The organism is Spirosoma koreense (genome assembly GCF_054777875.1).
Map to the genome: position 1 here is coordinate 748,412 of NZ_BAAHAC010000029.1, position 57,154 is coordinate 805,565.

Genomic DNA, 57,154 nt, shown 5'->3' on the forward strand with positions numbered 1-57,154 from the left:
GCTTTTCCGTTACGGAACCCGGACTCATGTATGCTTCCATGATCTTCTGCACCGACTGAATCCGAAAGCCGGTTTCTTCTTCCGTTTCCCGACGGATCGCATCGTCCGGATGCTCATCGTCGAGCAGACCGGCGCAGGCTTCGATCAGCATTCCCGAGGGGTTCCCGTTGACGAAGGTAGGCAGCCGGAACTGGCGAGTCAGGATCACGGTATCGGTTTGCGGGTTGTGCAGCAGAATCGTAGCGCCGTTGCCCCGATCGTACGCTTCGCGCTGCTGAGTAGCCCACTGGCCATTTTTACCGAGGTAGTTGAACGTAAAACGTTTCAGAACATACCAGTTGTCGGAAAGCAGTTTCTCCTCCGTTATTTGTACTCGTTCATTTACCATTGTTCAGTATTGTTTATTTTTGTTTATTTTTGAACAAAGTACCGTAAAGTGTCATGAATTTCCAACAGCGGAAGCAACGAATTGTACAAACGGTCGAAGAACGCGGCTCAGCGGATGTTCACGAACTGGCCGAACTGCTCCAGACATCGGAGATGACAATCCGTCGGGATCTAATCCAACTGGCCGCTGCGGGGCTGATCTACCGGACGCGGGGCGGGGCCATGAAAGTTAGTCTGGCCACTGATTCCCACCGGTTTGCGAACAAAACCGCCGTCAACGCCGAACGCAAGGACTACCTCTGCCAGTTAGCTGCCCAGGACATTCAGGAGGGCGACATCATTTTTATGGATTGCGGTAGTACCGTTTTCCGTCTCTGCCAGTTCATTCGCAACAAACGGATAACGGTGATTACCAACTCCCTACCCATCGTGGCCGAGTTGATGACGTCTGAGGTGACCGTAAATCTGGTGGGGGGGGAGGTCGATAAAGAGCGGCAGGCTGTACACGGACTGATTGCCGAAGAACACATGGCGCGCTACCGGGCCAATCGGGCGTTTATTGGCGTCGATGGAATTTCATTGCAGCACGGGCTAAGTGCCAACAGCGAAAAGGAAGCCAGCACAGCTACGACCATGGCCCGCCAGAGCGAAAAAGTTTACCTGCTCTGCGACTCATCGAAGTTAGAAACAGCCAAATACCTCTATTTTGCGCCCTTAAGCCTGTTCGACGTGCTGATTACCGACAGCGAAGCGAAGCCCGATGTGGTAGCAGCGTATCGGCAGGCGGGCATTACCCTGATCAACTGACGCATGTGGCAAATCTGGATTGATACCGGTGGAACGTTCACCGACGGGCTGGCTTTGGACCCCGAAGGCAACCTGCACCGCACCAAAGTACTCAGCAGCAGTCGGCTCCGTGGGCAGTTGATCGGTGACAAGCTTATAGCGCCCTGGCTTACAGCACCCATCTTCGACGGGTATCAGGCCCGAATAATTGAAACAGACGAACGGTATCAGATCAGGTCTTTGGCTCAGAACAGCACGCTGGTCTTTGACCGACCCTTTTCGGTGCAACCAGCAGCGGTAACCATCGAACTCTTTACGGGCGAAGAAGCTCCCGTTCTGGCCACGCGACTCCTGACCCAAACTCCTTTGCATCGACCCTTTCCGACGTTGGAAATGCGGCTGGGTACCACTAAAGGAACCAATGCCCTGCTGGAACGAAAAGGTAGCCGCGTGGCGCTGGTCGTAACGAAGGGATTCAGAGATCTGCTGGCCATCGGCACCCAGCAACGACCCAACTTGTTCGAATTGGCCATTCCGCCCGCCGAAGGGCTATACGACTCCGTCTGGGAAGTCGAGGAACGGATAGCCGCCAGCGGTCAGGTGCTCTCTCCGCTGACCGATCAGACAATTGCCGCATTAGTCGACCAGTTGCGCCAAACCCAACCCGACGCCATCGCGGTTTCCCTGCTGAATGCCTACCGAAACCCTACCCACGAACGACGGCTTCACGCAGCACTGACCGCTGCCGGTTTCCCTTACACTGTCCTGTCTACGGATGTATCTTCCGCCCCCCAATACATTCCGCGCACGCAGACGGCGGTCGTCGATGCATACCTGACGCCTATAATGCGGTCTTATCTGGATAACGTGCACCGGCAACTAGGCGGGCACTCACTTCGGGTCATGACCAGTGCTGGCGGATTGGTTCGGGCCGACCTGTTTCAGCCCAAAGACAGCCTGCTCAGTGGCCCCGCCGGGGGTGTCATCGGAGCTGCGGCCGTCTGCAACGAGCAGCCCGTGCTGACGCTCGATATGGGCGGCACCAGTACGGACGTAGCCCGCATTCAGCAGCAGTTGGATTACCGGTTTTCTACAAAAATAGGGTCGTTCGAGCTTCAACTGCCGTCATTAGCGATCGAAACGGTAGCCGCCGGGGGCGGGTCCGTTTGCTGGTTCGATGGCGCACAGTTACGCGTAGGACCACAAAGCGCAGGGGCGAATCCTGGCCCGGCCTGTTATGGAGCAACTACCACCGACCAGGTACCATTGCTGACCATTACGGACGTAAACCTGTTATTGGGCAAACTCCATCAGAAACAGTTTGGGATTCCGGTTTTCCCGGAAAAAGCCCAGGAAGCATTAGTGGCAGTCAGACGCCAGATTGAAGCAAAAACCGGTTCCCAGCCCGACACGGTAGCTTTACTGCGCGGTTTCGAACGCATTGCCAACGAAACTATGGCGGGTGCCATCCGCAGAATTTCCGTCGCCCGCGGCTTTGACCCTCAGGCCTATAGTCTACTGGTTTTTGGCGGGGCTGGTGGGCTGCACGGCTGCGCAATTGCCCGTCTGCTGGGCATGGAGCAGTTGATTTTACCCTTCGATGGAGGCCTGTTAAGCGCTTACGGCATTGGGCAGGCGCAAATCGAGCGGATAGGCTCGCAAACAGTGCTGCAACCGCTGACCGAAATGGAAGATACTCTCTCCGCACGAATCAGCGAGTTGATCCAGCAGGCAACGCAGGTTCTCCGGCAGGATGTGGGGGCGGATGTACCGATCGAGCCAAAAACCGTTTCGGTCTTTCTACGTCTGGCTGGCCAGGAAGCGGCAGTAGATGTGCCGTTCAGCAACCACCTGAAAGCTGATTTTCAGGCTAAATACCAACTTCTATACGGTCATTATCCGGCCAGTCGGCCCATTGAGGTAGAAAGCCTCCGGGTTATCGTCAGTACTGTCAACCAACAACCAGCGCAGAGCGGCCCTCCGGCCAGTCACCGGCACGCCGTTCCCGCCTTTGAGACTGAGGCCTACCCAGCCTACGATTGGACCCGGTTGCAGGAAGGCGATACTTTCCGCGGTCCGGCACTGCTGTTGAACACGACCTCTTCGGCCTTTATCGAAGCTGGCTGGCGGGTGGTGGTCCAGGCCGATAAAAATGCGATTATCGACTACGTTGCCGATGTTGAAGACCTTCTCCCTGCTTCTGTCACGAACAACCAGAGCGAAGACCAGGAAGTGATTCAGCTCGAACTCTTCACCCAGCGCTTCCGGGCGATTGCGGAAGAGATGGGGGCTCAGTTACAGCGTACAGCTTTTTCGGTCAATGTCAAGGAGCGGCTCGATTTCTCCTGCGCTCTGCTCGATGCCAACGCGGAATTAGTGGCCAATGCACCCCATATTCCGGTACACTTAGGTAGCCTGGGCATTTGCGCACGGCTGGTTCTGGAGAAGCTACCGCTCGGACCGGGTGACGTAATCATCACCAACCATCCGAAATACGGGGGTTCACACCTGCCCGACGTAACGTTGCTGAGTGGCGTATTTACAGACCAGGGCGAACGGATCGGGTATGTCATCAACCGGGCGCATCACGCAGAAATTGGCGGGAAAGTGCCTGGGTCCATGCCCCCCGACGCAACCAATCTGACCGAAGAAGGGGTGGTACTGGAGCCTCTGTACGTGGTCAAAAATGGCGTCTTTCAATGGGATGCCGCCGAAGGAGTCGCCGATCCGCTGGAAGCCCGTTTTACAAACGGCCCCTACCCTACCCGTGCGCTGGCCGAAAACCGTGCCGATATCGAAGCTGCGCTGGCTTCATTACGAGCCGGTGAAACAGCGCTGCAACAGCTCGTCAGGCAATACGGCTTGTCTACCACACAGCGGTATATGGCCCGCTTGAAACAGTCGGCTAGCACGGCCATCGCTGCAGTACTGGAACCACTCGACGGCCAGACGCTTAGCGCTGAAGAAGCCCTCGACGACGGACATACCATTCGGGTAAAAATGTCGGTACGGGAGAGTCGACTTACGTTCGATTTTTCGGGTACTTCAGGGGTTCATCCGCATAACCTGAATGCCAATATCTCCATCTTATACAGCGCGGTGTTGTACGTGTTGCGGTTGTGGTGCGGCAAAGACATTCCGCTCAATGAAGGCCTGATGGGGCCCGTCGAGTTCATTTTACCCGAATCCTCTTTTCTGAACCCCGTCTTCCCCGATGCGTCGGTGGATTGTCCGGCCGTGGTGGGTGGCAATACCGAAGTTAGCCAGCGGCTGGTCGATACCCTGCTGAAAGCGCTCGGGCTGGCGGCCTGCAGTCAGGGAACGATGAATAATTTTCTGTTCGGAAAGTCGTCTGTAGCTTCCGACTCCTTCGGTTATTACGAAACCATCGGGGGTGGAGCGGGCGCTACCGATGGGATGGCCGGCCGGTCGGCGGTTCATCAGCACATGACCAATACCAAACTCACCGACCCGGAAGAACTGGAACGGCGCTACCCGGTTCGTCTGCACACGTTCGCGATTCGCGAGGGGTCGGGCGGCAGGGGCCGGTGGCCTGGTGGCGATGGGATTATCCGGGAGCTGGAATTTCTGGAACCTGTGCAGGCTACGCTACTGAGCCAGCATCGGACCGTGGCCCCTTACGGCCTGAACGACGGGCAGCCTGGCGCCACCGGTCGTCAGACGCTGATCGGTGGCGATGGCCGGATCACAGCGCTGCCGGGTATTTTCACGCGGGCCATGCAGGCCGGTGAACGCATCCGGATCGAGACGCCGGGGGGCGGGGGCGCCGGCGAAATCGAGTAAAGGTTTGCTGATCGGTGCTTAGGCGTTGTAGCCACTCAGGCTACGAATAAGTCATTGGCCTGGCTGGGTCAAATCACTAGCGTAACAAGGTTTACTATGGCTACCACCCGTCGAGATTTTCTGAACACAGCCGTAGGTGCTCTTGCGCTGGGCGGTACAAAGCCTGTTGAGGCCCGTTTCCTGGCAAAAGCCTGGCCTGTTTCCTGCAATGCCTATACCTGGGGCACGTTTTATGGCCGGGAGAAAAAACAATGGATGGCCGACCCCGATGCCTGCCTGTCGGAGTACGTCAAGACCGGGCTTACGGCCTACGAACCGTCGTTTACCAGCGTTGAGGAAGTAAAGCAACTGGCTCCGTATCTGACAAAGTACCGGCTGGCCATGCCATCGCTGTACGTCAACAGTTCGCTGCATCGGGCCGACGAAGCCCAGCGTTCTATCGAGTCGGTACTGGCTATTGCCGATGCGGCCAAACGGATCGGTACGCGCGTCATCGTAACCAACCCCAACCCGATCAAGTGGGGAAGCAACGACGATAAAACCGACGCTGAACTCATCGAACAGGCTAAAAATCTCGATCGGTTAGGCGCTGAACTTCGGCAACGGGATCTTACCCTGGCGTATCATACACACGCTCCGGAACACCGGCAGGCCGCCCGCGAATTTCATCACATGCTGCTGGCAACCGATTCTAAACACGTGTCGCTTTGCCTGGATGCTCACTGGGTTTACCGGGGTTCGGGCAATTCGCAGGTAGCGCTATTCGACGTGGTGAAACTATACGGGAAGCGCATCGTGGAAATCCACATCCGTCAGTCCAGAAACGGGGTCTGGCAGGAAACCTTCGGCGACGGTGATATCGATTACCGACGGCTGGCAAGAGACCTTAAAGTCCTGAACGTTTCTCCGTTGCTGGTGCTGGAGCAATGCCTGGAGAAAGACTCGCCCAACACGATTGGCCCGGTAGAGGCTCATAAGCAGAACGTGCGCTACACGCACGACGTTTTCGCAGGATTGGTGTAACGTATCTTCCAGACAGGGTTTGCTGTCATCGATACTATTTAGACTGACCACACATTACTTACTGTACCGAACAAAGCGGCTAACTCCTGGTTAATGAGGAATCGACTCCGGAAATCCGGCCTGTCGAACCAATCTCTCATTTTAAACTCACGTTACTCTTATGCAACCCAATATTGGTCTTGAGAAAGATGTCCTCAAACAGGATAATGTTCTGCTGAACGACTTCCTGTCCGACCTGCACGTCGTGTATATTAAAACCCGCAAATACCATTGGAATGTCGCTGGCCCTAATTTTATGGAGTACCATAAATTCTTCGAGAGTCAGTATAAAGCCATCGAAGCCGAAATCGATGAAGTAGCCGAGCGTATTCGCCAGTTGGGTGGCACTCCCCTCGCCACCATGGCCGAGTTTATTCATAACACCAGCCTGAAAGAAGATAGCGGTAAGCCAAAAGATACCGCCGACATGTTCAGAAATCTGCTGTCGGACCACGAACAGATCGTTCGTGAACTGCGCGAAGACGTAGAAAAGTGCGACGAAGAACTGAATGACGCGGGTACGGCCGATTTCCTGACCGGGCTAATGGAAGCGCACGAAGCCATGGCCTGGATGCTGCGGAAATACCTTTCGTAGCACCGAATGAATAATGGACAATGGATAATGAAAAAATTCTGTATTTTTCATTATCCATTGTCCATTATTCATTTTCCCTGAATCGTGCCCAAATCCCTCTCACTTCGCTCTGGTCTTGGTAGTATTCTGTTCTGGTCGGTTATTTCGGCCGCTTTCATCGGTCCGGGCTCGGTAACTGCCTGCGCCATTGCCGGATCAAAATTTAGCTTACAACTTCTTTGGGCACTCACGTTTGCCACCTTCGGTACGGTCTGGCTACAGGAAGCAGCCGCCCGCATTACCATCGCCACCGGTCATGATCTGGGGCAGGTAATCACTCAAACTTATTCAGGGGTAAAAGGCCGCTGGATTGCCTGGACTCTGTTTCTGGCTATTTTTCTGGGCTGTGCTGCTTACCAGGCTGGTAATATCCTGGGGGCAGTTTCTGGTTTCTCACTGCTAACGGGGGTTCCTATTCCAACGTTGACCGTCGTTGTTGGCCTGGTTTGTATTGTCTTACTCTGGATCGGATCGACGCAGACACTGGCCAATTTTCTGGGGTTGATTGTCTTTGCCATGGGGGGCGCCTTTGTATATGTCGCCTTCAGTACACCCGTCACACCCGCCGAACTGACCAAAGCTCTGATCGTGCCCAGCATTCCTCCGGGTTCGTTACTGCTCATCAATAGCCTGATCGGGACCACGATCGTCCCTTACAACCTTTTCTTCGGATCAAGCATCGTTCCAGGTCAATCGCTTGGCGAGATGCGGCTGGGTATCTGGGTAGCGGTGATACTCGGGGGAATTATCTCGGTTGCCTTGCTGCTGGTTGGCCTGCTCATCCCCGGCGATTTTTCGTACCCCCACATGGCGCAGGTGCTCACCGACCGGCTGGGTACCTGGGCAGGCTCTTTGTTCGCGTTTGGCTTGTTTGCCGCCGGCCTGGCTTCGTCGCTGACGGCTCCCCTGGCCGCTTCCGTGACCGCCCAAAGCCTCCTGGGCGTCCGCAAAAACTCGCCGACTTACCGACTCATCTGGCTAGCGGTCATGGCTACGGGACTAACCTTCGGCCTGTTGAACGTAACGCCTATTCCGGTCATCGTCGCGGTTCAGGCCATCAATGGAATTTTGTTGCCGTTCGTGACCGTGTTTTTATTCGCAGCCGTCAACAACCGCCGTCTACTGGGGGACACCTACCGCAATTCGCTGAGCCAGAATCTGGCGATGGGTACCGTTGTTGTCGTTACCGCCATTCTGGGCCTCTGGAACGTCTGGCTGGCGTTTCAATAGGGGCAGGGCAAAGGGGTGAGGGCATAGGGGAGTTTTCATACGCCCTATGCCCTCACCCCTTTGCCCTGCCCAACATCATTTCTTCCGCAACCGGCGATGTTGCTGCTCCAGCCGCTCGATACGCTTCTGTTGTTCAATGACATGTAGCGTCAGCTCTTCATTTTTTTTAACCAGCGTAGCCAGTAGCGTAGTCAGGTCGGCGCCCTGTTTCACCATCTCATCGGCGCTCGGAACACCCGGCAGGTGCTTGTATTGCTGAATATATCGTTCTACGTCGGCTAAGGATTGCAGCCGGTAGGTCGGTGCGAAGACGTAATCGGCCCATTGATGGGTAGCGGCCGGCTGAATCTGCATCGCCACGGCCGATAAACGCCCGGCCAGAGTTACGTCGCCGTGCTCGTTGACGGTCAGAAATTTACCCGTTGTAACGTCAGATGCAGGCGAATGTGCCGTCATGTTCGTCAGCCGCAAGCCACTACGCCCGGCGGCACCCGCCGTCAGTTCGAGCCGGTTTTGCGGAGTCGATGTACCGATCCCTACGTTGACGTTGTTGCCCAGGACCAGAGCATTGCTACTCAGGACGCGAGCATTGGCCCCAATGGCCGTTGCATTCGATAAGCCCAGGCCTACGCCCATGGCATTCGCCCCGAGTAAGGTATTTCCTTCGCCGTCGACTCCGTCGAAACCAGCGTTTGGACCGATGATCAGGTTGCGGTTACCGCGTGTATTTTTCTGACCAGCATTAAAACCAATAAATACGTTGTCGTTACCATCGGTGTTTTGTTTGCCCGCTTCATAGCCTACAAAGGTGTTGTGGCTGCCTACCGTGTTTGGCGCGCCCGCTTTAAAACCGAAATAGGTATTTTGCCCACCCGTTGTGTTGCCCTGCCCTGCCTGGCTACCCATAAACGTGTTACCGCCGGTAACGGCGCTGGCGCTCTGTCCAATAAATACGTTGGTTGCACCCCCGACCGACTTAAAACTAACGTCCTGGTCGTCGGGCGTAATGATCTGACTTTGTCCGAATGCCTGTATAGCCAGGCCAAAGGCTAGTAGCGCTACTCCAGTAGTAAAAGGTTTCATCATCAACATCTTAGATATGGGTAAATATATCAATTTGTTACTAAGAAAACTATTTCAACAACACTTTCACAAACACTATACGCGCATGGATACAAAATAATCTGATTGCTTAAAGTCGAACGGTTAGGATCGATAGAAGCGGTATAGAATTTCAGTAAGCGGTCGAACCTCATCGGCATGTTTAGAAAAAATTAGATAAATACAACACCATTCATAACATCCCATTGGTTATCAAGCATTCGATACAACTGACGTGCAATTTCTTACAGTTTATCAAGGATTTCTAACGACTGGTAGGATTGCGATATGTCAGACAATTTTCATCACTCATCTTTGTACCATCAAACAACAAATACACGAACTACACACGATCATGAAAACGAATCTGTTAAGAATCAATCGCCCTCCCCGCCCCCGTATTATCGAAGTCAGTGGTCCGGTTATCGGTCAGGTTGGCCGCAGCACGTACCGGATGCGCGTACGTTAAGGTACAAAAAAGCCCTCCTACACACATGCAGGAGGGCTTTTTGCTGGTATGTTCTGGTAAAAGAATATCTCGGATCTTATTCGCTCCGTAATGATTTTACTGGGTTCATCTGAGCCGCTTTTACGCTCTGGAAACCCACGGTCAGCAGCATAACGGCTCCCGTTGCCAGCAGCGCCAGCAGGAAAATAAAAGGACTAAGCGAAACTTTATATTCAAAATTTTTCAGCCAGTTGTTCATTACCCACCAAGCCACGGGTGCAGCCAATAAAAAAGCTATCCCGATCAGCCGGACAAACTCCCGGCTGAACAGCCACAGAATACTGCTTACACTGGCCCCCAATACTTTGCGTACGCCAACCTCCTTTCTTCGTTGCACCACCATGAACAGGACGAGTCCATACAGGCCCATGCAGCCAATGACTAGGGCGATTCCTGTAAAACAATTAATTGATCAGGTGCTCCAAAATCTGTTCCTGCTAATAAGCATTCTGGATCTGCTGCTCCACAAACGCTGGCTCGAAGAAATTATCGGGTAGGCCTTTCGTCCTCACCCAGTAAGCGTACATCTCAAGCAGTTCACCCTCGAGTTCGTCTTCCAGCCCGGGCGGCCTGAATCGGCCCAGCAGTCAGTTGACCCAGCGTGGAGGCTCATTCGCGTTAGTTAAGCGCCCCATAGCTGTAGCACTGGGGTTTGAATCTGCCTGCACATTTGGCTGCGCCTTTGCCGACAGCCGACTTCATCTACAAATACTCGTTTCATAATAGACGGTAGTTGAATCAGACTGGTATCAGTATTTATATAGACTTTGTCGTACAAATATTCAGCCAACATTTGTAACCCCTCAATTCCGCTTAAAAGAGGGGTTTTCACCACCTAGCCAGTTAATAACTTGTCCAAAAGTGGACAGATTCAGTATAGAAACGGACAGAAATTGGCTCTTATATACAGTGCCCGTTTCCGGGCTCCGTCATTGAGGTAGTCGACAGATGTTCTTAGCGTACAATGTCAGCCAAATCAATATCTTTACCAGGAAACAGTAACTCATATCGATATGGATGCGAAACGAGTTCATTGCCAGATATGGCTGATTGTACTTCTCCTGACCCTGTCACTGGATGGTCTTGGTCAATCTATCGGCCCGGTTACAGTTGGTAAAGAGGACACTATCTATTCTCAAATACTGCACGAAACAAGGCCTTTTCTCATTAGCCTTCCTGCTTCTTACAGGGAAGATGATTTTTATGCCCAAAAACACTATCCGGTATTAGTCCTACTAGATGCAGATACTCACTTTCGGTATGCCGCCAGTATGATCGAATACTTAAGCGGGAGCGAAAACGAACAGATTCCTGAACTGATTGTAGTTGGTGTGCGCAACACGAACCGTACACGCGATATGACGCCGGATCTGACCGGCAAGCCAAACCCGTTTACAGAATTTCTGGAGCAGGAGCTACTTCCTCACATCGACCAGCATTACCGAACCGCCCCCTACCGGCTATTGGCTGGCCATTCGCTGGCTGGTCTATTTACGCTAACCAGTTTACTGGATCAACGTCTTTTCAAGGCCTACATCGCTATAGATCCGACCCTAACCTGGAAGAACGGCTACTTACCCCAAAAGGCCGATTCACTGTTTAGAAAAAAGACATTCAACCCGGCCAGACTATTTCTTAGTCAAGCCAATAATCCCTTCGAACCCGGCCAGCATACCGGTGCTCGAGGCAAAGCGTTTGATGCGTTCAGAGTCAGTTTAGCGAATAACGGCTCTAAATGGCTTTCCGATCGTTATGCCTTTTACGAAGGAGAAACGCATTTTTCGGTGCCTTTTCGAAGTTTATACGATGGACTTCTCTTCATATTTGAGGGTTATTCACTGCCGTTTCAAACCCTTCTCGCTCAGGGAAGCGCCGGAATAAGCCGTCATTATCAGCAGTTATTTACCCAACTGGGAGTCGACCTGTTACCACCCGGTAAAGTCATCAATCAGGCGGGCCTTTTTCTACTGCAGAGCCAACATCAGGTTGACAAAGCACTTGATCTGCTTCAATTAAATGAACGCTATTACCCAAACGCACCGGAAGTCCATCGAAGTTTAGCGCGGGTTTATCAGGCCAAAGGAGACAGAAACAGAGCGATTCAGTACTACAGGAACGTATTAGCCTTAGCGGCCACCGATGAGCAAGCCACGAAGGCGATTAAGGAGCTGACCAATCCGTAATAGCCTTATCAAGTGAAGCGAAACGAATTGTTTTTGAAGCCATCCAGACCGGAAACCAATACCTGATCGAATCGCTAAAGCACGCCTTTCATCCTATTTCTAGTCTCATTTGGCAACTAACTGGTTAACTTGAGCGCCACATTACGTTAATCAATGCTATCCATGAAGTACGTTCAGAGCAACTGCCTGATTTACCTGGCCTTTTTGGCCTTCCTGAACTTATCAACTACACCTACACAAGCGCAGAGTCTGTACATGCCGCGCAACGTAAAGCAGGCCTACCAGAAAGGCACTCGCTCGATGGATGGCAAGCCCGGAAAAAAGTACTGGCAGAATTCGGCACGCTACACCATCAATATCACCACGACTCCACCCAATCGCACGGTTCAGGGGACGGAGGAGATTACATATACCAATAATAGTCCGGATACGCTGCAATTTCTTGTCTTTAAGCTGCTTCTAAACAGCCACCGACCCGGCGCCATTCGGCAGCAACCCGCTTCGGTCGATTACCTGACCAGTGGCATTCATATCGACCGATACAGCGAGGGCAATACCACCCGGTTGTGGCCCGATGGCGCGGGAACCTGGCGCCGGATGCCTCTGACCAAACCACTGATGCCCCACGATTCCGTTAAGCTTTCCTTCGACTGGCATTACGATATTTCGGTCGAGAGTAATCGCGAAGGCAAACTCGATTCTACCACGTTTTATCTCGCTTATTTCTACCCGCGGGTGGCCGTCCGCGACGATTATTACGGCTGGGACCAGACCGATTTTACCGAAGCGCAGGAATTCTACAATGACTTCAACAACTACGAGATCAACGTGAAAGTCCCGGCTAATTTCGTCGTCTGGTCTACAGGTAACCTACTGAATCCGGCCGAGGTATTGCAGCCTACTTTCGCCAAACGCCTGGCCGAATCGATGCAGACCGACTCAGTGATTCACGTCGCTACGATCAACGACGTGACAGGCCGATCCGTGACCATGCAGCAATCCGCCAATACCTGGCGCTTTAAGGCCGACTACGTTCCCGATGTTGCCCTGTGCGTTAGCGACCAGTATGTCTGGGATGCGTCGAGCGTTGTTGTCGATAAAAAAACGGGTCGGCGGGCGAGTGTACAGGCGGCATTCAAAGACAATGCCGCCGATTTTCATCAGATGGTCGGTTTTGGTCGACATGCGCTGGACTGGTTCTCGAACAACTGGCCGGGGGTTCCGTATCCGTACCCGAAAACGACCATCGTACAGGGTTTTGCCGACATGGAGTATCCGATGATGGTCAACGACAGCCCGACCCCCGATCTGAATTTCTCCCGGTTCGTTGCGGAGCACGAGATTGCACATACCTGGTTTCCGTTCTACATGGGTGTCAACGAAACCCGGTATGGGTTTATGGACGAAGGCTGGGCCACAGCGCTCGAATACCTGATCAGCCAGGCCGATCTGGGTAATGAACGGGCTACGCGAAATTTCCAGATGTTTCGGGTGAACGGCTGGATCAACGACCCGTCGGCCGAACAGGATTTGCCCATCATTACCCCAACGAATGTGCTAAGCGGGGCTGCCATGGGGAACAACGAATACGGCAAAGCGGCCCTGGGTTATCTGGCCTTGAAAGACCTGTTGGGCGACGCCGATTTCCGAAAAGGCCTGCATGCATTCATGGACCGCTGGAATGGCAAACACCCGACGCCCTGGGATATGTTTTTGAGTTTTAACAGCGGTACCGGTAAAGACCTGAACTGGTTCTGGAACAACTGGTATTTCAGCCATAACTACATCGACTTCGCCATTCAAAGCGTCGCGTCGTCAGCGACTCAATGTACCGTTACGCTTCAGAACATTGGGGGGTACGTAGCGCCAGTGGATGTGGTCGTTACGTTTGCCGATGGCACAAAAGAAACGTTCCATCAGACACCAGCCATCTGGCAGGCCAACCAGAAACAGGCCGTTCTAAAACTGCCCGTCAAAAAGAAAGTCCAATCCGTAACGTTAACCGGCGGAATTTTCATGGACGCCGATGCAGGCAATAACAGCTGGACCGCGAAATAAAATCGAATTCAATAACCTTGTATTTGGCGTACGACCCCGCTGGGGTCGAATATGTATAGCAAAGTTGGATTTCTATAGATATTCGACCCCAACGGGGTCGTACACCAAATACAAGGTTATTGACAGAGCATTCACTGTCGGCTCAACTCCTGCGGTTTATTAAATCCAGCATAAATATGCGCTGATACTCGTTGGTATGCCATTGTTAATCCTGTACAAATCACCCCGATCGGTATCGCTGTTTATGCTTGACCACACAAATTGTTCGGGAATGGTCCGAAAACGTTGATTCTGAACTCACTGTTGTAGGTATAGAAGAAAAATCTGCAAGAATTTTAGACTGTAGCCGTCTTCGGAACAATCGGTTAAGAATACGTGTCTCTTAGATAAGTACCATTTATCAGCGCGTATGACTCGCCAACAGTATTGTGTTATTATCCTGATTTTAGGAACGTTATCCACCGTCAGCCCGTTTTCGATCGACATGTATCTGCCGGGTTTTCCGGCCATTGCCAGCGACCTCCACACCTCGATTTCGCAGGTTCAGTTGTCGCTAACGGCTTATCTGATCGGAATTTGCGTCGGTCAGCTTCTGTATGGTCCGCTGCTGGATCGGTTCGGTCGAAAGCGACCACTGTATGCAGGGTTGGCCCTTTATGTACTGGCATCGGTCGGCTGTGCGCTGAGCCCGTCCATCGATACCCTGATTGCCATGCGGTTGCTCCAGGCACTGGGTGGCTGTGTGGGGCTGGTAGCGGCTCAGGCGCTGGTTCGTGATTTGTTTCCGGTTGGTCAGATTGCCCAGGTTTTTTCATTGCTGACCCTGGTGGTCGCTGTTTCGCCCATGATAGCCCCAACGGTGGGTGGTTATGCGTCGGTGGCGTTTGGCTGGCATTCCATTTTTATCATCCTGGCGGGTATCACAGCGTTGATACTGGTTGGCGTTTATTTTGTTCTGCCCAACGGCAAGCAGCCCGACACGACTATTTCTCTCCAGCCGCAGGCGGTTATGAACAATTTCCTTACGGTGCTGAAACAACCGCAGTTCCTGACCTATGCACTCGTCGGTGGCATAGCTACCTCAGCTCCTTTTGCGTACCTGGCTGGCTCTTCGGACGTATTCATGAACATTTACCACGTCAGTGCGCAGGAATACGGCTGGATTTTCGCGTTTCTGGCTATCGCCCTGATTGCGCCGACCCAACTAAACCGCGTTTTCCTGAAACGATTTAGCAGCGAGCAAATCATTTTTACGACGCTGGTTTATCAGTCGGTGGTAGGCTTGCTTATGGTCGCCGGCACCTGGGCCGGTTGGTACGGACAATACGGCCTGATCGGTATGCTGTTTTTATTTCTGGCGGGTCAGGGTATCACCAACCCCAATGCTTCGGCGCTTTCGCTGGCTCCGTTCGTTCGGCACGCGGGTAGTGCTGCGGCTCTGATGGGTAGCTTCCGGATGGGTTTTGGGGCACTGGTGTCGGGTGCAGTCAGTGTTCTGCACAACAATACGGCCCTTCCCATGGTCAGCGTCATGACGATTTGTGCACTGGGTGGTCTGGCCGTTCTGCTGATTGGGCAGCGGGCCATCCACTATCGAAACAGCCACCGGCTGATTGAGGAACCGATGGCCGAAGTCATGTTGTAGCGAGCAAAAAAGCCGAAATCCGATATGTTGGCCCAATAAAAACGGGGAGCCTTACTTCGCCTTCTCCATGCTACACACTTTATACATCATTGCCATTACCGCCGAAGCCATGACGGCCGCTTTGTCTGCGGGTCGCCGGGATATGGACTGGGTGGGCGTTTGTTTCCTGGCCTGGGTTACAGCCCTGGGTGGCGGTACGGTGCGCAACGTACTGTTTGGTCATTACCCCATGGCCTGGGTCGAGCATCCCGAATACCTGATCATCACCGCGGGGGCTGCGCTATTTACTCTGTTGATTGCGCCGGTGATGCGTCGGTTGAAAAAGCTATTTCTGTATCTGGATGCGCTCGGGCTGGTAGTTTTCACGATCATCGGTTGCCAGATCGCCGAAGATATTCACCTGCCGATTACCATTGTTCTGTTCAGCGGGGTTATCACCGGCTGTGCGGGCGGGGTCTTGCGCGATGTATTATGTAATGACATTCCACTACTCTTTCATAAAGAAATTTATGCCAGCGCGTCGCTCATAACGGGCGGAGTTTATGTCGCCCTTGATCACTGGTACGGCCATATGCAGGTCGCCATGATTATAGCGGCAGCCGTAGGCTTAACGATTCGGCTGCTGTCCATTCGGTTCGACTGGCAGATGCCAACGTTCAGCTACCGGGACAAACCATAAGGGCTCTATGCTTCCTTTTCCTCGTCGGTCGCCCCGTACCTGGCTTTGCGGATTTCCATCCATTCACGCGCGGTACCGCCTTTAGAAAAGTGCTCGTCTTCATCCTGAATTTCCTGATCCCAGCTAAAATCTGTCGTAAATTTACCCTGCTCCGTCAGGTCGATCTGTAGCTGGTTGAACCGAGGTTGGCCTTCGGTCTGACGGCTCAGGTAAAGCGCCTGAACAGCCTCCGTTACCTCCTCCGGAAATTCGGTGGTCAACGGTTCGGCATCGCCAGTGGGCGTGAGATAGGTCCCGTAAAACTCTATCTCACGCCCATCCGACAGAAACTGGATGGTCAGTCGGGCAATAGTCCAGTCGTCTGGGATAACCGAGCTGATGGCGTCGGTCAGCACGTCATAAATTTCGTTGGTCGTCATATGAATAGGAAGTCAGGCCTATTAGTTTTTCACCTGAACCGGCAGATCTTCCAGTTGCGCGTAGCTCAGTTTCCAGGTGTTGTCGCTGCCTTTCTTCCATAACAAAATGTAGTTCCCTTCGCCGTAGGCATGCGGATCTTTCGGATTGAGCGGCAGCACATCGACCGAAAACGTACCAGCTTCATAGGCTGTCTGACTGTCGGTGCCGGAGCTTACGACATTCGTTTTCAGGTCCGTCAGGGTAGACAGGGTTTCGTTGACCCATTTATCTGTCACTTCAGCTTTCCCTTTGAAATGGGTATTCCCCTGCAAAAAGTGGACATCGTCGGCCAGAAATGAGATAATTTTGGCTGAATCTTTATTGTTCCAGGCACCGATAAATTGCTGATCAAGGTCCTGAATGTTGACGGAATCGCTCGATTTCGAGCAGCCACTCAGCAGGGCCGCCCCCACAATCAGTGAGCGAACGTATGCTTTCATAAGATCATATTTTTAGCGTGAATGAACAAAAAAAGCGTGCTGCCTGGTCACGAGTGCCAGAGCAGCACGATGTGGGAGTGGATTACCAGCTTTTCCGGCGGTATTCCGACGTCGGGTATGGCGTCATCGGATCACCGTAGGTATCGTTGGGCAGATAACCCGTTTTTAAGACAAAGGATTTAACCGGCTGGCTCGCGTCCAACAGACTGGCCGCCTGTACCTGCGGAGCAACGCTGGCAACCGAACGACCAGGCTCGGCATTTACGGGCGTGGCGGTATTCTGCGCGACAGCTCTTGCCTGAGCAGCTTTATCAGACGCAGCCCGGTCGGCGGCCGCTTTCTCAGCAGCGGCTCTATCCGCAGCCGCTATACGAGCAGCTTCCTGGCGGGCCGCTTCCTGACGGGCGGCTTCGGCGGCTTTATTTTTGTTGTCTTTATGCTTCCCGATGGCATATCCGGCCGCTCCACCAACGACGCCCCCAATAACACCACCTACTACCCGGTTCCGTTTATTGATGATGGCTCCGGCAGCAGCCCCAGCACCCGTCCCGATGGCCGTTCCGGTTGCCTGTGGACTCCAGCGTCGTTTGGCGGTCTTCCCGATGGCATATCCAGCGCCCCCCCCCAGCACACCTCCTGCAACTCCGCCAACAGCGCGGTTTTTCTTATTGATGATAGCGCCCAGCGCGGCTCCTGTACCGGCACCAATGACGGCTCCTTTGGTTCCGGAGCCCCATCCCTGTATAGCCTGAGCCGCTACGGGCTGGCTTAGCGTACCGACGGTCAATAGCGTCAGTACCAACTTGTGGTGTATCGTTTTCATGGTGATAGCTTTCTTAAAGAAACGATGGTTTACAAATGACAATTAACGTATTCTGTTATGTCATTGTTTGCTATCAGACCATCTTAAGTACGGATGGTTTAATGAAATAGTTGAAATACCGTTGTTTGTAAAGTTGTCGATCTGGTCTGCTCCGATATTTCGAGTTTTAATCCCCAACCAGTACCAAATCGGATTGAAACCCCGATGTTAGAAAAAGGGTAGCAACTGATTTACAACCAGTTGCTACCCTTTTTAGCAGACTAAGTCTGGGCCATTACCGACCGGCTTCAGGCGATTCGTTTACAAATTCCGCATCCAGATATCCCGTAGCTGCACCTGCTGCAGAGTAGCTTGTGGGTCCAGTTGAAAAACGTATTGTTTCACCAGCTCTTTTTCGAGTACCGTGTTTTTAACGGTTATGTCCTGACCGTTGCGCCGAACCGTAAGATCGTAGGTATCGCCTGGCTTCAGTTGTCGCAGCACCGGAATACTTTCCTGGTTGAATGGCTGCCCGTTCAACGCAACCAACTCGTCGTTTTCCTGTAGGCCCGCCGTTCGAAGCGGTTCCGCCAGGTTACGCAAGCCAAATTTGCCATCGATGAACGTAACCCGCAGACCCAGCGAAGCCGTTTTTTCACCCGTATGAATCACCGGCGTGTAGGTTATGCCTAATTTTTCGTAATACTCCTTAAACGGCAGTGGCTCAGCTGCTTTCACGTAGCGGTTAAAGAAGTCTGCAATTTCCGGGTACGTCATCTGCGTAAAAAGCGCGAAAAAGTCTTTTTCGGGAAACGCTTTGTTGGGGCCGTAGGTAGCGGCCAGTTCATTGATCACTTCGCGAAGCCCCCGTTTGCCGCCCGACAATTCGAGCAAACGGATGTCGAGCAGACCCGCGACCAGCGCACCACGCGCGTAGATGTTGCCATATTGCCGCTGGCCTTCGTCGGTGTAGCAGGTCAGGCCCAGTTTGCTGAGGCTGTAGGTGGTATCGAGGCTTTTGTCGTACGCAATTTTCTGACTCAGCTCATTGAAATACGTAGGCAGGTCCATAATCTTACCCCGCAGTTGCATAGCGTCGCTTGCCCATTCGGTTACGCCTTCGTAGAGCCACAAATGTTCTGACGGCGTGGGGGTTACGAAATTGAACTGCTGAATAATTTCACTGTGAATGTTCAGGGGCGTCACCACGTGAAAGAACTCATGAGCGGCAATGGATGTCATGTTATCGGCCAGTTCCTTCGAGAAATCCGATTCTTTAATTACATACTCCGAGCTGTACGAATGCTCCCAGGCCCCCCAGTCCTGATCTTCGAAATGGTACAGAAACGTGTAGCGTTTCACCGGCAACTGCTTTAGAAACTGCCCGGCGGCATTCAGCATCGACTGCATGTTGTTCAGCAGTTGTTCGGACTTGATTTTATCCGTTTTCGAATAGGTATACATATCGATCTGCGCGCCCGCCACCGTCGTCGACGCTTTGGACAGACGGCCCAGCAGAATCGGCGAATCGACGATCCGGTCGTAATTAGGGGCCGTGAAATACCCTTTCGCATTTTTATCGAGCGCAGTGCCAACGGTCCACTCGGCCGGATAATCGAGTTTTACTTCGATCGGAGCCGCCTGCATACCGCTCGGAAAACCAAACACGCCCTGCCCGTTGATAAGCGCGTGATCGGCTTCGATCGAGGTGCCGCACATGTTATACGGCTTGTGTTCATTGACCGGCGTATCCCAGGTTTCGGCGATGCGGTACTGAACCGTCCGCACTTTTTCGGGCTGGTCAAACTTCCACTGGTTAGTCGAGATATGCTGAGTTGGCAATTCCCGTCCTTTGGCGTCGAACGCTTTGAACGAACGAACATAGCGGCCAATATCCATAATCTGATACGTACCGGGTGCCGTGGCGGCAAACTGATACACGGCATTGTCGGCTGTCAGCCCATTCACCCGCAGCGTCACACTGAACTGATCGTCGGCGCGGTCATTCAGGTTTACTTCGTAGACCAGCGGGGTGGTTGGTTTGGCATGGACGAACTGAAAAAAGAGCGTAGCTGAAGCCAGCCACAGAATCCGTAAGATTTTCATAGGGGTTGTTGTGAATCGAATACGAACCAGCAAGATAACTCTATTACCTGCTCGAATAAACAACGCGTTTTTTTACGGAAGTATTCGAGGATGAATGGCAAACGACGTTGTACCCTGGGTTTGTCTGTTATACGTTTGTAAGAGATGGAAAGACCCTTTATTATTGCATTCTCTATGCACGTGCGACTAACCATTAACTAACTGAATATCATGGCAACGATATTGAACCGCCCAAAGGATATCCCCAGGCAGATGCTGGATAGAAAACGGCGAATAGAAGAATATATAAAGAGTGGCGATGAGTCTAAAAAGCCCACTGGAGTCAAGTTCATCAAACCATTTGTCCTGCCTGATGCCGCCACTGCAAATGTATAAATGCCACCGTTCTTATGTTATAGAGCAGTAAACCGATTCTTCTATTTTGTTTCAGAATGATCTTACAAAAAATATATTAATGCTGTCATGCCTAATAGAAACCAGTGTATAAAAATGATAATTAGAAAATCTACGGCATAATGGCTATTGAACTTACTATATTGATTATTGACTAGTATCTTGTATCGTTTAGTCCTGATAAAGTACCTACGCAGATTGTAGTAGATAATGCCTTGTAGGAACAACCCTATCAAGACGAAAACAAACGTGTCTATTTGCAAAGGAGGCAAATGAAATACTCGTTTAATAAGAGTAAAAAGTAAAAGCTGAATAAATAGAAGCCCAAGCATTATAAGCGTAAGGGTACTATTTACTGGATCATCGTTTTTAGCTTTGCATAAATATTGGTAATAGAAAATAAAAGCGAAATCAAGAATCTTGCTCATCATTTGTGCTTGATATAAAAATTCTTAATTACGGTCCGTTGTGCTTTGCCAAGCCCTTAATTATAATCGTCTTAAAAATTAGCGCCCGCTGCTATTAATAGCCCTGCAAATCCAGGTCGGTTGTATCAATCTGCGGAACACGCTTGCCCATTTTCTTCTGGATGATTTTGAAATGGTGTTCGTCGTCGGGCGTGATAAGCGAAATGGCTTTCCCCGATGCTTCGGCGCGTCCGGTTCGGCCAATTCGGTGAACGTAATCTTTGGGCGAACGGGGTAGTTCGAAATTGATGACGTAGGGTAACAACTGAATGTCGATTCCGCGAGCCAGCAGATCCGTAGCGACCATCACCGTCAGCTTCCCCGCCTTGAACTGCCGGAGCACGTCCGTTCGTATCTGTTGCCCTTTCTGACCATGCACGGCGGCCGCCTGTATCCCGTTCTTATTCAGTTTGACCACCAGATTATCGGCCGTTCGGGTCGACGACACAAAGACCAGCACCTGCTTCATCTGCTCATTTTTGATCAGGTACCGCAGCAATGGCCCTTTTCGCTCGGCAGCTACTTTGTAAGCGGTCTGTTCGATTAAGTCCAAGTTCGCCGTTTCCTCTACTACTTCTACCTTGACCGGCTGCCGTAGCAGCGTTGCGTTGATGTCCTGAATCGCGTCGCCGAGCGTCGCTGAGAACAGGATCGTCTGGCGCTTCTCGGGCAACAGGTCGAAGAGCTGGTTCATTTCATCGGCAAAACCCAGCTCAAGCATTTTGTCGGCTTCGTCGAGAACCAAAATTTCGACATCCGACAGCCGAAGCGCCCGTTGCTCAATTAGATCCAGCAACCGACCCGGTGTGGCGACGACGATATCGGCTCCGTGTACGGCAATCATCTGCGGATTGATGGATACGCCCCCATATACCGGTACTGTTTTTACGTGTGGAAATAAATGCACGCCCAGCGTCTGAAAGACTTCGGCAACCTGAACCGCCAGCTCGCGGGTAGGCACCAGTACCAACACGCTGGCATACCGACTGCTAGCATTATTGGTCCGGTGAAACAACTCCAGAATCGGCAGTACAAACCCAGCGGTCTTGCCCGAACCGGTTTTGGCAATGCCGAGAATATCTTTTCCGCGCAGAATGGGTGGGATAGCGGCCTGCTGGATGGGATAAGGCTGGCTATATTCCTGCTCGGCCACGGCCTTCACCAGGGGTTCGGATAAGCCGAGAGAGGCAAAGGTGACGTTATTTTTTTCCGCTGCGCTTGATGGGTCGCCCATATTTTTTCATTTTTTCGGCCGCATAATCGCGCCGGACATTCACTTTTTTGTTCTTGGCCAGTTTTTCGTGGAAGGCAGGTCCAACCTCTTCGCGTTTCGGGGCCTTAACCACTACCGTCTTCATGTGAACCGTCGGCTTTTCCTCGTCGGTCAGTATGTCGGAGATAACCAGATCGGCCGGTAATGGCAAAATCGGAATCGGATACTTCATCAACATCTCGATGGCCGTTTGCCTGTCTTCGTCGGTTGGGGTTACAAACGCGATGGCCATGCCCTTCTGATCGGCCCGGCCCGTCCGGCCAATCCGGTGGATGTACGTTTCCGGCACTTCCGGCAGATCGAAGTTGATCACGTGCGAGACTTCGGCTACGTCCAGCCCACGGGCAATGATATCCGTTGCAATGAGTACCCGAACCGTTCCCGCTTTAAACTGATTCACAGCCTCGGAGCGGTAATTCTGCGCTTTGTTGGAATGGATTACCTCTACCTGTCCGGCAAATTCGTCTTCGAGCTGCTCGTACAACTGGTCGGCCAGTTGTTTGGTCGCAACAAACACCAATACTTTAGTCATGCTGGTATCCTGGCGCAGCAGCAGTTCGAGCAGATTCACTTTCGTCGTGAAGTTGGGGACCTGGTAGGCCGTCTGGGTAATATTGACCAGGGGCGTACCAACCGGTGCGGCTTCTACCCGAACCGGGCTGGTAAAAAACGTGTCGATCAGTTCTTCGACCTCGTGCGTCAGCGTAGCCGAAAACAGCAGATTCTGGCGCTTGGGAGGCAGCAGGTCGAGTACGGTTTTCAGCTGTGTCCGAAATCCCAGGTTCAGCATTTCGTCGACCTCGTCGATCACCAGTTTTTTGAGCGCTTTAGTCTTGAGAACACCACTCGACAGCAAATCCACCAGCCGACCCGGTGTCGCGACCAGTATGTCCAGCCCTTTCTGCACCTCGGCCACCTGCGGTTTCAGATTGACGCCACCATACACCCCCACTGCCGTCACGTTCATGTAGGTAGTCAGTTGGTTCACCGTTTCCAGCACCTGCACGACCAGTTCGCGTGTAGGAACGATGATCAGCAGTTGCGGCAGTTTTTCCTTCGAAAACTGAAGCTGACGCAGGCAGGGCAGCAAATACGCCAGGGTTTTACCCGTACCGGTCTGCGCCAGACCGCACACATCCCGCCCCGACATTACGACCGAAAAAACGTTCTGCTGAATGGTTGTCGGTTTCGTATAGCCCAGGTCGTTCAGGGCATTGATAAGCGGTTTGTTCAGATTCAGTTCCTCAAAAGTCATGGTTGTGCTGTCTACTATCAATCGGTAAAGGTACGGCTAATCGCGCAGACAGGCTTACGGAAACTGTCATTAACGCCTATAATCGCTTCGCATTTTTTCTGTCATCCCGGCGAAGGAGGGAGCTTATTGTTTGGCCTGCCTTAAGCTCCCTCCTTCGCCGGGATGACAGAAACGAGCTTCTGAAAGCGAAGATGTGAAAGCCTGGATAGCGCGTTTTCAAACATGTCTAAGAAAGCCGGATTGTATGCTCAAAAGGCGTGAAGCCCGTGATATAAACGCTGGGCGCATCCATGGCCGGCAATGATCCCCGCAACTGAACATTTTTGTGTTCGACGCGCCCCGGCCCGAACGTAAGCGTGTCGTTTCCAACCGTGTACGAGCCAGAATTAGCCAGCATGTACGCATTCGGTCGGGTAGGGTGTTTGGTGACGCCAGCCAGCGTACCGCCCGGCCGAAAAATAAGCTCCAGCGCCACGGGTACGACGTCCGTCCCGCTGATCTGAATCTGCGCCTGCATGCCGTTGGTCGTTTCGGCGATCGTTATTTTCGTTTGGAGCTTCTGAACTTCGCTTTGCGCCCGGTTGGTCCGCGGCATCTTCTCCCAGTCGCCATCGGCCGGGATGCTATCGCGCGGGTAAGGTTGGTAATACGGCCCGTCCAGTGACTGGGTTAACACCCACTGGTTGCCCTGTTGTTCGATCTTTTCGGTTTGAAACTGTCCTTTTCCAAAGAACGAACTGGCAACCCGCATACCCTGCAAAATGGATTCACCTTTGTGGAACGTAAGCCAGACAGGATTCGCCTGCAGCAGGGTACTATCCCAGTTTCCGCGCCGAATCCGAACCAATCCCGAATGCGGGTATGTTTTCACGTAACTCGTGGGCAGCGGTTTACTGGCGGGTAGGTCTTTCCACAGGGCAGGGTCTTCGAGCAGGTAATCCAGCTGGTAGGTCACCTTCGCCAGGGCCGTTTTTTCAATCAGCCGACACATCGCAGCCATCTCGCCGTCGTTATCGCGCAGAGCCAGGTAGCGATAGGGGAAATAATAACTTTCCAGCGTTCCCACCAGCGCTTTGTCCTGTCGGCCGGAGGCTTCCGTTACGACCTCACCGTTCGGGTGCACGTAATAAGTCGTCATGGCCAGATTGCGACGCACGTATTCCAGTAGGGCGGGTTTGTTCAGGCCCCGGGCTATGGTAATCAGCAGGCGGTTGGTCAGGGGTGAATAAATCAGGGTGCTGCGCTCGTTGTATTGCCCATCGCTGTCCATGTCGATGTGTTCGCCCAGCCACTGCTCGATGCGGTTCACGTAGCGCGGGTTGGGCCAGCGTTCGTTCAGTCGGGTCAGGGCGGCCGAAATCACCCAGCGGTGGTTCGGCGTATGGATTCCACCTACCACCAGCGCTTCGCCCGCTTTTAGGAGAAAGGTTTTGAATGTATGCAGTACGGCTTCCTGACCGGGTGTATGCGAGCGTTCCAGCAAGGTATAAGCGGGTACAAGCCGTTTGACGATAAAGCCGGTGTCGGGCGTCGAGTGGAAATTCGTAGCGGGCAGGTCGAGTGTGCCATCGGCGTGTTGCGCTTTCAGCAGATAGCCGAGCGCGGCATGTATTTGTTGAAGCAGTGCTTGGGACCGGTAAAACGACGATTCGGGGCAGGAGATCGCGCAGGCCGAGCGCCGGACAAAATCAGTTGTTGACTGAGGGTTAGGGATATCGTCCCAATCTTTTAGGGCGCCCTGAGACAGCCCCGATTCGGTAACCTGACCCGTTGCCAGCGTGGCGAGTTGACCATCGTTAATCTTTATTAGCTCAAGCAGCCAGTGAGGTTTGTCAATCGGTTTAGCCGGTTGGGCAAAAGCCGTTGGATAGAATGCAGGCAACAGACAGAGCGAAACGGCTCCGGTGCGAACAAAGGTTCTTCGGTCCATCGAAAAGGTCGGGCCCAAAGAGGCTCCGGATCAAGAGTTAGGTAGTTAACTACTCTACCAAAGCACGGAACCCAAACTCTATAACCAACGCTGGGTTTGTGATCGATTCGATCTAGTCGCTGACGGGCTGCACCTCTGCTTCTTTCCGGTAGTTCTCCGACAGGGTTTTATAGGCGTTGGAACGCATGGCTAGCAGGGTGACAATCAGACCAATAAGACCCGTCACGGTGAACAACAGCGCAAGGCCCCGGTCTTTGCCGGTTCCGAACCATCCACCGATCCACCCGACACCCGCCCCGGTGGTCATAAACGGAATGAAAATATACTGTGCAATAGGGCCGATCATAAACGCGGTCAGGGGCGAAGCAGCTTCTTCAACGCTCTGGGCAAAACCAAACACCCGCCCCTGTCGCTCGGGTGGAATCAGCTTTTGCATGATGGTTTGTTCGGCCGCTTCTACCACCGGAATCAGGCACAGATAAATAAACATCCCAATCGTCAGCAGCAGGATCGACGCCTGAATGGTAAAGAAAACGCAGACAATCCACATTGCGATGTTAGCGATGAACAGGGTTCGGAGCGGCTGTTTGCCAAGCCCTTTCCTCGAAACGACCAGCCCACCGATGATAAACCCCAGGCTCAGCACTCCCCACAGCGTTCCCCAGGCCTGAACCGATACGAGCGACAGGCCATACGCATCCATCAGCGACATGAAGACCCCGCCCAGGAAGTTGTTGAAGGTGTTGAAAAAAATGAGCGGAAACAGCCCCGGCATTTGGTTCAGCACGCGAATGGTACCCCGAATATCGATTCGCCTGGTTTCTTCGTCTCCGTGTGCAATTCCTTTTTCCGGGATATCCAGAAACCAGACATGCAGCAGCGTCAGTCCGGTCAAAGCGATGGCCGACACCAGCATCCAGAACATGCCCAGAAACCCAATGATCAGCCCACTGAAAATCGACGCAACCAGAAACCCCACGCCGTTAATTGTGCCGACCATCCCGTTGGCTTTGTCGCGCTCTTCTTCCGGGATCAGCACCGTTACGAGCGTCGATAGCGCAATAGAGCGGATGTTGCCGATGATAGCCCCGATCAGCGACAGCACAATGAATACCCAGAGAACTGGACTCGATGGATCGGAAAAGATTTTCGACGGCGTAAGGATATAAATGAGAAACGAAACGGCGTAGAGGACCAGCGAACCTACACTCGACACGATCATGGCGGTTTTCTTTTTATACCGATCGACCAGCGAGCCCAGAAAAAAGCCGGTAAGCGCCACCGTCCCCGAATACACCCCGGCCATTACCGATGTCGCTACGACGGATTTAGTTTCCAGATACACCCAGAACGTTACCGCAAACCAGACGAAGTTATTGGTCAGGAAAGCCGCCAGCGAATTGGCCAGCACAGCGTAGAATGTTTTCATGAAGGCTGATTTCAAGACCAGTTTCTGCGTCAGGCAGTCAACAGCCCATACGTGTGACGGCGGATTTAATCAGAAGGTCTTATACATGATTTACAAGACAGTTAAAAATTCTTCCGCCTTTATAATTTTCACTTTAGGAAAGTCGAGGTCATTCAATACATTAAAATGCCGGTCATTCGTAACCAGATAGTCGGCTCCACAGGCTACAGCGCAATCAACGAACTTATTATCGTCCGGATCGGCCTCGATTGCATTCCAGTTAAAATAGACATCAATTAGAATAACGTTGGATAGGTTAAGTAATTCGCGAAGTTGAATAGCTGTGCGTTCAATACCAAAACGCACACTGATCTGTTCTCCATACTCAGTCAAGGTTTCATTTGTGACAAACAACAAGAATTTTCCCTGGATAATAGACTGATAGATTCGATGAAAAGGGGAATGACTCGGTAATGAAACGAGTAGTACATTCGTATCCAGAACAATATTCATCACCACTTACTGATTTTCATCGTTAAGCCAGTCATGCATTGTTTGATCTGACCATCCCTGCCGCTCCCAGGCATTGTCTGCCATACCTGTAATTCTATTAGCGAAGTACTGGCCAATAAGGCCACGAATATTCTGTAAGTCTGTTTCACTTACTTCCTGAGCATACAATTTCAGCAATTCCTGTTGCAGATTTGTAAGTTTTCCTGTCGTTGTCATTCTAAAGATATTATCCTCAAATTTAACCTTCCTTTTAGAAAATAATAACTGACTTATCTACTAGTAAAGTATGTCGCCGTGGCAACAGCTTTGTTACCACGGCGATTCTGTGTAAGCACGGTAATAGTTCAGAAACTGACCTTTTTTTGTTAAGAAATAAGCTCAGCCGCGGGCTGCGGCTCAACGGCAGCGGGGTCCATCCACATGATCTCCCAGATGTGCCCGTCCAGATCCTGATAGCCGTGGCTGTACATGAAGCCCTGATCCTGGGGCTCACTGTAGGTCGTACCACCGGCGGCTACCGCTTTACGAATCAGGTCGTCGACGGCTTCCCGGTTTTCAGCGGATAGGCAGATCAGCACTTCGGTGGTTTTTGTCGCGTCGGCAATGGCTTTTTTGGTGAACGTCTGGAAGAACTTCTCGACCAGCAGCATGGCGTAAATATCCTCGCTGATGATCATGCAGGTTGCGTTTTCGTCGGTAAACTGCGGGTTGAAGGTGTAGCCGAGTCTGGTAAAAAATTCAACCGATTTGTTCAGGTTTTTAACGGGCAGGTTTACAAAAATTTTGGTTGCCATGCGTATTTGCGTTTTGATGTTTACCTGACAAAAATACGCTCGATAGTCGGCAACGAGACTGTGTGAATGCGGCAAAAGGAGGGGGTAAATGCGAGCTTTTGTAACACGAGTTTAACCCGTCTTTGACAAAAAACGGATTAAAACTCGTACGCCAGCCCGGCCCTGATACCTAAGCTCTACAAATTCCTGACAAACCGGACATTGAAGCGGTAACCGGCGCTGTCGCTCACGTAAAAGACAATGTTATGTGCCTTACCAGTAGCCCCTTCCTGAATACTGATCGTTGTGCCTTCTGAAGTCCAGAACTCAGCAATGTCGCCGTCCACAGGCGCACTATTCTGGTAGCTGTAACCCGCCGGAAGCGCGTTGAAACCCGACGCATTCGTACCTGGAATGGTTCGCCAGTTGGCGCTGGACGTTAATTTTTTAATAGCCTCCTGTCCCATGGCCCGAAGGCCCGTAAAGACAACCCCCTGGGTTTCGGCCAGCGCCGTATAATCCTGCCGGGTAGGTAGTCGCCAGCCTGCTGGCACGGGAATGTCTTTGGCTTCGTCCAGAGTATAATAGCGTCCGTACTCGGGCTTTTCAGCACCTGTACCATAAGGTATGCCGCCGGGACCGTCGTAGTTAGCGGTCGTCCAGATCTGGTTGCCAATGGTTTGAATCGGGTAGTCTTTTCCGCTAATACGAACCGTTTTGGCAGGCGGGGCGGGTTGTGGCGCATCGGGCGTCGGTTTGCAGGAAAAAGAGCCAGCAACCAACAAGGCCAGCGCCAGTACTGTGTACCGTGTTTTAGGTGTACGGATCATGGTCTCGATCGACTTGGTGAGAGAAATTCACGCAAACCAAACCAGTGAAGACCTGCCGGAAAAGCCGTGGCGGCCCAGCTGCGAAAAATGCGGATCGAACTGTCGATAATAATAAATGGATCGTGTGGACTGGTTTCAGTAGTAGGCAGCGCTTTCCGGTAACTTTTGCCCCTACGCTGCGGTTAGTACTGACAACCGATCGACCAAACCCTATGTACCGACCTCTTTCTGTTTTTTACGCGTTGACTATCCTGGCGCTGCTCTCTTTCGGCTTCAAACCGGACCCAAAATCCCAACCGATTGTGCTGGCGTACGTGGGTGGGTTCCGTGGGCTGGTCAACACCGACCTTATTGCCGCCGAGAAGCTGACGCACATCAACTACGCTTTTGTCGACATTAAAAATAACCGGGCCTGGCTGCATAATCTGTCTACGGATTCCACCAACTTCCGGAAGCTAAACGATCTCAAAATCCGCAACCCAGAGCTAAAAATTCTGATTTCGATCGGTGGATGGGCCTGGAGCGAAAATTTTTCCGACGCCGTTCTGAGCGATACCGCCCGCGTGGCCTTTGCAGCTTCGGCGGTCGATATTGTCCGGGAATACCAGCTGGATGGTATCGACATCGACTGGGAGTATCCCGGTATGAAAGGCGAAGACAACGTATTCCGGCCCGAAGACCGGGAGAATTTCACGCTGATGTTCAAAGCGCTGCGCGAACAGTTGAACGGACTCCAGCAACAAACCGGTAAAAAGTATTTCGTAACGACGGCCCTGCCTGGTTTCGACGAGATTTTTACGCATACCGACATGGCGCAGGCGCAGCAGTACCTGGACTACGTCAACGTCATGTCGTACGACCATTTTACAGGCGGGCCACTGGCCGGGCACCACACGAACCTGTACGCAACGGGCGATACCGATAAGGAACAATCGGGCGACCGGGCCGTGAAACTGTACGAAAAAGCGGGCGTACCAGCCGATAAACTCGTGTTAGGCATTGCATTCTATGGCCGGGCGTGGCAGTTGCAAACCGACGACCCGAAGGCAAAGCCGCGGTCAATCGTGAAAGTAGAGCGGGGCGGTGGCTACAGCTTCATCAAAGATAGCCTACTAACCGACCCAGCCTACAAGCGCTACTGGGACCGGCGCGCCAAAGCCCCTTTTCTATACAATTCCAGTCTGAAGCGGTTTGTTTCCTACGACGATGAGCAGTCGGTGAAAGAAAAATGCCGGTACGTGCAGAAAAAAGGCCTGGCGGGCGTGATGTTCTGGGAGTACTTCAGTGACCCCAAAGGGTATCTGCTGAGCGAAATCAACCGGGATTTGCGGTGATGCTAATGTTGCTTAAGCTATGCCAACAACACACTAGCCGGGATACCAAACTCTTTGTGAAAGAATTTGGCCATGTCCAGTGTCATTGGTTTACGGCGGTTCAGCACTGCTGAGACATAGCTTTTACTACCTAATTTACCAACCAAATCTTTGTTTCTAACTTTTCTCTCTTCCATCTTAAGCCGAATAGCTTCGATTGGATCAGGTGCTGGTATGTTATAATGTTCGTCTTCGTAAGCTTTTATCAGCAATAAGGCGACTTGGACTACCTCCCCTTCCGGCGTATCCGGCTCAATTTTCAAATCAAACTGTGCGTCGATCCACGTCATCATCTCGTCGTATTCCTGTTCCGTTTTTATTGGCTTTAATTTCATAAATTCTGGTATTGTACTGTGGCTACGTCTATCTTATCATACTCCGCATGAGTACCGAACCACTTGATCTGTATGGTCTTATAGCTGAATACTACACGTACGACTAAACGAAATTTGTTACCCATAATATTAAAAACCACTCGATCATCGGCAATAAGACTGGCGTTACCATAGACCGCTTTTAGTTCGTTGAAGTTTGTAAATTCCTTTTCCTGTAATTCAGCATACCATTGCCTTAAAGCATTAGCTGCCTGCGGATATAGTTTACAGTAATCAAGCAATGTACGGCGTGCTATTATGTTGAACATCTATCAAGCCAAGCAAGTTTACTTATAGTGAACAAATTTAAGGCACCAGAATTTACAATCAAAAATCCGTATTCGGCTCCTTCAGTTCCAGCGGTTTGATCCAGATGTTGCGGTAAAGCACGTCGTGCCCTTCGGCCTGGAGTTTCAGACCACCGGGTGTATCGGTAACGCCTTTGCCACCGTCGTTACCCCCATCGATGCCGGAGTTAGGCCCACCCCACACCTGCATGATCGATTGGTTCGTATGGGCTTTTTTACCGTTCAGGTATAGCGTTACCAGCGCGGGTTCGGTTCGTTTGCCATCCTTGAACCGGGCTGCCCGAAACTCGATGTCGTACGCATTCCATTTGCCAATACCCGAGTAGAGTTTATACGGCGACGGCGATTCGTTGATCACCGCCCCCAGGCCGTGCGTGGTCGTATCGCCGTCGAAGATCTGAATTTCGTAACGGTTTTGCAGGTAAACACCACTGTTGCCGCCCGATTTGCTGACGTAAAACTCCACGTGCAACCGAAAATCCCGGAAAACCTCGTTCGTTACAATGTCGGCAGCTCCGTATTTGCCGCCCGCAGCCGATGGGTCGTTGCTGTTCATTACCATGCCTGGTCCGGCGGGGTCTTTTTCCACCGTCCACTTGATGGGCAGCGAAGCGGCTAAGCGGGGGCCCTGCCAGTACGTCCATTTCTCGTCGAGTATTTTGCGCGACCCGTCGAACAGCATTTCGGCACCTTTGGGCGGTTTTGCCCCGACGCCCAGCTGAGCATGAACGGCTATACTGGCAGTGAGGTAAGCTGTCACGAAAAAAAGGGCCGGATAAACAGAAGAGAACCGTTTCATAGCGAACAAATTAGGATTGTTTGGAGCGAGCCGATGACTGAGGTAGTAAGAAGGCTGGGGAGCGCATCTACCCGTCTGACGCAAACTTACCCTTAAGCGATAGGATGGCGATCTGGAAAAGTAGGCTTTAGCTGTGTTTCAACCCAGCGATCGCTAAATACACGTCAGTAAATCGACCTGATGTGTGTGTTTAAGAAGCAGACTTAAAGCCGAGTCATTCACGGTAAGCCGTGCCACGGTTTAGAATCGTAGCACGGCTTACCGCGAAAGACCCGAATTCCATCTCCGCATGAACAATTCCCGCCGGACTTTTCTCAAACAGGGTGCTTCCGTGGCAACCCTGACTACACTTTCGGCTCACCCGCTTTCGCCACAAACGGTCAGCATGGCGAAAGATGCTAACCTGCAGTTGGGACTGGCTTATTTCTGGGGATTCGAACCGCAAAAAATGAAGCTCTCCGTGCAAATGGGTGCGCTGGGGGCCATTGCTCCCGCTAGCCCCGGCATGGTCGGGATGAAAGCTGCCAACGCGTGGGACTACGACGTCCTGAAAGCGATCAGGGACGGGTTTGCGCGTGAGGGGCTGACGCTTCAGGTCATCGAGAGTCCGACGCCGTTGGACAAGGTCAAACTGGGGCTCGACGGCAAAGATGAAGAGATCGACCACTTCATTACGTTCATGAAAAACCTGGCGAAGGTGGGGGTCGACACGGTTTGTTACAACTGGATGCCCGTCATCAACTGGTCGCGGACGAACATGGCCAAACCGTCGCGCGGTGGTGCACTGGTGAGTTCGTTCAATTACGAAGATGCGAAGAACCAGCCGCTAACCCCCTTTGGTGAGTTTTCCGCCAATACAATGTGGAAAAACCTCGACTACTTCCTGAAAGCGGTGGTTCCAGAAGCGGAGAAAGCCGGGATCAAACTCGCGCTGCATCCCGACGACCCACCGGTCGATAAGCTCCGGGGCATTGCCCGCATCATGACCTCCGCCGACGCTTTCAAACGGATGCTGGCGCTCTACCCAAGTCCCAACAACGGCATTACCATGTGTCAGGGTACGTTTGCCACGATGGGCGAAGACATCCCGACGGTGATCAGGTATTTTGGGGAGCGTAACAAAATCTTCTTCGTTCACTTCCGCGACATTCGGGGCAACCGGCTGACTTTTGAAGAAACTTTCGGCGACGATGGCCAGACCGATATGTACAAAGCCATGAAGACCTACTACGACATTGGCTACCGGGGACCTATAAGGCCCGACCACGTGCCTACGATGGCGGGCGACAGCAACGACCACCAGGGCTACAGCCTGTTAGGCAGTTTGCACGCCGTCGGCTACATGCAGGGGCTGATGGAAGCGATCCGAAAACAGCGTACCTAAACCGATTCGGTCAGGGGGTTCTGCCGGAAGATTTCTTCCAGCCGGGCAAACAGTTCCGGATGTTTTTCGTGCAGCAGATCCGGACGTTTGAAAAAATATTCGGAGACGACTGCGAAAAATTCGGCTTCGTTGGTCATGCCGTACGGGTTGATGTCGGAATGATTGGTTTTTATTTCCCCAATGCTTTTGTGAATCAGCTGGAGCCACGGCCTGATGTGGTCTTTTGCCAGCAGCAGTTCCGGCAACCCATCGGTAGCGCCATCGACCTTATCGAGCAGGTGCACAAATTCATGGATACCAGTGTTGCCTTTGCTCGTTTCGTTGGCAAACCCTTCGTGCAGAGCCGGTTTCGACAGAACCATCGTGCTTTGCAAAGCGCCCCCCTCGCCTACCATGCCCAGGATGTTCCGGTCGTCGCCGGTGGTTTGATAATCGGCATTGAACCGATCTTCGTACAGCAGCACGTCGGTGAGCGGGTAGTACCAGTCGTCGAAGCCAAAAATGGGAATAATGGCGCTGCTCGCTACCAGTACTTTGTCCAGATCGTCGACCGTTGTTCCCACGCCCTCAATGCGAGTATTGTTCAGAAAGTGCCGGACCCGCTCTTCGAAGCGCTTCTTTTTCTCGTCGCTCAGCGACCGGTAATAGGCAACGTGTTCCGACAGCAGGGCTGGATAACTGACCGGCAACGGCGCAGCGTCCTGCTTTTTCCCCTGCCAATATCGCCAGACCAGCCAGCCCATTACAGCCACAATAACACCAATCAGTAGCATCATAATTTATTCACTTTTATACCGACCTTCGATTCGACCTTAATCAGCGCCTGGATACCGTCGGGCCGGATCGCGATCTTTTGGGGGACAAACCGAAACGACTGAATACCCAGATCTGTTTTTTTGCCGACATCTGCTTTCTCGAACGCCTTGTCGATGATATGCGGCAAACTGGCGATCTCGTCGCCCAGATGGATAGTGAAAAGGCCCTCCAGTAGTTTTTGTAAACCGCTCTTTCCTAACGAATGGGTGCCTTTCGACAATAGGCTTTCGCTGCTGGTATCGAAATCAATATTCTGAACGATCAGGGTGTTGTTCAGCGTGTCGAAAGCCGGACGACCACGCAGATAGACCGGTCCGTCGATGAGGCCGCTCAGATCGGCTTTGATGATCAGGGCGCGCTGACCGCCGTACACCGATACGCCTTTTACGGTAACCGCGCCCAACGCCATTTTTTTAGGTTCTTTACCCATATTGCGAGCCAGCATCCGGTTGATGTCGTCGTACGGAATAAAACTCATCAGGTGCAGATCTGACGTCTGCGATACCGAATCGCGCTTCTGCAACAGGGGCAATGGGGTCTTTGGATGCACCGGCGACTCGGGTTTTAATTCGGTCTGCGTCTCAACCGCAATACGCAGATGAGTCGTTAGCTGATGTGCGTTACCCGTTACAGGGCCAGCCGCTACGCTTATGGGTTTGGGCACCAGCCAGAGACCAAATTCCTTATCGATCTGCAACGGTTTCTGCATATCCCGCCAGATGGGGCTTACCATCTGATCGAGTCGGAGATCTTTATGAACGGCCGAGTCGATGGCCTGTTCGATATCTGTTTTATGCTTGTCCAGAATATTCTGAGCCAGCTTCGTCAGAGAGAACTCTTTGCCCAGCAACCGAAGCTCGGGTTTTACGATCCACTGGTAATCCGCGAAGGTAGTATGACTCGCCAGTCGCCAGTTGGAGGTTACGCTGATCGGGCTTTTGAAATCGACATGCAGTACGCAAAAGGGCTTCTTGGGGGGCGTCGTATCGTGACTAAAAGGCTTGGTCAGCCATAGTTGAAGCGGTGCCGACAGCTTGATCTGGTTGTCGGCGTACTGAACCTGTACATCGCCCAGCCGCTTCACCCGAAAGGAAATAATCCCACTGGTTTTTCCATCTTTCTCTTTCCCGATGAGCACCGGGTCAAGTTCCTGGTTGATTTTCTGCTGCAGCTCGGCCAACTCGAACGTAACCGGACCGGCCAGGTACGAAATGGTTGGAGGAATAGGCGGATCGAACCCTTCCGCTTTGGGTGCCTGCGGCTCTTTCGACTGGCACCGAACCAATAACAGAAGCGTAGCCAGACCAACGAGCCAGGGGCTGGTATGCATGGGTTTCATGAACAAAAAGTGCCTGGTGGGGCGGTCTATAGTAACCGTATTCGTATGCCTATTAACTGATGACCGTCAGGTATGTTTCCGACGACAAAATTCTTGTGACAGAACGCAATCAGCGATGCCATCAATTCTTCGGTTCAACGCCTAATCAGGCGGGTAAAATAAAAGGCCAACGGTCGTCATAAACGAGCCATTGACCTTTTTGATAATCTCGCTTAATGGAAACTTCGGTACTACCCCGGTGGGGCCGTACCAGGCATCCGACAAAATGGCCTAAAACAACTTTTCGTTCGGGGGCTTGATGCCTTTCATACGAATGTAGATGGTGCACTGGCCTCGGTGGTGTGTCTGGTGCTCAAAGGCTTTCGCCAGAACGACTTCGCGGGTCATTTCGCGCTGTCCCATTTTCACAGACTCGGCCAGTTGCGCATCGGTCATCCCTTTTACGGCGTCGATCATGAAATCGTAGCTGTCCATCACGGCTTTAGTCAGAGTCGCTTTGGTTTTCAGCTCGCTCATCTCCTCCAGCTTCTTCCCCTGAAATGGATTAGGTTTCCCGCCGGCCAGCGCCCCAAAATTGTAATTGGCCGCAGCCAGATGCAGCATCTGTTCGGCAAAACTCCGGATTTCCGGCGTTGGTTTGTAGTTCACGCCATCCTCGGTCATGACGTCCAGGTATTCTTTCGTGTATTCTTTGGCCCGCTGCCAGTCTGCGGTCAATTGCGTGATGGTAGTCGATGGCGCAGCGGCCCAACTCGCGGCAAACGTCCAGAGTACGCTCAACACAGCGAAAGCAAAGCGAACAGGTAATTTAGCAATCATACTAGTATGGGTTGGATGGTTAACGATCGCCGGACTCCGTGGTTGGCTATCAGGCTCTTTACTTAAAGAGAATCCTGAGCAGAAGCTACTGAATCGGCGCAACAGGCTCCGTATGCCCAAAAAGATCCGGCCGACGGATCCGACAACCCCAGATCAGGGCTTGATCGATAGGTGGTTTTCGGTTATCTTTCTGCACAGATAAACCTTTCTTTTCCGGATGTTTTCTCGCCGTTCGTTCCTTCGGTCTACCAGCCTGGCTCCCTTTCTTTCACTGGCTGATCGTCGGCCACCTACTCCGCTCATTAAGCCTGCCCGCCTGCGACCAGGCGATACGATCGGGCTGTTTTGTCCGGCAGCACCGGCCTACAGCCAGGAAACCGTGAAGATCGCGCAGGAATCGCTTCAGGCACTTGGTTTTCAGACCAAAGTCGGTCCACACGTATACGACCGCTACGGTTACCTGGCCGGGCGTGACGCCGATCGTGCATCGGACCTGCACGCTTTTTTCAACGACCGGAGCGTAAAGGCCATTATGGCCATCCATGGCGGTTGGGGATGCGCCCGGCTGCTGCCGCTGCTGGACTACGACCTTATCCAGCGGAACCCGAAAATCCTGATCGGCTACAGCGACATTACCGCCCTGCTGCTGGGTATCTATACCAAAACCGGTCTGATGACCGTGCATGGCCCGGTCGGATCGGCTACCTTTAATGCGTATACAGTCGACTGGTTCAAGCGGGTGTTGGTGGAAGGAGAAACCGTAATCATGCGCAATCCCACCGATAAAGGCGATAACCTGACGCAGGTTCAGGATCGAATCACTACCCTCAAACCGGGTCTGGCTCGTGGGCGGCTGGTCGGCGGCAACCTGACCGTGCTGAGCCATCTGATCGGATCGGCGTATCTGCCCGACTGGAAAAATACCATTCTGTTTGTGGAAGACACGCACGAAGAAATTTACCGCCTGGACCGGATGCTGACCCACCTGAAACTGGCGGGTATTCTGGACCAGGTAGCGGGGTTTGTGTTCGGCAAATGCACTGACTGCGAGCCGAAAGGCGGTGGATACGGTTCGCTCACGTTTGAAGACATTTTAACGGAACACGTTATTCCGCTGCAGAAACCGGCCTATTCGGGTGCGATGATTGGGCACATCCGCGATAAATTTACGGTTCCGCTGGGTATCGACACCGAAATCGACGCCACCGCCGGTACGATCCGCCTACTGGAACCCGCCGTCAGTTGACGTGCTTTTGTGAAAAAACTATGAACGACGAACAGCCGCACGGCAACTCCGAACTGTTAAAAGAACTGCTGCATTACCAGATGCCGTTTGGCAAGTACAAAGGCACGCTCATCCGCGCCTTGCCGGTTTCGTACCTGGAATGGTTTGTGCAAAAAGGATTCCCGGCTGGAAAACTGGGTATGCTGCTGCAAACCATGTACGAAATCAAGCTCAACGGGCTGGAATATTTGCTGGACGGCATACGGAGGTGAGATGTGTTTAAAACCTATTTTTTCTCGTCTTCCTTTTTTGTCGGCGATTTCCAGAATTCCGGTGCACCGTATTTACCTCTGGACACCTCCCCGCCGTATAGCACTGAGTTCAGTAACACCCGATAGGTACCTAGCGGCTGACCACGCCACTGAGGTCGGAAACCGTGCAGGATGACATGCCCTTTGCCCTGCTGCACATCCAGTGAAGCCGCGCAGCCCTGCAAATATTTTTCGCCCAGCATATAGCCTGAGCGCAGGGGTGAACCCGCCGACGCGAACTTAGCCAGCGCCTGTCCTTTAAAGCCGTCGAGTGTGGCAAAAACGGGGCTATCATCCACAAACACAACCGCTTTGGCAGGCATACCCGCCATCACCGGATGCGTCGCGTCGGTCTCGACTTCCAGCAGCGATCCGCCCGTGAAGTAATCTTTGCTGTTGAGCCCGGCTACGACATTTTTCACGGGCAAGTGCAGGGCATCGATGGCGTAGTCGCTGCTCTCGTTCAGGCAGACGAGCGTACCGCCCTGACTGACAAAAGATCCAAGACTGGCGGCTCCCTGCGCGCCCAAGCCACCTTCGTAAGCGGGCGGAACGGCACCTTTTGCATAACCATCTTTTAGGTTTCGCGGCCGGTCAGAAGCCATCAGGATAACATCGAAGCGGTCGCTCAGGTCGCCCGCCAGTATGTCGGTATTGGTAATCGTAACGAACGGCAATTCAAACTGCTCCAGAACCCACTGGCTCCAGCCAGCGTCCATGCTGGCGGTCCAGGGTTTGTAGAGCGCAATACGGGGCTTAACGGTAGCACCGGTTGCGCTGGCGGTCAGTTCGCCCAAAACGCCCAGCTCCTTTATCCATTGGTCGAGTTGACCCTTCCCAATTCCGCTGATGGCATAGCGCTGAGCTTCTTTATTGTATTTCACTGTTCCACCCGCTTTCAACGACCGGGCGACTACTTTGAACGCATTATTCTGCACCGGACTGACCAAGGCAACTGCTCCCGAGCCTATTAGTCGGCCTTCGGGCGCTTTAATGGCCGCCGAAACCGGGTTGGTATCAAACCCGATGCCTGTTACAAAATCGGCGGGAGCGGCATCTTTTTTATCGTCATTCTGCCAGTTTTTCGCCGTTCCGCTCACCATCTGAATCGCTCCTTTCACATCAGCGGTAAGCGGAGTTGTGGCCGGAATCACGCTCAGCTCAAACTGCAACGGAAGCGTCCAGCCAGCGGCATCGTAGGGTTGCTCGGGGGGACCGCCCGGAAACTCGCGCAGGTCGGGGTATACCTGCACGTCGAGCAGTTGCCTGGTCAGCTCGCCGTACTCCTGGTTCATTGGAATAACCCAGGTTCCTTTGGGATACGTCCGGCCGTCGAACGCTACGTCTTTACTCAGTTGCCCGATCCGGATGCCATGAAAAGCCAACCGGCGCAGCAGTTCGGCCGGACGCGCCGGGTCGCGTTGTTTCTGCGGGATAAAATACGCATACGGGGGTTCCTGTTCATACTTTTTAATCGTGTTTCGCCCGGCCTGATAGCGGTTATACAGCAGCACATCGCCGTATTTAGCTGCGTAGTCGAGCGTAGCCAGCGAGGCCGTTTGCATGTAGGCAATGGCATCGCTGATGCGCCACCAGCCGCCCGGCCACGGACTCGCATACAGCGACTCGATCCGGAACTCGTTCTTGTCTTTCGGGAAATCGCGAACTGTATAAAAATGGGGCGTCGCGTAGTTGTACAAAGCCGTCTCGGTCCAGAACGCCGGAATATTCTGCAATACCGGCATGTAGTCGATATAACCCGGATACCAGGCATCGAAGCCGGTGCCCATGTGCGTAGCGCCTTTCTGTCCGTTGGTTTCCAGGGCTTGTGCCATCGCCATACCGATCATGTTCACTTCGCGGGCGATGATCGGCGGGGTTTGCGATGCAATCGGTTCGGCAAAGGGCGGCAGCCAGATACGGGTCGGGAAAGGCGAGGTCTGGTGATGCACGAAAATGATGTTCGGCTCCCACTCCCGCCAGGTGCGTGTCACCACGCGCGACTCGATCATGTTGAGCATGTAAGCGTCGCGGTTATTGTCGTGACCAACGTATTTCTGGTACAGAAACGGCAACGGCGCGATCTCGTAGGGCGTTCCCACGTTCGATTTGTACCAGTCGCCTACCATCGTCTGCCCGTCTGGATTCAGCGACGGCCAGAGCAGCAAAATCACGTTATCCAGAATAGCCTTGATTTTCGGATCGTCGGCTTTGCTGAGCAGTTCGTACGCCAGCGAGATTGTGTGCTGTGCCCCTGCTACCTCCGACGCATGCAGGCCACCGTCGATATGCACCAGGGGTTTGCCCTCCTGCGCCAGCTTTTTCGCTTCCTCGTCCGTCAGACCAGTCGGGTGAGCCAGGCGTTGAGCAATGGAGCGGTATTTGTCGATGTTATCCAGGTTCTTTTTGGCCGAAATCAGCGCAAAATACCACGGTCGCCCTTCGGACGTTTCGCCGACATGCACCAGTTTCACCATATCGCTGGCTTCGTCGAGTTTTTTGAAATAGCTCAGCGATTGTTCGTAGGTAGCCAGTTTAAAATCCGCCCCGACCGGAAAGCCCAGCGTTTCTTCAGGCTTCGGAATTGGTTTCTGTTGCGCCTTTAGCGGTAACTTTATCAGGCCGCAAATCAGGAGGGCAATTGGCAGCCAGGCGTGTTTTCGAATATACGGTGGGTACATGTTTATGGTCATCGTGTAGCTCAGGTTGTTGATAGAATCTGTTTTTCTGACAGGATCAAAAAGAAGAAGCAAATCCTGTCAGAAAAACACACCACCTATTCGGGCTTTGGGAAAAGATTATGCAGCAAGTATAAACACTGCACCTGTAAAAGCCTCCAATGACAGTAAATTCATTAAATTATGGACTAGTTATCGTTATAATAATTCTATTTTTTCTATTTTCTCCGAACAAAATATTGGTTTATCTAACAGATCAGTTGATCTATCCAGGCTTGGGTCCTACACCGGAGCAGTGTCGGGAAGTCGCTACCTTTGTGTATGGATTATTTTAAAAAGCTGCTCCAGTTACTCAAGGTTGAACGAGAAGAAGACCGCAATCAATACCGTAAACTCACCGAAACCACCTCGATTGCCGACCGACGGGCCAACGGCCTGACCTGGTATCCCATTGCCATCCGGGGATCTGAAATGGGCCGCGGGGATTACCTGACGGTGGAAGTCGAACGAACCACGCACCAGGACATTCCGCACCAGTTACGCTTCGGCATGCCCGCCGTATTATTCAGCAACCACGACCCCAGTACCGACCGGGTAGAAGGCACCCTTACGTACCAGGGTGGCAACCGCGCTAAAATAACCCTGCGCACTGATGAACTGCCCGACTGGAGCCGCGACGGCAAGCTGGGCGTTGAAGTATTGTTCGACGACAACAGCTACGACGAAATGGAACAGGCCCTTAAACTGGCCGATTCGCTGCAAAACAAGCCCGACCAGCGACTGATTCAGATTCTGATCGGCGAAAAAGCACCGACGTTTCATACCGAAGTGGCTCCGTCGTCCTTTCCTACACTGAACTCCAGTCAGGTATCGGCGGTGCAGAAAATACGGTCGGCCAACGAACTGGCGATTGTACACGGACCGCCGGGCACGGGCAAAACCACCACGCTGGTGCAGGCGATCAAAGCACTGATCAGGCAGGATAACAAGAAATTGCTGGTGGTGGCCCCTAGTAACACCGCGGTCGATCTGCTCAGCGAAAAACTGCACGACGAAGGGCTGAACGTACTGCGAGTGGGTAATCCGGCCCGCGTGTCGGAGCGGCTTATGGCACTGACGCTGGACCATAAAATGGGCGAACACCCGGCTATGAAAGAAGCCAAAAAGCTGAAGAAACAGGCGAATGAGTTCCGAACGATGGCGCACAAGTACAAGCGAAATTTCGGGAAAGCCGAGCGTGAACAACGCAAAGCCCTGTTCGACGAAGCCCACCGGATCATGAAAGACGTGGCGAATTCGGAGCAGTACGTCATCGATGACCTGATTGCGAAGGCGCAGGTGATTACGGCCACGCTGGTCGGCGCAAACCATTATACCGTCCGAAACCTCACTTACCACACCGTCGTGATCGACGAAGCGGGGCAAGCGCTGGAACCGGCCTGCTGGATTCCGATCCTGAAGGCGCAGAAAGTGGTACTGGCGGGCGATCACTGCCAATTGCCGCCGACGATTAAATCAGCCGAAGCCGCCCGGAACGGACTGGGCGAGACACTGCTCGAAAAATGCGTCGCTCTCCACCCCGAAGCCGTTACGCTGCTAAACGAACAATACCGGATGCACGAGCACATTATGGGCTATTCGTCGCAGGTGTTTTACGAGAACAAAGTCCGGGCACACGAATCGGTGGCCCGCCATGCGCTGTTCGACGGCGATCCGTCGCTGGCGTTTGTCGATACGGCCGGTTGTGGTTTCGACGAAAAACTGGACGGGACGAGTTCAACGAATCCGGAAGAAGCGGCTCTGCTGATGAAGCATCTAACCCAGCTCGTCACCGACCTGAGCACGCGCTATACACCGCAGGCTTTCCCGACCATCGCCATCATCTCGCCTTATAAACAACAGGTCAGTCTGCTAAAAGAGCTACTGACTCACTCGCCTGATTTACTGATTTATGGCCCTAAAATATCGGTCAATACGATCGACAGTTTTCAGGGGCAGGAACGGGATATCGTGTACATTTCCATGGTTCGCAGCAACACCGAAGGCGACATTGGTTTTCTCTCCGACATTCGCCGGATGAACGTTGCCATGACCCGAGCCCGCAAAAAACTGATCATCGTGGGCGACAGCGCTACGCTGGCGAACCTTCCTTTCTACGCCGATTTCATTAGCTATTCGGAAAACCTCAATGCCTACCAAAGCGCCTGGGAGTGGATGGGATAGGCACCCTAAAAAAGCGTCGGCTGAAGATCACTCCAGCCGACGCTTTTTTCGTAGGATTTACTTAGGAAATTTGAATCTGGGTCGGGGCCTTTGGCTTGGCTTCCTCTTTTTTGGGAAGATTAATGTGCAGAATGCCATCCGTATACCGAGCCTCGATCCGGTGTTGTTCACAAGTGTCTGGCAGCCAGAACGACCGGGAGAAGGCATGATAGCTGAACTCCCGTTTGGTGTACTGCCCATGCTGATCTTTCTCCTCGTTGCGTTGCTGTTGCTGGGTAGCAACGGTCAGTTTACCATTGTCGAGCGTCAGGGTAAAGTCTTCTTTTTTCATACCGGGTGCCGCCACTTCAAGATGGTACCCATCGGTATCCTCCTTAATGTTGACCGCCGGAATCAGCGTACCTACCCTCGCCCGGCTAACACCCGGCCAGTTGAAGTTAAACAACTCGTCCATGTCTCTGCCCATGAATTCATCCAGCAGAGAGGGAATGTTTCCGTTTCCATTGAATTTAACCAGTGACATTGTTTTTTAGATTTAAAAGTGAAACATGAAAAGTTTTCGCCGGATGCTACAGCAACCAAAATGCCAACTTTTATCTTCTTAAACACGCCAATGACATCACTGACAAAATGTCATTTTTCCCACAGAAAATATGTCAGAAGCTGACCATGAAATGACCACAGATCACGCCCCACTCCTACAGGCTATCCGCCAGTGGGTGACAGTTTCTCAGTCGGAAGAAGCTATCATTTCAGGGTTATTTGAGCCCAGGCTTATCAGGGCCAATGACTTCTTCTTACAGGCGGGCGACGTATGCCGTCATGTCGGTTTTGTGGTGCAGGGCTTTCTTCGCTATTACATTCTGGACGATGGCAGCGAACACACTTATGATTTCTCAGCCGAACAGTCCTTCACCTGCAACTACGAGAGCTTTCTGACGCATACACCATCGACCCGCTTCATTCAGGCGGTTGAGGACACTACTCTGTTTGTGATTCACTACGAGAATTTACAACGGCTTTACGAACGCCTGCACGAAGGGCAAAAACTTGGGCGGCTGATAGCTGAGCAGTTATTTGTGATGATGCTGCAAAAACTCACCTCGTTCTATACCGAAACAGCCGAAGAACGGTACGAGACATTCCTCCGCACTTTCCCCGATTTGCAGGAGCGCATGCCGCAGTATATCGTGGCATCGTACCTGGGCATCAAACCGCAATCGCTCAGCCGGATTCGGGCGCTACGCGCGGGCAAACCGTACTGATCGATCTTCACATAGGTGAATGCAGGCGCCGGCACCAGACAGGAACTTTGCCTCGTCAATAACCTTAAAGGAAATCATGTTAACGGAAAGAATGCCCCTGTGGGCCAAAGCAATCGGTTATGTATTTGGTATCGGTATGGTGTTTATCGGAGGTCGCTTCCTGCTCGATCCGGAAACCGCCGAGCGCGGATTTGGACTGATCTATGACCAGCCCAGCAACGCTTTTCATTACATTAAAGGGATTCGCGATCTGTTTTCAGGTCTGTTGATGACCCTATTTACGCTACTGAACTGGCGAAAACCCCTCGCTGTCGTCATCCTAACGGGCTCACTAATTCCGGTCGTCGATATGCTCATCGTGCTTTTATTGCCTTCTACAGTACCGAGCGCGGCCTGGATTCACGGGCTGACCGCCCTGACGGCCTGGGTATACGGCTATTTTCTCCTCCGCCCTTGATTTAAACACAGAGGCACGGAGAACACAGAGATATATAATAAACCTCTGTGTTCTCCGTGCCTCTGTGTTTAAACCCAACTATTGCTTTTCCAGCTTTTTCAGCTCGCTTTGAATGTACTCTTTCGACAGCCAGTTCGTGCCGATCATGACACCTTCGATATTTCGGGTCTGGGTAATGTCTTTCAGCGGGTTGCCGCTCAGCAGAACCAGATCCGATACATTTCCGGTCTTGATCACACCCCAGTCCGGCTTGGACAGATAGTTCGCGACGTTGACCGTGCCGGTGCGCAGGGTTTCATAAGGTGTTAGACCCGCATCGACCAGGTATTTCATTTCGTGGTGCACCGAAAAGCCCGGCACGTTCAGGACCTGGGGAGCATCAGAACCCAAGAGCAACTGGACGCCATTTTTCTGACATTCGTAAATCAGTTTGCGCCGAATCTGAATCAACTTTTCGGCATGCTCTTTCGAGAAATTCGGGTTGCTGTTATAGCTCTTCTTCGAGTTGAGCCAATTCGTCACCTCCTGCGGTTTCATGTATTTAAATTCCGGCGCATTGGCAAAGGCCTCGGCCGACAGGGGCGAAAGCCAGCGCTCGGCCAGGGCCTGCGTGGGCACCACCCGGATTTGTTTGTCGCGCAGCCCTTGTACCAGCTTCGGTATCTGCGCCGAATCGGCCCGGTACGCAATCCAGGAAGCGAACAAACCCGTTTCGGGCTCGGCCAGCGTATCCGAGCGGGGCACCAGCGCTTCGACAAACCCGTCCAGGTGATCGATCGACGAGTAGCTGGCATCGATCGCCCGCCAGACACCCACATTGAACGAGACGTGGCCTACGAACGGAATCCCGACTTCGTGGGCGGTGTTGGCGATAGCCGGAAAGGTTTCTTTGGTCAGGCCGGGGTGCAGTTTCAAAAAATCGTAACCGGCCACTTTCTGCTCCCGTACCATTTCGGCACCGCGCCCGGCCGTTTTGACCGTCTGCCCGTTGAACGACGGACCGGTCGTGTAAAAGTGCGGACCGAGAATTTCACCACTGTTGATTTTACTGCGCAGTTCGAGGTGTTTGGGGTGGCCGAGCATGCCCCGGATGGTGGTGATGCCGTTGGTCAGATAGAGCATCAGCACCTCTTTCATAGGCTCGATATCGTCGATGGGCGGCACGTGTGCGTGGATTTCGGCCCAGCCCGGCGTCAGGTATTTTCCGCTGGCGTCAACCACCAAGGCATCTTTTCCGAATTTGACGCTTCCTTCCTTTCCCAATCCGGTGATCCGGCCATTTTTAACCACAACGGTCTGATTTTCCAGCACCCGCTCCCGATCCATTGGAATGACGTTGACCGACCGGAAGACAATTTCCCGCGGGCTGTTGCTGGTGAGTGACTGCGCAGAAAGCAGCGCGCCGGGGGCCAGCAGCAGGACGATGAGCAGCAAAGTATGAATCTTTCGCATGTGTAAAGAAGGTTTGGTGGACCGGTACAAACTTTTACGACTTCAGCACCGTTTGGATTCTGTTAACGATCGAATAACGAGCAATTTATGAAAATCAGCGCGATTATAACCGGTGCCACGGGCATGGTAGGCGAAGGCGTCTTACTCGAATGCCTGGCCGATCCTGAAGTCGAACGAGTCCTGGTGATCAACCGAAAGCCCGGTGGCGTATCGCATCCCAAAGTAAAGGAAATTATCCATCCCGACTTTTTCGATCTGACACCCATCGCCGATCAACTGGCGGGCTACGACGCCTGTTTTTTCTGCTTGGGCGTATCATCTGTAGGCATGAGCAATGAGGAGTACAAGCACCTAACCTACGATCTCACCCTCAATGCCGCGCAGTTGCTGGCAAAACTGAATCCGGACATGATGTTTGGGTACGTATCGGGTGCCGGCACCGACAGCACCGAGCAGGGTCGTCTGGCCTGGGCACGGGTAAAAGGCGCGACCGAAAATGCGCTGATGCGGCTGTTCAAACGGTCGTACATGTTCCGGCCGGGGTTTATGAAAGCGACACCCGGTCAGAAAAACGTAAAGAGCTACTACAACTACCTTAGCTGGATCTATCCCATCGGTCGGGCGCTTTATCCGGCGGGCTTTTCGACCTTGCAGGAACTCGCGCAGGCCATGATTAAAACGGCCAAGGTCGGTTACGAAAAGCAAATTCTGGAGGTAAAAGACATCGTCCGGTTGGCGCATCGGTAAAGAGCCTCCGGCTACGGGCGAATCAGCAGAATGATCGCCAGAATACCCAGGGCAACCCCGGCCAGTTCGCGCGGGGTTATTTTTTCGCCGAAAACGAATTGGCTGAGCAGCAGGCTGAGAGCAATCACGATGACCGAGTGAAACACGCCAACCGTGAACAGTTTGAAACTGCGCATGGCATAAAACCAGCCCACCGCGCTGCCGCCATAAATAAGCCCACCCAGCAGCAGTGGTTTCCAGCCCGTCCATCCGACCTGCAACGAAGCTTTCTTGATCAGGTAGTCGGCGAGCAGCGAAACGAGTTCGATACCGACAATGAACAGCAACCATTTTATGCGTTCGCTCATAGCTGTTTCTGAACGGTATAGTTGTGAAGCATAGCCTGAAAATCAGCATTCTCGGTCGATCGAACGACGAGCAGTTGTTGTGGCTGGCCAAGCAGCGCGGGGGCAATAACGGCCAGAGGCAAGCGTAGATCCGGTCGAAAGGCGTCGTCCTGCGCGATAATCCCCCGGCAGTTCGGCGCGCCACATCGGCAAACGAACGTCTCGAAATGACCATAATAACTGTCGTAATCTTCCACGATTTCTTCATCGGGCTCGATGGTGCGCAATGCCACGCTGACGTTATCGAACTCCTGCAAGCCAGTCGAGTTGGGCACACACGAGTGATTTACGTACTTGCCCTCATCCCAGGGAATAATCACCCGGTTTTTGTTATCGAGGTAACTGTAGATGTCCAGCTTCTGTCGTTGCAAACCATCGAGTGCCAGGTACTGAGCCAACGGAATGTGCGCATCGATATCATCGGCGATCCAGAGGATTTCACCCCGTTCAAACCGACGTTTGGCAAATAAACCCAGGCCTTTGTTCGTGTTGCCGACATACGTATCGGGGTGGACCATCGCGTGTGTAGCGGTAATAAATGGTAGATTTTCTAAGCCGGCTTTCTGCTACAAGCCCGCAGCAATCCGGTCGTTGTCGGTCAGTACCGGATAAATGAATTCGCTGAGGTAGTTATACTGATTTTTATGGGGATCGGCAAAAAAACTAAGCACGACTCCATCTTCGTTGCTGATTTTTATGAGCGGTCCCGTCACCAAAAGGCTGTTGGGCAGGAACCGGATTCGAAGCGGCTTTTGACACTGATCAGGATACACACAGGTTTCAGAAAGGCCCGGCCTCGTTAAATCGAAAAAGGTCAATTTCTCAGCGGTAGCCCGGATCAGTTTTTCATCCGGTCCGTTCGAAGAAGCGTAAAAAGCGTATTGACTGGTTTTATTCGGGATCGACAGAGGTACTTCCCGTTGCTTGCCCTGAAGTACGTCATAGACATACAATTTTGTGCTACCGGAGTCTGCCGATCTTACGAGTACAGACGATTTACCGGCTTTGACAATCGAATAATCTGTCCACAAAACCGGCTGTCTGGTAGCTGCCATCAGATCGTAATTGTAGGTCAACGCCGGTACGTCGGTACGATACAAAACGTGCCCGGCCCAGCCGAATACAGTATAATCGCTGACGTTGCGGGCTATGACGGTGGGCTGCGAAGCCGGCTGCGCTAGTTGAACCGCGTAGAGCGTATACTCATTGGTAGTACCAGCCGCCTGTTTCGTAGCAACGGTCAGGATCGATTCATCCCGGTTAAAAACTAACTCGGCGGTGTTTTGATTGGCACGCGGTAGCTGGACAGCGGTCTCGCGCTGGGCTGAAGTGAGCTCACGGACAACCAGTTGTCCGGTTAGATTGAGACGAACCAGGTAGCGGCCGGATGGTGAAAAGGCCACCTGGGCGGTAGCGGAGTAGGCAGTTTGCTGTCCCGTTCGTAAATCCAGCATATCATACTGGTTATGAGTAGGATGTTTAACCAGCACGAACTCTTCCGAAGCCGAAAAAGTCAGGTCGTCCAGACTAAATTCAGGAATGGTTTGGGTAAGGTTTCGGAAACCGGCGTATTCATCGCCATTCTTTTCCAGATTATACAGATGCACGCCCTCACCGCTGGCATCCAGAATGGCCAACCAGCGTCCCTTCGGCGAAACGACTACCGTTCGAACGGCCTGCACCGAACCAGTACCGGTTTTTACAACGAGCCCTTTGCTCAGTAGTTTGTGGAGCGAAGGAAAGGCATACGATGTCCCTTGACGAGGAAAAATGCGCTTTTGTTTTGTTAAATCGAGTACCTGCAGGGTACTGTCTGTATCGAAAACGACCAAGTAATTGCTTCGTAGCTGGAGTTGCACGGCACTTTTCAGATTCAGGGGGTCCTGCTCCGGCCAGTCCAGTTTCTGATAAGCTTCCGGCCCGTTACCAGCGTCACGGCTTTTGTTCCAGACCTCGAAATAATTTCCCTGGTATAGATTGGCCACGAAGTGTAGACTGGTATCGCCCGGATCGATCTGCGTGTCTTTTCCGGCAAAAGGCACCAGCAACCGGTCACGAATTTGCGTGTCCAGCTCATTCCGTTTTCCGAAATCCCACAACGGACGTATTTGCTGGCTGCTCTCCCAGAGCCGGAACGCCATGCGCTGATTCCCCGCATTGTATTCGTCAGCCGCCCATTCGCTGTTGGCATCGGCCAGGAGCCGTTTATTATTCGTCAACGAGTAAAACGTTAAACAGCCCATCCCGACGACCGCCCCGACGGTAACCACCAGCCAGGTCGTCAGCCGTTTCAGTTTCCGGCGCTGGTGTTGTTCTTCGAGCAGTTGAATATCCTTTTCCCGGCGTTCGTGTTCCAGCCGTCGCTGCTCGGCCAACAGGTGCTGCCGCTCGACTTCCGCCTTTTTTTGTTGCTCAAGCTGGGTCTCCCGCTCACGGATACGCTCGCGTTCCCGATTCTCCCGTTGGCGGATCGTATCGAATAGCTGACGTACTTTTTCGACCGGTTCGATAAGCGTATCGTGGCTCAGTTCATACGTCTTGCCCAGGTGTGTTTCTTCGGCCCGGATCAGTCGGGCTTCCTGGAGCTTCTCGATGATCTGCGTATGGCCCCGCAGTAGCTCCTGCATTCTGGATTCGGCCAGACCGACCCGCTGGTGGTTGACAACCAGTTCGTTTTCGAGTACGTGCCGGGCCAGTTCGACTTCTTCGGTGGTGCCCAGGCTACGAAGCTGATTGCGATAAAATCGATTCAAAATCCGCTTCGTACTGTTGGCCCTGTCGATGGTGTCGATAACGATGGCGACGTCTGCGGTGGGCCATTTCTCGACGACATAGCTCTCGAAATGATTACAAACGATCTGCAGCTGCGAGCTTTCGATCTCGCAATCTTTATTGCTCAGGTCGCCGATGATTTTTTCGCGTACGGCCGGGCTAAACCGAAACTTAGGGGTCCGATACATTCCGTCGGTCTGAGCGGGCTTGTCGATGGCATCACGGGCCTGATCATCGTGCAGCGGATTGAGTCGATAGCGATTCCGGAAAATCAACGGGATAAACGTCTTTAGTCCGTCGATTTCAAAAAGCCGGTCGGAGCGAATCGACAGCAGACATTTTACGGATGGCTGCTTCCCCCAGGCCATCGTTTGGGGTTGCCGCTTGAAGGGGGGTATATCCAGCAGCCAGTTGATGACCCGCGTTGGTGGCTGGTCATGAATCAGTTCGGCCAGCTGCTGCGCAAACAGTTGCTGTGAACCAACCGGAAAAGCGAAAAACTCCTCGAACTGATCGAACACAAAAACCGGAACCGCATCGTTTGGAAACCGATAAACCTTAACGTATTCCCACAGTTGCGGATGCTGGGCGTCGAACAGGATCGGTTGAGCAGGTACGTAGGCATTTTCGTTCAATACCGCGTTCGCCAGTTGTTGCTCCCCCTGTTGAATGTCGGTTTGTAACTGCGCCCGTCCGACGGACTTTTCCGCAGTCGCATCAGCGGCTGGCTCTACCGACTCAGGCAACCCAGCCAACTCCGTTTTCCAGTCGCTTATTTTTTTGGCGAGCTGTTGGTAAGCCGTATCGAATTCGGTTCGCAACCGTTCCATTATGACCCCTGCCGGATTGAACAGGGTGTCGGTGTCCCGGTTTTCGATCTGGGGCTGAAACCGAATCAGAATAGGCCAGAACCCATCGGCTGTCAGCTGCGGACACACGCGTGCGTTGAGCAGCGAACTTTTTCCGAGCCCGGATTTCGAGAAAAGAATAACCGTTCGTTCGGTCCGGATCAGGTCTGTCAGTTCGCGGGCTTCCTGCTCACGACCGTAAAAAACATCCCGGTCATTGGCTCTGAAGGGGCGCAAACCAGGGTACCGGTATTTCAGATCAGAAGCCATGTTACGGGAGCGCCGGACTGAATGCGTTGTAGTGGGTAATGATGTCTTTCAGGTAACTGTCCATATCGTCGCTGACGAAATAAATCTTGAATTCCTCCTCGAAGAATTCGCGATTGCTTTCGTTCAGCACAACGCCCTTGGGGAAAACGGAAAACGAGCGATCCTGCTGCCGGGTCAGTTTCAGGATGGTATCGAAAATGATCTTGACGTACCACTGGTCGAAGTCGAAACCTAAAAACAGGTAATAGTTTGGCGATTCGAATTCGCTGCGCACGTTTGGGTCGAGTGGAGGGTCTTTCGCCAGGGTTTTGCGGGTGAAGGAAAGCCGCTCGCTCTCCGACAGCAGAATGGAGGTCGGCTCATCGAACGAACCGAATATATTGTAGAGCAGTACACTTTCCGGATCGTCGAGCGGTTGTATGGCAGCGCTCTGCCGCAACTGGTTGGCAATGGAATAATAACTATACTGACAGCGCCCTGGCTTTTCGGCGTTCATAATCTGCGCCAGCCGGTCGTCGGGATTGGTATTGATTACCACTTTCCAGGGTAGTGGGGCTAGTGCCTGGTAAACGCTGTCGTCGATGACGCAGTTTTTGTATACGTTAAGTGCTTTTCGGCCCTGCTCGCCCAGTACGTAATTGGGCATTTCGTTATACCGTTGCGCCATGTAACTCAGGTTTTCGCGCTGGCTTTCGGCGAAATACACATTGCAATCGTCCAGATCCTGCGCCATTTCGCGCGCCAGTACCGAATTGAACGCTGGTGTCGAATCGCCCTGTCGGCACCGGAGCGTATTCGGCCCCAGAAACAAAACACACTGCCGCGACCTGATGGCTTTTGTCAGCGACTGCAACCGGCTCTGCCGCCCTTCGCGCAGTTCCTTCAACAGCTGACCAATGATCAGGTTGTCGGGCTGCTCGTTGGCGCTCGCGACGAAAGCCAGTAAATCGATGAGTTTCTCACGCTCCTGCGCGTACTGCAACACCGTTTGCCAGACCGCGTAAACGGATCCGTGCAGATCGACTTTGTTTGGATCGAGCAGGACCACGATCATGATGCGTCGGGCATCCTCGACACTGCCGTAACAGCGGCCCAACTCAACCTTGAGCCGATACATATCTCTGGGGGTTAACGCTACATTCATGCCCGGTTGGATTAGGAAAGTCTACACAACGCAGTAACGTGATTCATCAGACGCGTTCCGAGGCAGCCGCTTTTCCGAAACGATTTCGACTCATCGGTAACAGCCGTTGTTTCATGCACTGAGTCGTACGGTGTGGATACGTTGGAAACTTAACCAGAAATAAAATGCCAGCCTGAAAGTTATGAGTAATCGGTAGCCGAATCGAACGTAAAGCAATTTTCAGATACCCAACAGTCTTTTATCTCCTTACTTCTCTGACTATCAATAGTATAATCGAAGCTAATTGCTGGATCATCTTTTCGCTACACCCATCAGGCAGGCATTGATTTTCCAGGCTTTAAGAGCACGGCAACGGTTACGGGTTAGTCGATGGTCGAGACGATGACGTAGTTATCATTACGAGTGATTCCGTAAATAACCATGTTGCCTTTAACGCTTCGGTCGATGGCAAACGCCTGGCCCTCGCTGATGGTCGGAATGGTTTTGACGTATTGTAGGGTATGTCCTCGTTCAGGCAGTTTCAGCACGTATAACTCGGGCTTATCGTGACCGGTGCAGTAAATAAACCCATCTTTACCCCAGGTTCCGCCCGATGTACTGTAGGGCGAAAAGGCCTGTAACACATTCGCCGGAAACGCCCAGGATTCGAGCTGTTGCCAGTTTTTCGTGAATTTAACCAGGGTCGTCCAGCAATTGTCGCGCCCCTCGGCCATGGCTTTGTTGGAGTAATTGGCAAAGGCCACCCACCAGTGTCCCTGATAAAAATCAGCCCAGGTAACCGAGCCCGGAAACAACCCGAAACTGTGATTACCAATGTGTCTGAGCGTACGGGTGTCAAAGATCTCAATCGAACTAGCCATCGGCACGTCCGGGTAATTGGAATGCGTGCAATACAGTTTTTGTCCAATCACAACGCCACTATTCATGTGTTTCAACAAGCCGGTCGTATCGGTCCATGCGGCTACTTCCCGGCCATCGGTTTTGGTGTGTTTGCTCAGCGAATGATTGTTAATGACGTAGAAATGCGTTTGATCGACGGCGACGCCCTGTTGCACCTGTTTCAGTTGAAACCGCCGGACTTCGGTGGCTTTCTGCGCCCGACAGATTGTTGGCGAAACTAGATATAGCGTTAAAACAAGTAGCCTTGATAAGGAACGAAAGCGCATGGTTTAGTTTTTTTAGACAAGGTTTATGGGATTAGCCGACTGAAAAATCAGATAAAAATTCGGTTCATCCGGTAAATCTTCTCTAAAAAACATTATGTCTCTATCCATTCTCTACCAGTCGGATGATTTGGTTGCGATCAATAAACCCCACGGTTTGCTGGTGCATCGCTCGCCCATTGCCAGCGATGCCAGCGAGTTTGCTGTTCAACTTCTCCGCGATCAGTTGGGTCAGCGCGTCTACCCCGTTCACCGACTCGACCGCAAAACGGGTGGCGTGCTGTTGTTTGCCCTGACCGAAGCCATGAATTCGGCCATGCAAACCCTCTTCGCCGACGGAGGTGTTCAGAAAACCTACCTGTCGATTGTGCGCGGCTATACACCGGGCGAGCAGACTATCGATTATGCGCTGCGAAACGACGAAACGGGGGTAATTCAGGAGGCTGTGACTCACCTCAAAACCCTTCAACGTACGGAGATTCCATTACCGCACGGCAAGCATACAACCTCACGCTATTCATTGATCGAACTAACGCCCACCACCGGTCGGATGCACCAGCTGCGCAAGCACATGGCGCACATTCTGCACCCCATCATCGGCGACCGGCCCCACGGCTGCAACAAGCAGAACAAGCTCTTTAAGGATCATTTCGAGATGAACACGATGCTGCTGAACGCTCGGCAGCTTGCGTTTACCCACCCCGTCACCTCGGAGCGCATCGCAATCACCGCGCCCTGGCAAGCGGAGTTTGAGCGGATGATGGGAGTATTATTCAAGAAAAATACATTGAATGAGAGCAGGTAATCGGTTATGACCTTACTTTTTTCAGCGATTTTTCGGTTTCTTTTTTTGTCTTTATAGTTCTTACAAAACTTGGTGAAATCTCTTAGCAGTTCTCTGGCGAATGTTCTTTTTGACTTTTAAGCAAGATATACCGCACATAATAGACGTATCGTCAGACGCTTTCGGGTACTGTTTACGACATAGATTAACCGCTTTCTGCGACGAACGTTCGATTGTTTCAAAATCAATAGGGGCATTTTACGGTGTTGTTTCACAGATAAAATAATTCAGGACAGAAACGGGGGGATTAGTCGGTTCGAACAGGTTTGTTTTAGGTGGTTTTCTTTATATAGGACTGATCGTAAACCTCAGTTACGCTGGCAGCCAGTTTGAAGAATTGATCAGGCGATGCGTAAATGAACCGGACTTCTTCAGGCGTTAGTCAAAACCCCGCCATCAAACCCGTACGGACCGATTCTGACTCCGTTTTTACCGGAATTAATAAATTATTAACCAGGTAACGACGGGATAAGCCGGGCAACCGAAAAAACGTAATGCCTAATTGGGTAAATTTCGCCCGATATTCGCTTATCAATTCTTATAACTCCTATACGTTTCTCATGAACCAGTCAGATAACTCAACGCCCGGCTCGAATTCGGCCGGCGTAGATTCGACAAGTCAGAGCCATTCGGGCAAATCCATGCCGGGCACCTCCATGCCGGGCACGAGCCGCCGTCAGTTTATTCAGGCAGGTGCCCTGGCCACGGCCAGTTTCTTCATCGTGCCTCGTCATGTATTGGGTGGCAGAGGTTTCATTGCACCCAGTGATAAACTCAACATTGCAGGTGTTGGCTTCGGTGGCAAAGGCTTTAGCGATACGAACAACGCATACAACAACGGAGCAAATAACATTGTCGCCCTCTGCGACGTCGACTGGGGCCTGGCCCGCGTGAAGGAGAACTTTACCAAACATCCTAACGCCAAACGGTATAAGGATTTCCGGGAGATGCTCGACAAGGAAGGCAAAACCATCGATGCCGTGACCGTATCGACGGCCGACCATACCCACGCCGTTGTCGCGATGGCGGCTATGCAACGGGGCAAACACGTGTACGTGCAGAAACCCATGACCCATAATATTTACGAAGCCCGGATGCTCACTGAAGCGGCCCGTAAATATAAAGTCGTGACGCAGATGGGAAACCAGGGTTCGTCGAACCCGCAGCAGAAACAAATGGTGGAGTGGTTCGACAAAGGCTTGCTGGGAACCGTACACACCGTAAATCTCTGGACCAACCGCCCCGTTTGGCCGCAGGGTATTCCGGTACCGCAACCCGCCAGCGAAACGCCCGTCGATCTCGACTGGGACCTGTGGCTCGGACCAGCCCAGAAAGTTGGCTATACACCGGCTTATCACCCCTTCAAGTGGCGGGGCTGGTGGAACTTCGGTGCCGGTGCGCTGGGTGACATCGGTTGCCACATCATGGACACGCCGTTCCGCGTACTCGGCCTTGGTTACCCGACCGAAGTCGAAACGAGTATCGGTCAGGTCTTCCTGAAAGACTGGACGCCTGAATACATTCCCGAGGGTTGCCCGCCCTCGTCGCACGTGGAGCTGAAATTCCCGGCAACGGCCAAAAACAAGTCGGTCGTAAAAATGATTTGGGAAGACGGTGGTCTGCGACCCTTCCGCCCGGATATGCTGCCCGAAGGCGAACCCATGCCGGAAAACGGCGAAAACGGCGTACTGATTCAGGGCGACAAAGGGTTGCTGGTCTGCGGGATGTACGGTGAAGACCCGAAACTTTACACAAAAGACGGTCAGAAGATTGTCGGTGATCCGAAACCGAAACCAGCCGACGGCGCTAAACCACTCCCCGAGAATGGGCACCAGGTGTTCTGGACCGAAGCCTGCAAAGCAGGTTATAACAGCAAAGAACACAAAGCACTTACCTCGTCGTTCGACTTCGCCGGTCCGTTGACCGAATCGGTGCTGATGGGCAACCTGGCGATCCGCAGCTATACCGTTCGTACGGCGAATGCAAACGGCAAAGGGTTCTCTTATCCTGGCCGGAAGAAACTGATGTGGGACGGTAAGAACATGAAGATCACCAATTTCGACGAAGCGAATCAGTTCGTGAAACGTCAATATCGCGAAGGCTGGTCGCTGACCGCGTAGTTAGGTCAGGACTGTAGTCATTCGATTCTGCTTTTATAAAACAATAAACCCTCGACCTGATTGGCGAGGGTTTATTGTTTTATAGAATAGTAAGCTCACGTTAGGTCAGTACCTGGTTTCGTTCGGGAGCCAGCCCAGCCTGGGTTATAAAGGCACGTAGCAGTTCCTGGTAAGCCCGTACCTGCTTGTCACGGTATGCGTCGCTCCAGCCCAGTTCCAACGCCATTAAGTCGGCCACTTGCGGAGCAAGCTGAGCGGTCAGTTGCCAGTCAGACAGTTCGAGTCGCCACCGACGCGCCAGCACATCCCGAAGCGTCACGGCCATTTCTTCCCGGACCTGATAAATTATCTCTGCTTTTATAAATGGCTGGCTATTGACCAGTTTTTCAGACCACTCGTGCGCCTGTTCTGTAAGTCTGGCGACCCGGTCGGCCCGATTGCCGTACGTTCGCATCAGGTGCTGGCAAACATCCGCTGGAAGGCTGTATTTCGTCTGGAGCTTCTGCCAATCCTCAAATCGATAGTTTTCACCGCCAACCAGGTAATGCGTTGCGGTACGACTAAATACTGGTTTGTTCAGCACTTCGCCGACCCGGTCGATGGCGTCCTGTGCCATCACCCGGTAGGTTGTCCATTTTCCACCAAGCAGACTCAGCAAGCCCGACGCCGGGTCGTGCTCTACTTCATGATCGCGGAGCAGGGTTTTTGTGTCGGCGCGGCTACTGACGATTAGTGGGCGAATACCGCCGAAGCCTGCCTGTACCGCAGTCCGATCAGGTGTTTCGGCTAAGTAAGGCCGTACGGTTTCGAGCAGGTAGTCGACTTCAGCCGGTTCCAGCACCGGTTCATGATTCAGATCCGAATAATCATCGTCGGTGGTTCCGACAAAAACCTTATCGCCAAACGGAATGGCAAAGACAACCCGGCCGTCGGCGGTTTTCGGGATCAGGATAGCGTAGTCGCTGTTTAGGGTTTCGCGCGGTAGTACAATGTGTACGCCTTTGCTGGGCCGAATGCGCTGCTCGAGTGCTGGGTTGGCCAGCAGCCGAACAGCATCAGAATAGGGGCCTGTACAATTGAGAAAAACCGTTGCCCGAATCTGTATAGTTTCTCCCGTCAGTTGATCCCTGACCTTGGCTACTTTAAGCTGGCCATTTTCTGTTACGAAATCCGTAACCGCAGCATAGTTCACGACGGCGGCTCCGGCTTCGTCGGCCGAATGGGCCAGCGCCAGGGCATACCGCGCATCGTTGAACTGACCGTCGTAATACAATACTGCCGAATGCATCCGACGCGTTAGTCGGGGACTTT

General features: G+C 52.6%; 50 protein-coding genes (2 of these 50 cut by a window edge). 20 read left to right on the plus strand and 30 right to left on the minus strand.

The window, feature by feature from the left end; all coding sequences use genetic code 11:
* A protein-coding gene (gene nudK, locus ACYVC2_RS30990; protein ID WP_461109340.1) for a GDP-mannose pyrophosphatase NudK crosses the window boundary here: on the minus strand, positions 1-388 show its 5' portion. 200 nt of this gene lie to the left of the window's left edge; only the first 388 of its 588 coding nucleotides appear in the window; the start codon lies at positions 386-388; the stop codon falls past the left edge of the window.
* Positions 389-441: 53 nt separating this feature from the next.
* Here nudK and ACYVC2_RS30995 point away from each other — a divergent pair, with 53 nt between their 5' ends.
* The 5 genes from ACYVC2_RS30995 to ACYVC2_RS31015 all read left to right on the plus strand — a co-directional run bounded on the left by ACYVC2_RS30995 (position 442) and on the right by ACYVC2_RS31015 (position 7,903).
* Complete coding sequence (locus ACYVC2_RS30995) at positions 442-1,194, plus strand: DeoR/GlpR family DNA-binding transcription regulator (protein ID WP_461109342.1); 753 nt, start codon at positions 442-444, stop codon at positions 1,192-1,194.
* A gap of 3 nt (positions 1,195-1,197) precedes the next feature.
* Positions 1,198-4,977, plus strand: coding sequence for a hydantoinase B/oxoprolinase family protein (locus ACYVC2_RS31000; RefSeq protein ID WP_461109344.1), 3,780 nt, complete (start codon positions 1,198-1,200; stop codon positions 4,975-4,977).
* Between the two features lie 96 nt (positions 4,978-5,073).
* Complete coding sequence (locus ACYVC2_RS31005) at positions 5,074-6,000, plus strand: sugar phosphate isomerase/epimerase family protein (protein WP_461109346.1); 927 nt, start codon at positions 5,074-5,076, stop codon at positions 5,998-6,000.
* A 160-nt stretch (positions 6,001-6,160) separates the two neighbouring features.
* On the plus strand, positions 6,161-6,634 hold the full coding sequence (locus tag ACYVC2_RS31010; protein ID WP_461109348.1) for a Dps family protein: 474 nt from the start codon (positions 6,161-6,163) through the stop codon (positions 6,632-6,634).
* An 84-nt stretch (positions 6,635-6,718) separates the two neighbouring features.
* On the plus strand, positions 6,719-7,903 hold the full coding sequence (locus ACYVC2_RS31015) for an NRAMP family divalent metal transporter (protein ID WP_461109350.1): 1,185 nt from the start codon (positions 6,719-6,721) through the stop codon (positions 7,901-7,903).
* Between the two features lie 75 nt (positions 7,904-7,978).
* Here ACYVC2_RS31015 and ACYVC2_RS31020 read toward each other — a convergent pair whose 3' ends face one another.
* Positions 7,979-8,989, minus strand: a complete 1,011-nt coding sequence (locus ACYVC2_RS31020; RefSeq protein WP_461109352.1) for a hypothetical protein — start codon at positions 8,987-8,989, stop codon at positions 7,979-7,981.
* A 560-nt stretch (positions 8,990-9,549) separates the two neighbouring features.
* On the minus strand, positions 9,550-9,882 hold the full coding sequence (locus tag ACYVC2_RS31025; protein ID WP_461109354.1) for an ABC transporter permease: 333 nt from the start codon (positions 9,880-9,882) through the stop codon (positions 9,550-9,552).
* A gap of 643 nt (positions 9,883-10,525) precedes the next feature.
* Between ACYVC2_RS31025 and ACYVC2_RS31030 the strand changes: the two genes are divergently transcribed.
* From ACYVC2_RS31030 to ACYVC2_RS31045, 4 genes are all read left to right on the plus strand, one after another.
* On the plus strand, positions 10,526-11,695 hold the full coding sequence (locus tag ACYVC2_RS31030; RefSeq protein ID WP_461109356.1) for an alpha/beta hydrolase: 1,170 nt from the start codon (positions 10,526-10,528) through the stop codon (positions 11,693-11,695).
* 162 nt (positions 11,696-11,857) lie between these two features.
* Positions 11,858-13,753, plus strand: coding sequence for a M1 family metallopeptidase (locus tag ACYVC2_RS31035; protein WP_461109358.1), 1,896 nt, complete (start codon positions 11,858-11,860; stop codon positions 13,751-13,753).
* A 409-nt stretch (positions 13,754-14,162) separates the two neighbouring features.
* Positions 14,163-15,398, plus strand: a complete 1,236-nt coding sequence (locus tag ACYVC2_RS31040) for a multidrug effflux MFS transporter (protein ID WP_461109360.1) — start codon at positions 14,163-14,165, stop codon at positions 15,396-15,398.
* A gap of 67 nt (positions 15,399-15,465) precedes the next feature.
* Positions 15,466-16,077 carry a trimeric intracellular cation channel family protein gene (locus tag ACYVC2_RS31045; RefSeq protein WP_461109362.1) on the plus strand — a complete coding sequence of 204 codons (612 nt, stop codon included), beginning with the start codon at positions 15,466-15,468 and terminating at the stop codon, positions 16,075-16,077.
* 5 nt (positions 16,078-16,082) lie between these two features.
* Here the strand turns inward: ACYVC2_RS31045 and ACYVC2_RS31050 are convergent, their stop codons facing one another.
* From ACYVC2_RS31050 to ACYVC2_RS31065, 4 genes are all read right to left on the minus strand, one after another.
* Positions 16,083-16,496 carry a hypothetical protein gene (locus ACYVC2_RS31050; protein ID WP_461109364.1) on the minus strand — a complete coding sequence of 138 codons (414 nt, stop codon included), beginning with the start codon at positions 16,494-16,496 and terminating at the stop codon, positions 16,083-16,085.
* A 21-nt stretch (positions 16,497-16,517) separates the two neighbouring features.
* Positions 16,518-16,976 (minus strand): YybH family protein, encoded by a 459-nt coding sequence (locus tag ACYVC2_RS31055; protein WP_461109366.1) that lies wholly within the window; start codon positions 16,974-16,976, stop codon positions 16,518-16,520.
* Between the two features lie 82 nt (positions 16,977-17,058).
* Positions 17,059-17,799 carry a YMGG-like glycine zipper-containing protein gene (locus tag ACYVC2_RS31060; RefSeq protein ID WP_461109367.1) on the minus strand — a complete coding sequence of 247 codons (741 nt, stop codon included), beginning with the start codon at positions 17,797-17,799 and terminating at the stop codon, positions 17,059-17,061.
* A gap of 300 nt (positions 17,800-18,099) precedes the next feature.
* Positions 18,100-19,884, minus strand: a complete 1,785-nt coding sequence (locus ACYVC2_RS31065; protein ID WP_461109369.1) for a M61 family metallopeptidase — start codon at positions 19,882-19,884, stop codon at positions 18,100-18,102.
* Positions 19,885-20,094: 210 nt separating this feature from the next.
* Between ACYVC2_RS31065 and ACYVC2_RS31070 the strand changes: the two genes are divergently transcribed.
* Positions 20,095-20,259 carry a hypothetical protein gene (locus ACYVC2_RS31070; protein ID WP_461109371.1) on the plus strand — a complete coding sequence of 55 codons (165 nt, stop codon included), beginning with the start codon at positions 20,095-20,097 and terminating at the stop codon, positions 20,257-20,259.
* Positions 20,260-20,799: 540 nt separating this feature from the next.
* Here the strand turns inward: ACYVC2_RS31070 and ACYVC2_RS31075 are convergent.
* The 8 genes from ACYVC2_RS31075 to ACYVC2_RS31110 all read right to left on the minus strand — a co-directional run bounded on the left by ACYVC2_RS31075 (position 20,800) and on the right by ACYVC2_RS31110 (position 28,726).
* Positions 20,800-21,978, minus strand: a complete 1,179-nt coding sequence (locus ACYVC2_RS31075; protein WP_461109373.1) for a DEAD/DEAH box helicase — start codon at positions 21,976-21,978, stop codon at positions 20,800-20,802.
* A complete protein-coding gene (locus tag ACYVC2_RS31080; RefSeq protein ID WP_461109375.1) occupies positions 21,944-23,272 on the minus strand; it encodes a DEAD/DEAH box helicase in 1,329 nt (442 codons plus the stop codon). Before ACYVC2_RS31080 ends, ACYVC2_RS31075 begins: the two co-directional genes overlap by 35 nt.
* 226 nt (positions 23,273-23,498) lie before the next feature.
* Positions 23,499-25,202 carry a hypothetical protein gene (locus ACYVC2_RS31085; protein WP_461109377.1) on the minus strand — a complete coding sequence of 568 codons (1,704 nt, stop codon included), beginning with the start codon at positions 25,200-25,202 and terminating at the stop codon, positions 23,499-23,501.
* A gap of 112 nt (positions 25,203-25,314) precedes the next feature.
* Positions 25,315-26,631: an MFS transporter gene (locus ACYVC2_RS31090; RefSeq protein WP_461109379.1), complete on the minus strand. Its 1,317-nt coding sequence runs from the start codon at positions 26,629-26,631 to the stop codon at positions 25,315-25,317.
* 90 nt (positions 26,632-26,721) lie between these two features.
* Positions 26,722-27,123, minus strand: coding sequence for a putative toxin-antitoxin system toxin component, PIN family (locus tag ACYVC2_RS31095; protein ID WP_461109381.1), 402 nt, complete (start codon positions 27,121-27,123; stop codon positions 26,722-26,724).
* Positions 27,124-27,129: 6 nt separating this feature from the next.
* Positions 27,130-27,339, minus strand: coding sequence for a hypothetical protein (locus ACYVC2_RS31100; RefSeq protein WP_461109383.1), 210 nt, complete (start codon positions 27,337-27,339; stop codon positions 27,130-27,132).
* 149 nt (positions 27,340-27,488) lie between these two features.
* A complete protein-coding gene (locus ACYVC2_RS31105; protein WP_461109385.1) occupies positions 27,489-27,917 on the minus strand; it encodes a VOC family protein in 429 nt (142 codons plus the stop codon).
* A 176-nt stretch (positions 27,918-28,093) separates the two neighbouring features.
* On the minus strand, positions 28,094-28,726 hold the full coding sequence (locus tag ACYVC2_RS31110; protein ID WP_461109387.1) for an FISUMP domain-containing protein: 633 nt from the start codon (positions 28,724-28,726) through the stop codon (positions 28,094-28,096).
* Between the two features lie 212 nt (positions 28,727-28,938).
* Between ACYVC2_RS31110 and ACYVC2_RS31115 the strand changes: the two genes are divergently transcribed.
* The gene (locus tag ACYVC2_RS31115) at positions 28,939-30,060 is read left to right on the plus strand and encodes a glycoside hydrolase family 18 protein (protein ID WP_461109389.1); all 1,122 of its coding nucleotides are present in this window, start codon (positions 28,939-28,941) and stop codon (positions 30,058-30,060) included.
* Positions 30,061-30,077: 17 nt separating this feature from the next.
* Here ACYVC2_RS31115 and ACYVC2_RS31120 read toward each other — a convergent pair whose 3' ends face one another.
* From ACYVC2_RS31120 to ACYVC2_RS31130, 3 genes are read right to left on the minus strand one after another with little or no spacing between them, the layout of a single operon-like run.
* Entirely contained in the window at positions 30,078-30,434 is a 357-nt protein-coding gene (locus ACYVC2_RS31120; protein ID WP_461109391.1) for a helix-turn-helix domain-containing protein, read from the minus strand.
* Complete coding sequence (locus ACYVC2_RS31125; RefSeq protein ID WP_461109393.1) at positions 30,431-30,742, minus strand: type II toxin-antitoxin system HigB family toxin; 312 nt, start codon at positions 30,740-30,742, stop codon at positions 30,431-30,433. Before ACYVC2_RS31125 ends, ACYVC2_RS31120 begins: the two co-directional genes overlap by 4 nt.
* 58 nt (positions 30,743-30,800) lie before the next feature.
* Positions 30,801-31,580 (minus strand): 3-keto-disaccharide hydrolase, encoded by a 780-nt coding sequence (locus ACYVC2_RS31130; protein WP_461109395.1) that lies wholly within the window; start codon positions 31,578-31,580, stop codon positions 30,801-30,803.
* 289 nt (positions 31,581-31,869) lie between these two features.
* Between ACYVC2_RS31130 and ACYVC2_RS31135 the strand changes: the two genes are divergently transcribed.
* Entirely contained in the window at positions 31,870-32,964 is a 1,095-nt protein-coding gene (locus ACYVC2_RS31135; RefSeq protein ID WP_461109397.1) for a mannonate dehydratase, read from the plus strand.
* On the opposite strand, the gene ACYVC2_RS31140 is transcribed toward ACYVC2_RS31135, so the two are convergent.
* The 3 genes from ACYVC2_RS31140 to ACYVC2_RS31150 all read right to left on the minus strand — a co-directional run bounded on the left by ACYVC2_RS31140 (position 32,961) and on the right by ACYVC2_RS31150 (position 35,938).
* Positions 32,961-33,740 (minus strand): M90 family metallopeptidase, encoded by a 780-nt coding sequence (locus ACYVC2_RS31140; RefSeq protein ID WP_461109399.1) that lies wholly within the window; start codon positions 33,738-33,740, stop codon positions 32,961-32,963. The two genes, ACYVC2_RS31135 and ACYVC2_RS31140, sit on opposite strands and share 4 nt — an antisense overlap.
* Entirely contained in the window at positions 33,737-35,119 is a 1,383-nt protein-coding gene (locus ACYVC2_RS31145) for a DUF4403 family protein (RefSeq protein ID WP_461109401.1), read from the minus strand. Before ACYVC2_RS31145 ends, ACYVC2_RS31140 begins: the two co-directional genes overlap by 4 nt.
* 270 nt (positions 35,120-35,389) lie before the next feature.
* A complete protein-coding gene (locus tag ACYVC2_RS31150) occupies positions 35,390-35,938 on the minus strand; it encodes a DinB family protein (RefSeq protein ID WP_461109403.1) in 549 nt (182 codons plus the stop codon).
* Between the two features lie 217 nt (positions 35,939-36,155).
* On the opposite strand from ACYVC2_RS31150, the gene ACYVC2_RS31155 reads away from it, so the two are divergent.
* Both ACYVC2_RS31155 and ACYVC2_RS31160 read left to right on the plus strand, forming a co-directional pair.
* On the plus strand, positions 36,156-37,184 hold the full coding sequence (locus ACYVC2_RS31155) for a S66 peptidase family protein (protein ID WP_461109405.1): 1,029 nt from the start codon (positions 36,156-36,158) through the stop codon (positions 37,182-37,184).
* A 20-nt stretch (positions 37,185-37,204) separates the two neighbouring features.
* Positions 37,205-37,435 (plus strand): DUF3820 family protein, encoded by a 231-nt coding sequence (locus ACYVC2_RS31160; protein ID WP_461109407.1) that lies wholly within the window; start codon positions 37,205-37,207, stop codon positions 37,433-37,435.
* A gap of 14 nt (positions 37,436-37,449) precedes the next feature.
* Here ACYVC2_RS31160 and ACYVC2_RS31165 read toward each other — a convergent pair whose 3' ends face one another.
* Positions 37,450-40,155 (minus strand): M14 family metallopeptidase, encoded by a 2,706-nt coding sequence (locus ACYVC2_RS31165; RefSeq protein ID WP_461109409.1) that lies wholly within the window; start codon positions 40,153-40,155, stop codon positions 37,450-37,452.
* Positions 40,156-40,473: 318 nt separating this feature from the next.
* Here ACYVC2_RS31165 and ACYVC2_RS31170 point away from each other — a divergent pair, with 318 nt between their 5' ends.
* Positions 40,474-42,375 (plus strand): AAA domain-containing protein, encoded by a 1,902-nt coding sequence (locus tag ACYVC2_RS31170; protein ID WP_461109411.1) that lies wholly within the window; start codon positions 40,474-40,476, stop codon positions 42,373-42,375.
* Between the two features lie 61 nt (positions 42,376-42,436).
* On the opposite strand, the gene ACYVC2_RS31175 is transcribed toward ACYVC2_RS31170, so the two are convergent.
* A complete protein-coding gene (locus tag ACYVC2_RS31175) occupies positions 42,437-42,898 on the minus strand; it encodes an Hsp20/alpha crystallin family protein (RefSeq protein ID WP_461109413.1) in 462 nt (153 codons plus the stop codon).
* A gap of 151 nt (positions 42,899-43,049) precedes the next feature.
* On the opposite strand from ACYVC2_RS31175, the gene ACYVC2_RS31180 reads away from it, so the two are divergent.
* Both ACYVC2_RS31180 and ACYVC2_RS31185 read left to right on the plus strand, forming a co-directional pair.
* Positions 43,050-43,640, plus strand: coding sequence for a Crp/Fnr family transcriptional regulator (locus ACYVC2_RS31180; RefSeq protein ID WP_461109415.1), 591 nt, complete (start codon positions 43,050-43,052; stop codon positions 43,638-43,640).
* A gap of 76 nt (positions 43,641-43,716) precedes the next feature.
* Positions 43,717-44,097: a DUF4267 domain-containing protein gene (locus ACYVC2_RS31185; protein ID WP_461109417.1), complete on the plus strand. Its 381-nt coding sequence runs from the start codon at positions 43,717-43,719 to the stop codon at positions 44,095-44,097.
* 78 nt (positions 44,098-44,175) lie between these two features.
* Here ACYVC2_RS31185 and ACYVC2_RS31190 read toward each other — a convergent pair whose 3' ends face one another.
* Entirely contained in the window at positions 44,176-45,549 is a 1,374-nt protein-coding gene (locus tag ACYVC2_RS31190) for an amidohydrolase family protein (RefSeq protein WP_461109419.1), read from the minus strand.
* An 87-nt stretch (positions 45,550-45,636) separates the two neighbouring features.
* Between ACYVC2_RS31190 and ACYVC2_RS31195 the strand changes: the two genes are divergently transcribed.
* On the plus strand, positions 45,637-46,296 hold the full coding sequence (locus ACYVC2_RS31195; protein WP_461109421.1) for an NAD-dependent epimerase/dehydratase family protein: 660 nt from the start codon (positions 45,637-45,639) through the stop codon (positions 46,294-46,296).
* Between the two features lie 11 nt (positions 46,297-46,307).
* Here the strand turns inward: ACYVC2_RS31195 and ACYVC2_RS31200 are convergent, their stop codons facing one another.
* From ACYVC2_RS31200 to ACYVC2_RS31220, 5 genes are all read right to left on the minus strand, one after another.
* The gene (locus ACYVC2_RS31200; RefSeq protein ID WP_461109423.1) at positions 46,308-46,643 is read right to left on the minus strand and encodes an EamA family transporter; all 336 of its coding nucleotides are present in this window, start codon (positions 46,641-46,643) and stop codon (positions 46,308-46,310) included.
* Complete coding sequence (locus tag ACYVC2_RS31205; protein WP_461109425.1) at positions 46,640-47,200, minus strand: SET domain-containing protein; 561 nt, start codon at positions 47,198-47,200, stop codon at positions 46,640-46,642. The genes ACYVC2_RS31200 and ACYVC2_RS31205 overlap by 4 nt, the downstream gene beginning before the upstream one ends.
* Before the next feature lie 48 nt (positions 47,201-47,248).
* Positions 47,249-50,572 carry an nSTAND1 domain-containing NTPase gene (locus ACYVC2_RS31210; protein WP_461109427.1) on the minus strand — a complete coding sequence of 1,108 codons (3,324 nt, stop codon included), beginning with the start codon at positions 50,570-50,572 and terminating at the stop codon, positions 47,249-47,251.
* 1 nt (position 50,573) lies between these two features.
* Complete coding sequence (locus ACYVC2_RS31215) at positions 50,574-51,716, minus strand: SIR2 family protein (RefSeq protein WP_461109429.1); 1,143 nt, start codon at positions 51,714-51,716, stop codon at positions 50,574-50,576.
* Between the two features lie 362 nt (positions 51,717-52,078).
* Positions 52,079-52,882 carry a hypothetical protein gene (locus ACYVC2_RS31220; RefSeq protein ID WP_461109431.1) on the minus strand — a complete coding sequence of 268 codons (804 nt, stop codon included), beginning with the start codon at positions 52,880-52,882 and terminating at the stop codon, positions 52,079-52,081.
* Between the two features lie 94 nt (positions 52,883-52,976).
* Between ACYVC2_RS31220 and ACYVC2_RS31225 the strand changes: the two genes are divergently transcribed.
* Together ACYVC2_RS31225 and ACYVC2_RS31230 are read left to right on the plus strand one after the other, a co-directional pair.
* Complete coding sequence (locus ACYVC2_RS31225) at positions 52,977-53,684, plus strand: pseudouridine synthase (RefSeq protein WP_461109433.1); 708 nt, start codon at positions 52,977-52,979, stop codon at positions 53,682-53,684.
* A 599-nt stretch (positions 53,685-54,283) separates the two neighbouring features.
* Positions 54,284-55,843 carry a Gfo/Idh/MocA family protein gene (locus ACYVC2_RS31230; protein WP_461109435.1) on the plus strand — a complete coding sequence of 520 codons (1,560 nt, stop codon included), beginning with the start codon at positions 54,284-54,286 and terminating at the stop codon, positions 55,841-55,843.
* 100 nt (positions 55,844-55,943) lie between these two features.
* Here ACYVC2_RS31230 and ACYVC2_RS31235 read toward each other — a convergent pair whose 3' ends face one another.
* Positions 55,944-57,154, minus strand: the 3' portion of a protein-coding gene (locus ACYVC2_RS31235) for a glycerol-3-phosphate dehydrogenase/oxidase (protein ID WP_461109437.1). It continues 442 nt past the right edge of the window; the window shows 1,211 of its 1,653 coding nt (coding positions 443-1,653); its start codon lies beyond the right edge, outside the window; it ends in the stop codon at positions 55,944-55,946.

Excerpts from the sequence above, each read along its gene's own strand:
- ACYVC2_RS30995 (WP_461109342.1), top strand. The coding sequence starts at position 442 with ATGAATTTCCAACAGCGGAAGCAACGAATTGTACAAACGGTCGAAGAA.
- ACYVC2_RS31000 (WP_461109344.1), top strand. The coding sequence starts at position 1,198 with ATGTGGCAAATCTGGATTGATACCGGTGGAACGTTCACCGACGGGCTG.
- ACYVC2_RS31005 (WP_461109346.1), top strand. The coding sequence starts at position 5,074 with ATGGCTACCACCCGTCGAGATTTTCTGAACACAGCCGTAGGTGCTCTT.
- ACYVC2_RS31010 (WP_461109348.1), top strand. The coding sequence starts at position 6,161 with ATGCAACCCAATATTGGTCTTGAGAAAGATGTCCTCAAACAGGATAAT.
- ACYVC2_RS31020 (WP_461109352.1), bottom strand. The coding sequence starts at position 8,989 with ATGATGAAACCTTTTACTACTGGAGTAGCGCTACTAGCCTTTGGCCTG.
- ACYVC2_RS31025 (WP_461109354.1), bottom strand. The coding sequence starts at position 9,882 with ATGGGCCTGTATGGACTCGTCCTGTTCATGGTGGTGCAACGAAGAAAG.
- ACYVC2_RS31030 (WP_461109356.1), top strand. The coding sequence starts at position 10,526 with ATGGATGCGAAACGAGTTCATTGCCAGATATGGCTGATTGTACTTCTC.
- ACYVC2_RS31035 (WP_461109358.1), top strand. The coding sequence starts at position 11,858 with ATGAAGTACGTTCAGAGCAACTGCCTGATTTACCTGGCCTTTTTGGCC.
- ACYVC2_RS31040 (WP_461109360.1), top strand. The coding sequence starts at position 14,163 with ATGACTCGCCAACAGTATTGTGTTATTATCCTGATTTTAGGAACGTTA.
- ACYVC2_RS31045 (WP_461109362.1), top strand. The coding sequence starts at position 15,466 with ATGCTACACACTTTATACATCATTGCCATTACCGCCGAAGCCATGACG.
- ACYVC2_RS31050 (WP_461109364.1), bottom strand. The coding sequence starts at position 16,496 with ATGACGACCAACGAAATTTATGACGTGCTGACCGACGCCATCAGCTCG.
- ACYVC2_RS31055 (WP_461109366.1), bottom strand. The coding sequence starts at position 16,976 with ATGAAAGCATACGTTCGCTCACTGATTGTGGGGGCGGCCCTGCTGAGT.
- ACYVC2_RS31060 (WP_461109367.1), bottom strand. The coding sequence starts at position 17,799 with ATGAAAACGATACACCACAAGTTGGTACTGACGCTATTGACCGTCGGT.
- ACYVC2_RS31065 (WP_461109369.1), bottom strand. The coding sequence starts at position 19,884 with ATGAAAATCTTACGGATTCTGTGGCTGGCTTCAGCTACGCTCTTTTTT.
- ACYVC2_RS31070 (WP_461109371.1), top strand. The coding sequence starts at position 20,095 with ATGGCAACGATATTGAACCGCCCAAAGGATATCCCCAGGCAGATGCTG.
- ACYVC2_RS31075 (WP_461109373.1), bottom strand. The coding sequence starts at position 21,978 with ATGGGCGACCCATCAAGCGCAGCGGAAAAAAATAACGTCACCTTTGCC.
- ACYVC2_RS31080 (WP_461109375.1), bottom strand. The coding sequence starts at position 23,272 with ATGACTTTTGAGGAACTGAATCTGAACAAACCGCTTATCAATGCCCTG.
- ACYVC2_RS31085 (WP_461109377.1), bottom strand. The coding sequence starts at position 25,202 with ATGGACCGAAGAACCTTTGTTCGCACCGGAGCCGTTTCGCTCTGTCTG.
- ACYVC2_RS31090 (WP_461109379.1), bottom strand. The coding sequence starts at position 26,631 with ATGAAAACATTCTACGCTGTGCTGGCCAATTCGCTGGCGGCTTTCCTG.
- ACYVC2_RS31095 (WP_461109381.1), bottom strand. The coding sequence starts at position 27,123 with ATGAATATTGTTCTGGATACGAATGTACTACTCGTTTCATTACCGAGT.
- ACYVC2_RS31100 (WP_461109383.1), bottom strand. The coding sequence starts at position 27,339 with ATGACAACGACAGGAAAACTTACAAATCTGCAACAGGAATTGCTGAAA.
- ACYVC2_RS31105 (WP_461109385.1), bottom strand. The coding sequence starts at position 27,917 with ATGGCAACCAAAATTTTTGTAAACCTGCCCGTTAAAAACCTGAACAAA.
- ACYVC2_RS31110 (WP_461109387.1), bottom strand. The coding sequence starts at position 28,726 with ATGATCCGTACACCTAAAACACGGTACACAGTACTGGCGCTGGCCTTG.
- ACYVC2_RS31115 (WP_461109389.1), top strand. The coding sequence starts at position 28,939 with ATGTACCGACCTCTTTCTGTTTTTTACGCGTTGACTATCCTGGCGCTG.
- ACYVC2_RS31120 (WP_461109391.1), bottom strand. The coding sequence starts at position 30,434 with ATGAAATTAAAGCCAATAAAAACGGAACAGGAATACGACGAGATGATG.
- ACYVC2_RS31125 (WP_461109393.1), bottom strand. The coding sequence starts at position 30,742 with ATGTTCAACATAATAGCACGCCGTACATTGCTTGATTACTGTAAACTA.
- ACYVC2_RS31130 (WP_461109395.1), bottom strand. The coding sequence starts at position 31,580 with ATGAAACGGTTCTCTTCTGTTTATCCGGCCCTTTTTTTCGTGACAGCT.
- ACYVC2_RS31135 (WP_461109397.1), top strand. The coding sequence starts at position 31,870 with ATGAACAATTCCCGCCGGACTTTTCTCAAACAGGGTGCTTCCGTGGCA.
- ACYVC2_RS31140 (WP_461109399.1), bottom strand. The coding sequence starts at position 33,740 with ATGATGCTACTGATTGGTGTTATTGTGGCTGTAATGGGCTGGCTGGTC.
- ACYVC2_RS31145 (WP_461109401.1), bottom strand. The coding sequence starts at position 35,119 with ATGAAACCCATGCATACCAGCCCCTGGCTCGTTGGTCTGGCTACGCTT.
- ACYVC2_RS31150 (WP_461109403.1), bottom strand. The coding sequence starts at position 35,938 with ATGATTGCTAAATTACCTGTTCGCTTTGCTTTCGCTGTGTTGAGCGTA.
- ACYVC2_RS31155 (WP_461109405.1), top strand. The coding sequence starts at position 36,156 with ATGTTTTCTCGCCGTTCGTTCCTTCGGTCTACCAGCCTGGCTCCCTTT.
- ACYVC2_RS31160 (WP_461109407.1), top strand. The coding sequence starts at position 37,205 with ATGAACGACGAACAGCCGCACGGCAACTCCGAACTGTTAAAAGAACTG.
- ACYVC2_RS31165 (WP_461109409.1), bottom strand. The coding sequence starts at position 40,155 with ATGTACCCACCGTATATTCGAAAACACGCCTGGCTGCCAATTGCCCTC.
- ACYVC2_RS31170 (WP_461109411.1), top strand. The coding sequence starts at position 40,474 with ATGGATTATTTTAAAAAGCTGCTCCAGTTACTCAAGGTTGAACGAGAA.
- ACYVC2_RS31175 (WP_461109413.1), bottom strand. The coding sequence starts at position 42,898 with ATGTCACTGGTTAAATTCAATGGAAACGGAAACATTCCCTCTCTGCTG.
- ACYVC2_RS31180 (WP_461109415.1), top strand. The coding sequence starts at position 43,050 with ATGACCACAGATCACGCCCCACTCCTACAGGCTATCCGCCAGTGGGTG.
- ACYVC2_RS31185 (WP_461109417.1), top strand. The coding sequence starts at position 43,717 with ATGTTAACGGAAAGAATGCCCCTGTGGGCCAAAGCAATCGGTTATGTA.
- ACYVC2_RS31190 (WP_461109419.1), bottom strand. The coding sequence starts at position 45,549 with ATGCGAAAGATTCATACTTTGCTGCTCATCGTCCTGCTGCTGGCCCCC.
- ACYVC2_RS31195 (WP_461109421.1), top strand. The coding sequence starts at position 45,637 with ATGAAAATCAGCGCGATTATAACCGGTGCCACGGGCATGGTAGGCGAA.
- ACYVC2_RS31200 (WP_461109423.1), bottom strand. The coding sequence starts at position 46,643 with ATGAGCGAACGCATAAAATGGTTGCTGTTCATTGTCGGTATCGAACTC.
- ACYVC2_RS31205 (WP_461109425.1), bottom strand. The coding sequence starts at position 47,200 with ATGGTCCACCCCGATACGTATGTCGGCAACACGAACAAAGGCCTGGGT.
- ACYVC2_RS31210 (WP_461109427.1), bottom strand. The coding sequence starts at position 50,572 with ATGGCTTCTGATCTGAAATACCGGTACCCTGGTTTGCGCCCCTTCAGA.
- ACYVC2_RS31215 (WP_461109429.1), bottom strand. The coding sequence starts at position 51,716 with ATGAATGTAGCGTTAACCCCCAGAGATATGTATCGGCTCAAGGTTGAG.
- ACYVC2_RS31220 (WP_461109431.1), bottom strand. The coding sequence starts at position 52,882 with ATGCGCTTTCGTTCCTTATCAAGGCTACTTGTTTTAACGCTATATCTA.
- ACYVC2_RS31225 (WP_461109433.1), top strand. The coding sequence starts at position 52,977 with ATGTCTCTATCCATTCTCTACCAGTCGGATGATTTGGTTGCGATCAAT.
- ACYVC2_RS31230 (WP_461109435.1), top strand. The coding sequence starts at position 54,284 with ATGAACCAGTCAGATAACTCAACGCCCGGCTCGAATTCGGCCGGCGTA.